The organism is Streptomyces flaveolus (genome assembly GCF_044765825.1).
In the GTDB taxonomy this organism is placed as follows: Bacteria; Actinomycetota; Actinomycetes; order Streptomycetales; family Streptomycetaceae; genus Streptomyces; species Streptomyces flaveolus.
The window spans coordinates 461119-516039 of record NZ_JBIWKU010000005.1 but is presented as its reverse complement, the minus strand read 5'-3'; the positions used below and the strand labels follow the sequence as shown (position 1 = coordinate 516039).

At 73.0% G+C, this 54921-nt stretch carries 50 protein-coding genes, 4 tRNA genes and 1 pseudogene; 25 read left to right on the top strand and 30 right to left on the bottom strand.

The annotated features are described in order from the left end of the window. Positions 1-80: 80 nt before the first annotated feature. The 7 genes from ACIRG6_RS18760 (at position 81) to ACIRG6_RS18730 (ending at position 4218) form a co-directional block, all read left to right on the top strand. Complete coding sequence (locus ACIRG6_RS18760) at positions 81-617, top strand: tRNA adenosine deaminase-associated protein (protein WP_318213487.1); 537 nt, start codon at positions 81-83, stop codon at positions 615-617. A 95-nt stretch (positions 618-712) separates the two neighbouring features. Continuing rightward, positions 713-1147, top strand: coding sequence for a tRNA adenosine(34) deaminase TadA (gene tadA / locus ACIRG6_RS18755; RefSeq protein WP_350723946.1), 435 nt, complete (start codon positions 713-715; stop codon positions 1145-1147). A gap of 65 nt (positions 1148-1212) precedes the next feature. Then, a tRNA-Ser gene (locus ACIRG6_RS18750) sits at positions 1213-1297 on the top strand. A gap of 179 nt (positions 1298-1476) precedes the next feature. Next, positions 1477-1653 (top strand): hypothetical protein, encoded by a 177-nt coding sequence (locus ACIRG6_RS18745; RefSeq protein WP_077801305.1) that lies wholly within the window; start codon positions 1477-1479, stop codon positions 1651-1653. Then, positions 1653-1946, top strand: coding sequence for a Dabb family protein (locus ACIRG6_RS18740; RefSeq protein ID WP_239770996.1), 294 nt, complete (start codon positions 1653-1655; stop codon positions 1944-1946). Before ACIRG6_RS18745 ends, ACIRG6_RS18740 begins: the two co-directional genes overlap by 1 nt. A 140-nt stretch (positions 1947-2086) precedes the next feature. Next, positions 2087-2998, top strand: a complete 912-nt coding sequence (locus ACIRG6_RS18735; protein ID WP_364675197.1) for an RNA polymerase sigma factor SigF — start codon at positions 2087-2089, stop codon at positions 2996-2998. Positions 2999-3291: 293 nt separating this feature from the next. Then, the gene (locus tag ACIRG6_RS18730; RefSeq protein ID WP_189230275.1) at positions 3292-4218 is read left to right on the top strand and encodes an RNA polymerase sigma factor SigF; all 927 of its coding nucleotides are present in this window, start codon (positions 3292-3294) and stop codon (positions 4216-4218) included. A gap of 98 nt (positions 4219-4316) precedes the next feature. Here the strand turns inward: ACIRG6_RS18730 and ACIRG6_RS18725 are convergent, their stop codons facing one another. After that, positions 4317-4517 (bottom strand): hypothetical protein, encoded by a 201-nt coding sequence (locus ACIRG6_RS18725; protein ID WP_364675199.1) that lies wholly within the window; start codon positions 4515-4517, stop codon positions 4317-4319. 206 nt (positions 4518-4723) lie between these two features. On the opposite strand from ACIRG6_RS18725, the gene ACIRG6_RS18720 reads away from it, so the two are divergent. From ACIRG6_RS18720 to ACIRG6_RS18710, 3 genes are all read left to right on the top strand, one after another. Continuing rightward, complete coding sequence (locus ACIRG6_RS18720) at positions 4724-5224, top strand: MarR family winged helix-turn-helix transcriptional regulator (protein ID WP_318213489.1); 501 nt, start codon at positions 4724-4726, stop codon at positions 5222-5224. Between the two features lie 13 nt (positions 5225-5237). After that, the gene (locus ACIRG6_RS18715; protein ID WP_364675203.1) at positions 5238-7772 is read left to right on the top strand and encodes an MFS transporter; all 2535 of its coding nucleotides are present in this window, start codon (positions 5238-5240) and stop codon (positions 7770-7772) included. Between the two features lie 146 nt (positions 7773-7918). Further along, positions 7919-8740, top strand: coding sequence for a YceI family protein (locus ACIRG6_RS18710; RefSeq protein WP_350723878.1), 822 nt, complete (start codon positions 7919-7921; stop codon positions 8738-8740). Here the strand turns inward: ACIRG6_RS18710 and ACIRG6_RS18705 are convergent. Both ACIRG6_RS18705 and ACIRG6_RS18700 read right to left on the bottom strand, forming a co-directional pair. Next, entirely contained in the window at positions 8723-9433 is a 711-nt protein-coding gene (locus tag ACIRG6_RS18705; RefSeq protein WP_403323598.1) for a GAF and ANTAR domain-containing protein, read from the bottom strand. The genes ACIRG6_RS18710 and ACIRG6_RS18705 overlap by 18 nt on opposite strands. Before the next feature lie 39 nt (positions 9434-9472). Further along, positions 9473-10198 (bottom strand): ANTAR domain-containing protein, encoded by a 726-nt coding sequence (locus ACIRG6_RS18700; RefSeq protein WP_364675209.1) that lies wholly within the window; start codon positions 10196-10198, stop codon positions 9473-9475. Positions 10199-10416: 218 nt separating this feature from the next. On the opposite strand from ACIRG6_RS18700, the gene ACIRG6_RS18695 reads away from it, so the two are divergent. Together ACIRG6_RS18695 and ACIRG6_RS18690 are read left to right on the top strand one after the other, a co-directional pair. After that, positions 10417-10788: an STAS domain-containing protein gene (locus ACIRG6_RS18695; protein ID WP_403323597.1), complete on the top strand. Its 372-nt coding sequence runs from the start codon at positions 10417-10419 to the stop codon at positions 10786-10788. Between the two features lie 9 nt (positions 10789-10797). Then, on the top strand, positions 10798-11268 hold the full coding sequence (locus ACIRG6_RS18690) for a PPOX class F420-dependent oxidoreductase (protein WP_364675214.1): 471 nt from the start codon (positions 10798-10800) through the stop codon (positions 11266-11268). Positions 11269-11470: 202 nt separating this feature from the next. Here the strand turns inward: ACIRG6_RS18690 and ACIRG6_RS18685 are convergent, their stop codons facing one another. The 8 genes from ACIRG6_RS18685 to ACIRG6_RS18650 all read right to left on the bottom strand — a co-directional run bounded on the left by ACIRG6_RS18685 (position 11471) and on the right by ACIRG6_RS18650 (position 21904). Next, positions 11471-12226 (bottom strand): TetR/AcrR family transcriptional regulator, encoded by a 756-nt coding sequence (locus tag ACIRG6_RS18685; RefSeq protein ID WP_364819652.1) that lies wholly within the window; start codon positions 12224-12226, stop codon positions 11471-11473. A gap of 122 nt (positions 12227-12348) precedes the next feature. Continuing rightward, positions 12349-13842: an MFS transporter gene (locus ACIRG6_RS18680; RefSeq protein ID WP_365021005.1), complete on the bottom strand. Its 1494-nt coding sequence runs from the start codon at positions 13840-13842 to the stop codon at positions 12349-12351. 77 nt (positions 13843-13919) lie between these two features. Beyond that, on the bottom strand, positions 13920-16124 hold the full coding sequence (locus ACIRG6_RS18675) for a glycosyltransferase family 39 protein (protein ID WP_403323594.1): 2205 nt from the start codon (positions 16122-16124) through the stop codon (positions 13920-13922). Next, positions 16121-17575 (bottom strand): glycosyltransferase, encoded by a 1455-nt coding sequence (locus ACIRG6_RS18670; RefSeq protein ID WP_403323591.1) that lies wholly within the window; start codon positions 17573-17575, stop codon positions 16121-16123. Before ACIRG6_RS18670 ends, ACIRG6_RS18675 begins: the two co-directional genes overlap by 4 nt. A gap of 14 nt (positions 17576-17589) precedes the next feature. Further along, positions 17590-19164 (bottom strand): sensor histidine kinase, encoded by a 1575-nt coding sequence (locus ACIRG6_RS18665; RefSeq protein WP_364675228.1) that lies wholly within the window; start codon positions 19162-19164, stop codon positions 17590-17592. Next, positions 19161-19901: a response regulator transcription factor gene (locus ACIRG6_RS18660; RefSeq protein ID WP_030188895.1), complete on the bottom strand. Its 741-nt coding sequence runs from the start codon at positions 19899-19901 to the stop codon at positions 19161-19163. Before ACIRG6_RS18660 ends, ACIRG6_RS18665 begins: the two co-directional genes overlap by 4 nt. A 141-nt stretch (positions 19902-20042) precedes the next feature. After that, positions 20043-20960 (bottom strand): amidohydrolase family protein, encoded by a 918-nt coding sequence (locus ACIRG6_RS18655; protein ID WP_364675230.1) that lies wholly within the window; start codon positions 20958-20960, stop codon positions 20043-20045. Between the two features lie 62 nt (positions 20961-21022). Continuing rightward, positions 21023-21904, bottom strand: coding sequence for a DUF2797 domain-containing protein (locus ACIRG6_RS18650; protein WP_403323587.1), 882 nt, complete (start codon positions 21902-21904; stop codon positions 21023-21025). A gap of 226 nt (positions 21905-22130) precedes the next feature. Between ACIRG6_RS18650 and ACIRG6_RS18645 the strand changes: the two genes are divergently transcribed. Beyond that, positions 22131-23027 carry a COX15/CtaA family protein gene (locus ACIRG6_RS18645; protein WP_403323586.1) on the top strand — a complete coding sequence of 299 codons (897 nt, stop codon included), beginning with the start codon at positions 22131-22133 and terminating at the stop codon, positions 23025-23027. Here ACIRG6_RS18645 and ACIRG6_RS18640 read toward each other — a convergent pair. The 8 genes from ACIRG6_RS18640 to ACIRG6_RS18605 form a co-directional block, all read right to left on the bottom strand. Continuing rightward, on the bottom strand, positions 22979-24139 hold the full coding sequence (locus ACIRG6_RS18640; protein ID WP_364675238.1) for a tryptophan dimethylallyltransferase family protein: 1161 nt from the start codon (positions 24137-24139) through the stop codon (positions 22979-22981). The genes ACIRG6_RS18645 and ACIRG6_RS18640 overlap by 49 nt on opposite strands. Beyond that, complete coding sequence (locus ACIRG6_RS18635) at positions 24136-25038, bottom strand: phytanoyl-CoA dioxygenase family protein (RefSeq protein WP_403323672.1); 903 nt, start codon at positions 25036-25038, stop codon at positions 24136-24138. The genes ACIRG6_RS18640 and ACIRG6_RS18635 overlap by 4 nt, the downstream gene beginning before the upstream one ends. A 2-nt stretch (positions 25039-25040) precedes the next feature. Next, on the bottom strand, positions 25041-25490 hold the full coding sequence (locus ACIRG6_RS18630) for a lasso peptide biosynthesis B2 protein (protein ID WP_403323584.1): 450 nt from the start codon (positions 25488-25490) through the stop codon (positions 25041-25043). Continuing rightward, positions 25487-25744 carry a lasso peptide biosynthesis PqqD family chaperone gene (locus ACIRG6_RS18625; protein WP_239770974.1) on the bottom strand — a complete coding sequence of 86 codons (258 nt, stop codon included), beginning with the start codon at positions 25742-25744 and terminating at the stop codon, positions 25487-25489. The genes ACIRG6_RS18630 and ACIRG6_RS18625 overlap by 4 nt, the downstream gene beginning before the upstream one ends. Before the next feature lie 7 nt (positions 25745-25751). After that, positions 25752-27551 carry an asparagine synthase-related protein gene (locus ACIRG6_RS18620; RefSeq protein WP_403323581.1) on the bottom strand — a complete coding sequence of 600 codons (1800 nt, stop codon included), beginning with the start codon at positions 27549-27551 and terminating at the stop codon, positions 25752-25754. Between the two features lie 122 nt (positions 27552-27673). Beyond that, complete coding sequence (locus tag ACIRG6_RS18615) at positions 27674-27796, bottom strand: lasso RiPP family leader peptide-containing protein (RefSeq protein ID WP_239770972.1); 123 nt, start codon at positions 27794-27796, stop codon at positions 27674-27676. A gap of 418 nt (positions 27797-28214) precedes the next feature. Then, positions 28215-28287 (bottom strand) — tRNA-Arg (locus ACIRG6_RS18610). Between the two features lie 212 nt (positions 28288-28499). Then, positions 28500-28590, bottom strand: a tRNA-Ser gene (locus tag ACIRG6_RS18605). Positions 28591-28759: 169 nt separating this feature from the next. On the opposite strand from ACIRG6_RS18605, the gene ACIRG6_RS18600 reads away from it, so the two are divergent. After that, complete coding sequence (locus tag ACIRG6_RS18600) at positions 28760-29275, top strand: SSI family serine proteinase inhibitor (RefSeq protein WP_350723843.1); 516 nt, start codon at positions 28760-28762, stop codon at positions 29273-29275. Between the two features lie 239 nt (positions 29276-29514). Continuing rightward, positions 29515-34005 carry a hybrid sensor histidine kinase/response regulator gene (locus ACIRG6_RS18595; protein ID WP_403323578.1) on the top strand — a complete coding sequence of 1497 codons (4491 nt, stop codon included), beginning with the start codon at positions 29515-29517 and terminating at the stop codon, positions 34003-34005. 7 nt (positions 34006-34012) lie between these two features. Here ACIRG6_RS18595 and ACIRG6_RS18590 read toward each other — a convergent pair whose 3' ends face one another. Next, on the bottom strand, positions 34013-34591 hold the full coding sequence (locus tag ACIRG6_RS18590; protein WP_403323576.1) for a TetR/AcrR family transcriptional regulator: 579 nt from the start codon (positions 34589-34591) through the stop codon (positions 34013-34015). A gap of 133 nt (positions 34592-34724) precedes the next feature. On the opposite strand from ACIRG6_RS18590, the gene ACIRG6_RS18585 reads away from it, so the two are divergent. Then, positions 34725-35942 (top strand): MFS transporter, encoded by a 1218-nt coding sequence (locus ACIRG6_RS18585; RefSeq protein ID WP_364675252.1) that lies wholly within the window; start codon positions 34725-34727, stop codon positions 35940-35942. A gap of 97 nt (positions 35943-36039) precedes the next feature. Here the strand turns inward: ACIRG6_RS18585 and ACIRG6_RS18580 are convergent, their stop codons facing one another. The 3 genes from ACIRG6_RS18580 to ACIRG6_RS18570 all read right to left on the bottom strand — a co-directional run bounded on the left by ACIRG6_RS18580 (position 36040) and on the right by ACIRG6_RS18570 (position 38934). Further along, complete coding sequence (locus ACIRG6_RS18580; protein WP_403323573.1) at positions 36040-37716, bottom strand: long-chain fatty acid--CoA ligase; 1677 nt, start codon at positions 37714-37716, stop codon at positions 36040-36042. Positions 37717-37844: 128 nt separating this feature from the next. Then, entirely contained in the window at positions 37845-38402 is a 558-nt protein-coding gene (locus ACIRG6_RS18575; protein WP_318213511.1) for a SigE family RNA polymerase sigma factor, read from the bottom strand. Between the two features lie 292 nt (positions 38403-38694). Beyond that, complete coding sequence (locus ACIRG6_RS18570; protein ID WP_364675258.1) at positions 38695-38934, bottom strand: hypothetical protein; 240 nt, start codon at positions 38932-38934, stop codon at positions 38695-38697. Positions 38935-39304: 370 nt separating this feature from the next. On the opposite strand from ACIRG6_RS18570, the gene ACIRG6_RS18565 reads away from it, so the two are divergent. Further along, positions 39305-40171, top strand: a complete 867-nt coding sequence (locus ACIRG6_RS18565; RefSeq protein ID WP_403323571.1) for a bifunctional DNA primase/polymerase — start codon at positions 39305-39307, stop codon at positions 40169-40171. Positions 40172-40221: 50 nt separating this feature from the next. Here the strand turns inward: ACIRG6_RS18565 and ACIRG6_RS18560 are convergent. From ACIRG6_RS18560 to ACIRG6_RS18545, 4 genes and pseudogenes are all read right to left on the bottom strand, one after another. Further along, positions 40222-40404 (bottom strand): annotated as a pseudogene (locus tag ACIRG6_RS18560) (GNAT family N-acetyltransferase); the annotation flags it as partial. 25 nt (positions 40405-40429) lie between these two features. Continuing rightward, the gene (locus tag ACIRG6_RS18555; protein WP_403323568.1) at positions 40430-40837 is read right to left on the bottom strand and encodes a hypothetical protein; all 408 of its coding nucleotides are present in this window, start codon (positions 40835-40837) and stop codon (positions 40430-40432) included. Between the two features lie 150 nt (positions 40838-40987). Further along, positions 40988-41072 (bottom strand) — tRNA-Ser (locus ACIRG6_RS18550). 62 nt (positions 41073-41134) lie between these two features. Beyond that, positions 41135-42580: a S1C family serine protease gene (locus ACIRG6_RS18545; RefSeq protein ID WP_364675264.1), complete on the bottom strand. Its 1446-nt coding sequence runs from the start codon at positions 42578-42580 to the stop codon at positions 41135-41137. 271 nt (positions 42581-42851) lie between these two features. Here ACIRG6_RS18545 and ACIRG6_RS18540 point away from each other — a divergent pair, with 271 nt between their 5' ends. From ACIRG6_RS18540 to ACIRG6_RS18530, 3 genes are all read left to right on the top strand, one after another. Next, a complete protein-coding gene (locus ACIRG6_RS18540) occupies positions 42852-43679 on the top strand; it encodes a glycerophosphodiester phosphodiesterase (RefSeq protein WP_350716959.1) in 828 nt (275 codons plus the stop codon). A gap of 214 nt (positions 43680-43893) precedes the next feature. Next, a complete protein-coding gene (locus tag ACIRG6_RS18535; protein ID WP_350716961.1) occupies positions 43894-44445 on the top strand; it encodes an ATP-binding protein in 552 nt (183 codons plus the stop codon). A 198-nt stretch (positions 44446-44643) separates the two neighbouring features. Then, positions 44644-45609 carry a DUF5926 family protein gene (locus ACIRG6_RS18530; RefSeq protein WP_403323566.1) on the top strand — a complete coding sequence of 322 codons (966 nt, stop codon included), beginning with the start codon at positions 44644-44646 and terminating at the stop codon, positions 45607-45609. A 256-nt stretch (positions 45610-45865) separates the two neighbouring features. Here ACIRG6_RS18530 and ACIRG6_RS18525 read toward each other — a convergent pair whose 3' ends face one another. Both ACIRG6_RS18525 and ACIRG6_RS18520 read right to left on the bottom strand, forming a co-directional pair. Next, entirely contained in the window at positions 45866-46510 is a 645-nt protein-coding gene (locus tag ACIRG6_RS18525; RefSeq protein ID WP_403323563.1) for a hypothetical protein, read from the bottom strand. A gap of 55 nt (positions 46511-46565) precedes the next feature. Beyond that, positions 46566-47231, bottom strand: coding sequence for a bifunctional DNA primase/polymerase (locus ACIRG6_RS18520; protein WP_239770949.1), 666 nt, complete (start codon positions 47229-47231; stop codon positions 46566-46568). Between the two features lie 620 nt (positions 47232-47851). On the opposite strand from ACIRG6_RS18520, the gene ACIRG6_RS18515 reads away from it, so the two are divergent. The 3 genes from ACIRG6_RS18515 (at position 47852) to pdxR (ending at position 52321) form a co-directional block, all read left to right on the top strand. Further along, the gene (locus ACIRG6_RS18515) at positions 47852-49261 is read left to right on the top strand and encodes a PP2C family protein-serine/threonine phosphatase (protein ID WP_364819630.1); all 1410 of its coding nucleotides are present in this window, start codon (positions 47852-47854) and stop codon (positions 49259-49261) included. A gap of 98 nt (positions 49262-49359) precedes the next feature. Further along, entirely contained in the window at positions 49360-50817 is a 1458-nt protein-coding gene (locus tag ACIRG6_RS18510; protein WP_239770947.1) for an aminopeptidase P family protein, read from the top strand. Between the two features lie 124 nt (positions 50818-50941). Then, the gene (pdxR, locus tag ACIRG6_RS18505; protein ID WP_350716973.1) at positions 50942-52321 is read left to right on the top strand and encodes a MocR-like pyridoxine biosynthesis transcription factor PdxR; all 1380 of its coding nucleotides are present in this window, start codon (positions 50942-50944) and stop codon (positions 52319-52321) included. A gap of 47 nt (positions 52322-52368) precedes the next feature. On the opposite strand, the gene ACIRG6_RS18500 is transcribed toward pdxR, so the two are convergent. Continuing rightward, complete coding sequence (locus ACIRG6_RS18500) at positions 52369-52833, bottom strand: ATP-binding protein (protein ID WP_364675277.1); 465 nt, start codon at positions 52831-52833, stop codon at positions 52369-52371. Positions 52834-53054: 221 nt separating this feature from the next. Between ACIRG6_RS18500 and ACIRG6_RS18495 the strand changes: the two genes are divergently transcribed. Together ACIRG6_RS18495 and ACIRG6_RS18490 are read left to right on the top strand one after the other, a co-directional pair. Further along, positions 53055-53897, top strand: a complete 843-nt coding sequence (locus ACIRG6_RS18495; protein WP_364675279.1) for a hypothetical protein — start codon at positions 53055-53057, stop codon at positions 53895-53897. A 153-nt stretch (positions 53898-54050) separates the two neighbouring features. Beyond that, on the top strand, positions 54051-54797 hold the full coding sequence (locus ACIRG6_RS18490) for a YcnI family copper-binding membrane protein (RefSeq protein WP_403323559.1): 747 nt from the start codon (positions 54051-54053) through the stop codon (positions 54795-54797). Positions 54798-54921 lie beyond the last annotated feature (124 nt).

Sequence of the window (54921 nt, the reverse complement as noted above, 5' to 3'; positions counted from 1 at the left end):
CGGGGGACCGCTTGCCCCGCCCACAACCTCCGCCGGGGGGAACCCCAACCGGCACGCCTACGACCAGTGGGAGAGTCACGGTGTACTTCACCGCACTGCTCGCGCGCACCGAAGACGGGTGGGAAGCGAGCGACACGGAGCTCGACGATGTGGAGACCCTGTCGGATCTGACCGACCTGGCACGGGAAGCCTCTCCCGACGAGGACACGGTGCTCGTGCTGATCGAGCAGGAGGACGCGTGGTTCGGAGTCGTCCGCGTGGACGGCGAGGAGGATCCCCGCATCTACGTCTCGGACGCCGCCGCGGCCGCCCGCAGCAGCTACGGGGAGATCCTGCTCACCGACGAACTGCTCGGCCGGGATCCCGGTGACGACGTCGCCGACCTCGACGCCCTCGACCTCGACGGTACGGAGGACGGTGAGACCGACGACGCAGCCGACGGCGACGACGACGCGGACGCCGGCGAGTCCTCCGTGCCGCACGGCCCGGTCGGCGACGCCGAGGTCCTCGACGACTTCGGCGTGAGCGAGAAGGAGCTGCGGGCGATGTCCGGGGACGCGGTCGGCGAGATCGCCGAGGCGCTGGGCGCCTCCGAGGTGCTGGAGACGGTCCGCTGACCGCACCGATCGACGAGGGCCCGGGGCGGGTGCCGCCGGGCCCGGATCAGGACCCGGCCGTGCCGGACCCGGTACGCGACCGGTGGCGGCCCGCGATGCGGCTCGCCCTGGCCGAGGCCACGCACGCCGCGCGGGGCGGGGACGTTCCCGTCGGCGCCGTCGTGCTGGCCCCGGACGGCAGCACTGTGCTGGCGGCCGGGCACAACGAACGCGAGGCCACCGGCGATCCGACGGCCCACGCGGAGGTGCTGGCGATCCGGCGGGCCGCGGCGCGGCTCGGCGACCGGTGGCGGCTGACCGGCTGCACGCTCGTCGTCACCCTGGAGCCGTGCACGATGTGCGCGGGCGCGCTGGTGCAGTCCCGGGTGGACCGCGTCGTCTACGGCGCCCGCGACGACAAGGCGGGCGCGGCCGGCTCCCTGTGGGACGTCGTCCGCGACCGGCGGCTCAACCACCGGCCCGAGGTGATCGAGGGCGTGCTCGCGGAGGAGTGCGCCCTGCTGCTCACGGACTTCTTCCGCGACCGCTGACACCCGCCGGGGAACCGCCGATACCGATTTCGAACCATGCCGCACTGTGCTGTAAGGTCTCTCTCGGTAGCGTGTCCGAGCGGCCGAAGGAGCTCGCCTCGAAAGCGAGTGTGGCGCAAGTCACCGAGGGTTCAAATCCCTCCGCTACCGCAGCAGAAGGGCCCAGTCCGAGGACTGGGCCCTTCGCCTTTTCCGGGTCGGCGGCTCGCCCCCTCCGGAGCGGCGGCGAGGCCGGTCACCGGATCGAGGCATTGATCGCACACGGGAGCGGACAGTTACACTCACCGCCGGTAGCGCAGAGTCCGAGGAAGTCCCAGGGGGAGGCCGCGGTGGCGGTGAACGCGAAGAAGATCGCCGTCTACGTGCTCGTGGTCTTCGTGCTGTACGTGATCATCACGGACCCGGCCAAGGCCGCCGACTATGTCCAGATCGGGTTCCAGGGCATATCCGACGCCGCGGGAGCCGTCGGGGACTTCATGACCTGGGCCGCCAACGGAGGTAAGTGATGATCCGTCACCTGGTGCTGTTCAAGCTGAACGAGGGCGTCGAGCGTGACGACCCGCGCGTCGTGAAGGGCGTCGAGGCCTTCCGGGCCCTCGGCGACCAGATCGAGGAGCTGCGCTTCTGGGAGTGCGCCTGGAACATCAGCGACCGCCCCATCGCCTACGACTTCGCCATCAACTCCGCCGTGGAGGACACCGACGCCCTGCGGCGTTACGTGGACCACCCGGCGCACCAGGCGGGCGTCGCGCTGTGGCGGGAGTTCGCCACCTGGGTGATCGCCGACTACGAGTTCTGAGGCACCGCGCACCCCCAGCCCCCCGCCGGAAACGTCGGGGGGCTGGTCTGTGTGCGGGGACGGCCGCGTCTCGCATGCCCGAATGCCCTCAACACGGCGTTATGGGGTGCTTGCGCACCGTGCGCATGTCTTGTGATGCTATGACCGCTTTTGACGGAGAGTTGACCTATGAGTTGACGGATCACGAGGTGGAGTTGACCGTGCCGGCCAGTACTGCGCCTCAGGCACCGCCCGCACCCCCCGCACAGGCCCATGAGGCGCCCGAGCGGCCCCCCGCGCCGCAGCGCAGCCGCGGCGCCGACACCCGGGCCCTTACCCAGGTGCTCTTCGGGGAGCTCAAGGGACTCGAGCCGGGTACTCCGGAGCACGACCGCGTACGCGCGGCGCTCATCGAGGCCAACCTCCCGCTGGTCCGCTACGCCGCCGGGCGCTTCCGCTCGCGCAACGAGCCGATGGAGGACGTGGTCCAGGTCGGCACCATCGGGCTCATCAACGCCATCGACCGCTTCGACCCGGACCGCGGGGTGCAGTTCCCGACCTTCGCCATGCCCACGGTGGTCGGCGAGATCAAGCGCTACTTCCGCGACAACGTGCGCACCGTGCACGTACCGCGCCGGCTCCACGAGCTGTGGGTGCAGGTCAACAGCGCGACCGAGGACCTGACGACCGCCTTCGGACGCTCCCCGACCACCGCCGAGATCGCCGAGCGGCTGCGCATCGGCGAGGACGAGGTGCTGTCCTGCATCGAGGCGGGCCGGTCGTACCACGCCACCTCGCTGGAGGCCGCGCAGGAGGGCGACGGGCTGCCCGGGCTGCTCGACCGGCTCGGCTACGAGGACCCCGCGCTGGACGGCGTCGAGCACCGCGACCTCGTCCGTCATCTGCTCGTCCAGCTCCCGGAGCGGGAGCAGCGCATTCTGCTGCTGCGCTACTACAGCAACCTCACCCAGTCGCAGATCAGCGCGGAACTCGGCGTCTCGCAGATGCACGTCTCGCGGCTGCTCGCGCGCAGTTTCCAGCGATTGAGGTCCGCCAACCGGATCGACGCATAACCTGAAGGCGCAACCCGGCGCACATCCGAAAGCATGGCCGAGCAGTCACCGGTGCGAGCGAATCGCTCACCAGGGCCGTTGCGGGCGGATTCCGTCCGACACCCCGTCAGACCCCCTCTTTCCAGGGGGTTTTCGTGTCTCGCATGTCGACATGTCACTACAGCGCGTTGCCGACATGTGACATTCTGCCGGAGACGCGTTTGCCGGGGCTTCGGCGCCGGTATTCAGGTGAAGGCTGCGTTCCCACCGTGGGAGCGTCCGCCGCGACCGTCCCGCGACCCAAAGGGGGTGGCATGTCCGTAGACCAGGGCAGCTCGAAGGTGCTCGCGCTCGCGGAGAGCGAGACCGCGCCCGACGCGCTCCAGGCGCTCGGCTCCATCGATGACGTCCCGACCCTCGACGCCGTGCCGGCTCAGGCCCTCCCGGCAGCCGAAGCCCCCGCCCTGGCGGCCTCGACGAACATCGACACCCGCACCCTGTCCCGCTCCCTGTTCCTGCGGCTCGCCGCACTCGACCAGGACAGCCCGGAGCGCGCGTACGTCCGGGACACCCTGATCGAGCTCAACCTCCCGCTGGTGCGCTACGCCGCCGCGCGCTTCCGCTCCCGCAACGAGCCGATGGAGGACATCGTCCAGGTCGGCACCATCGGCCTGATCAAGGCGATCGACCGCTTCGACTGCGAGCGGGGCGTGGAGTTCCCGACCTTCGCGATGCCGACGGTCGTGGGCGAGATCAAGCGGTTCTTCCGGGACACCTCGTGGTCCGTGCGCGTCCCGCGCCGGCTCCAGGAGCTGCGCCTGGCGCTGACCAAGGCCAGTGACGAGCTCTCCCAGAAGCTGGACCGCTCCCCGACGGTCGGCGAGCTGGCCGCCGTACTGGGCGTGTCCGAGGAGGACGTCGTCGACGGCCTCGCGGTGGGCAACGCCTACACCGCCTCCTCGCTGGACTCCCCCGCCCCGGAGGACGACGGTGGCGAGGGCTCGCTGGCGGACCGGCTCGGTTACGAGGACACGGCGCTGGAGGGCGTGGAGTACCGCGAGTCCCTCAAGCCGCTGCTGGCCAAGCTGCCGCCGCGGGAGCGGCGGATCATCATGCTGCGCTTCTTCGCCAACATGACCCAGTCGCAGATCGGCGAGGAGGTCGGCATCTCGCAGATGCACGTCTCCCGGCTGCTCACCCGCACCCTGTCGCAGCTGCGCGAGGGACTCATCTCGGACTGAGCCCGCCCCGCCCCCGGCACTCCACGACAGCAAGGCGACCGCCGCGGCACCCCCTGGGGGCCGCGGCGGTCGCGTCGTACGGGGGTCCGTGCCCCGTGCTACTTCAGCGCCAGCCAGGCCACGGCCGCGACGACCACCACGGCGGCCACGATGCCGATGATCAGGCCGATGCGGGGGCCCGAGGAGGCGACGGGGTCCGCCTGCCGGGCCTGGGGGGCGCCCTCGTCGACGAACGCGCGGAACATCTGGGTGCTGCCTGCGGGGTCGTAATTGCCCTGGGGGCCCTGGTTGTTAGCCATGGGCCGAGACACTAGCGAATCCGCGGGTGGGGCCCAAGTGCGGGGCTCCGCAGACCCGTTGTCGCAGGTCACCGCCACCCACCTGGGTGTTTACTATCGCAATACTTGCCTTTGCCAACTTTTTATGGGCGGGACCCCGTTTTTATTTGCCTGTAGCAACCAACCGCTCCTATGGTTGCCCTAAGCAACGAATGCGGGAGGTGCGCATGGCCGAGAGGGCGCAGTACGAGGAGCTGATCCGCCAGTTCAGCGCCTTCGGCGCCGTGAAACGGGAGCTGGGCCGGATCCTGCCCGCCCACTGCCCCGGCGGCTCGGCCGCCGTACTGACGCTGCTGGGCCGCCATGGCGACATGCGCATGAGCAAGCTCGCGGAGCTGCTCGCCGTGGACATGTCGGTGACCAGCCGCCATGTGGCCCACATCGCCGAGCGGGGCTGGATCGAACGCTCCCCGGACCCGGCGGACAAGCGCTCGCGCATCCTGCGCCTGACGCCCGAGGGCCAGGCCCAGCTGGACGACCTGTCCGAACGGACGACCCAGCTGCTGGCCCACCGCCTGAGCGACTGGTCCGACGAGGAGGTCGGCCAGCTCACCCGGCTGATGGCCAGGCTCAGGGCGAGCTTCGACGACTGCCGGTCCCCCGTGGGCCGGCCCGCCGTACCACCCGCGGTCGAACAGACCACCCGTACACCCGCAGTCACCACGTAAGTAAAGGAAGTCCATGGCAACGACCACACCAGCCGGTGTGCGGGCTCATGCCAAGCACGGGGGAGGCTCCTCCGGAGACGCTCCGATGACGCACCGGCAGATCATGGAGGCGCTGTCCGGGCTGCTGCTCGGCATGTTCGCCGCCATCCTGTCCTCCACCATCGTCACCAACGCCCTGCCCGAGATCATCGGTGACCTCGGCGGCGGCCAGAGCGCCTACACCTGGGTCGTCACCGCCTCGCTGCTGGCGATGACCGCCTCCACCCCCTTGTGGGGCAAGCTCGCGGACCTGGTCAGCAAGAAGGCCCTGGTCCAGATAGCCCTCTGCGTCTACGTCCTCGGCTCCGTCGTGGCCGGTCTGGCGCAGAACCCGGCGATGCTGATCGGTGCGCGTGTCATCCAGGGTCTGGGCGCCGGCGGTCTGTCCGCCCTGGCCCAGATCATCATGGCCGCGATGATCTCGCCGCGTGAGCGCGGCCGGTACTCCGGCTACCTCGGCGCGACCTTCGCCGTCGCCACCGTCGGCGGCCCGCTGCTCGGCGGTGTCATCACCGACACCAGCTGGCTCGGCTGGCGCTGGTGCCTCTACGTCGGCGTGCCCTTCGCGATCATCGCGCTGATCGTGCTCCAGAAGACGCTGCACCTGCCGGTGCTCAAGCGCAAGGTCAAGGTCGACTGGGCCGGTGCCTTCTTCGTCACCGCGGCCGTCTGCCTGCTGCTGATCTGGGTCACCTTCGCCGACGACAAGTACTCCTGGATGTCGTGGCAGACGGGTGTCATGGTCGGCGGCGCGATCGTCCTGACGCTGATCTTCTGCTTCGTCGAGACCAAGGCCAGCGAGCCGATCATCCCGCTGCGCCTGTTCAGGAACCGCACCATCACTCTGGCGTCGATCGCCTCGCTGTTCGTCGGTATCGCGATGTTCGCGGGCACCGTCTACTTCAGCCAGTACTTCCAGCTGGCGCGGGACAAGTCCCCGACCATGTCGGGCGTCATGACGATCCCGATGATCGGCGGCCTGTTCGTGTCGTCGACCGTCTCCGGTCAGATCATCACCAAGACCGGCAAGTGGAAGGGCTGGCTGCTGGCCGGCGGCGTGCTGCTGACGGCGGGCCTCGGCCTGCTGGGCACCATGCGGTACGACACCCCGTACTGGCGCATCGCGATCTTCATGGCGCTGATGGGCCTCGGCGTCGGCATGATGATGCAGAACCTGGTGCTCTGCACGCAGAACCAGGTGGCCCCGGGCGACCTGGGTGCCGCCTCCTCCACGGTGACCTTCTTCCGCTCCCTCGGCGGTGCGGTCGGCGTCTCGGTGCTCGGCTCCGTGATGTCCTCCCGGATCAGCCACTACGCCTCGGACACCATCGGCTCGCTCAGCCCGCAGGAGCAGGCGGCGGCCGCGAAGTCCTCGGGCAGCGGCGCGATCCCCGACATGGACCTGCTGCCCCCGGGCATCCGCAACTGGCTCGAGAGCGCCTACGGGCACGGCATCGCCGACATCTTCCTGTACGTCGCGCCGATCGCCCTGCTCGCCTTCCTGGTGACCCTGTTCATCAAGGAGGTCCCGCTGCGCACCACCGGTGCCCTGGCCCAGGCCGCGGAGTCCGCCGCCGAGACCGCCTCCCCCGTCGCCCCGGTTCCGGCCGAGGCCACCCGGGTCGCCGAGCCGGTTCCGGCCGGTGCGGTGGCCGCCGCGCAGGACGCCGACACCGCCGTTCAGCCCGCGGCCACGCAGCGGCTCGCCGCCGTCGCCACGGCCGCGAGCCCGGAGGCTCCCGTCTCCGGCGGCATCCCGGTCCGCGGCTTCGTCCGCGGCGCGGAGTCCGCGCCGGTCCCGCAGGCCGCCGTCACGCTGATCTCGCTGGCGGGCCGGCAGCTGGGACGGTCGGTCGCCCAGGCCGACGGCTCCTACGCGGTCGACGCGCCGAGCGCGGGATCGTACGTCCTGATCGCCTCCGCCGACGGCTTCCAGCCGCAGGCGTCCACGATCGTCGTCAACGACGAACCGGTCGCCTACGACATCCTGCTCAGCGGCACCAGCGGGCTCACCGGCCTGGTCCGTGCCGCGGAGAGCGGGCAGCCGGTCAAGGACGCGATGGTGATCGTGACCGACGTGCGCGGTGACCTGCTGGCCACCGCCGCCACCGGCGAGGCGGGCGAGTTCGCCTTCGCCGAGCTGGTGCCGGGCACGGTGACCGTCGCGGTGAACGCCGCCGGGTACCGGCCGCGCGCCCTGCCCGTCGAGGTGGGCGGCACCGGTGTCACCCGCGTCGAGGTCGACCTGCAGGCCGGCGCCGAGGTCCAGGGTGTCGTGCGGGCGCCGCACGGTCCGCTGGCCGACGCCCGCGTGACCCTGGTCGACGCGGCCGGCAACGTGGTCGGCACGGCCACCACCGGCTCGGACGGGGCGTACGCCTTCACCGACCTGGACGCCGGTGAGTACACCGTCATCGCGACCGGCTACCCGCCGGTGGCGACGGCCCTCACGGTCGCCGGCCAGGGTGTCGACGACCACGACATCGAGCTCGCCCACCCCGGCGAGTAGCGATACCCCGGCCCGTGGCGGCCCGCGCGCTCCGAGCGGAGGCGCGCCGCCGCCACGGGCCGGTCTCTTTGTGACCGATTTATAAGGCTTCTCGGGCCTATGCAGACCTATGGGCCCGCTTTCTGGGGAGAACAGGGGACAACGGGATGGGACTGACCGCGAGGATCCGTACGCGGGACGGATGGGCCGTGTCGCACGCGGTCGTCACGGTGACCGACATGACCGGCACCCAGGTGCTGCGCGCCGAGGCGGACGCCGAGGGCGCCGTCCGGGACACGACCGAGCTGGCGCCGGGGGCGTACACCGTCATCGTCACGGCCGTCGGCTACGCGCCCGCCGCCTCCAGCGCCATCGTCACCGCGAGCGGCCGGGCCGAGGTCGGCACCGTGACGCTGGCCCGCCAGGGCGGCACCGAACTGCCGCCGCCCGGGCCGTGGACCATCGACCCGGCACACTCCAGCGTGGCCGCGGTCGCCCAGCACCTGGGCATCTCCAGCGTGCACGGCCGCTTCACCGACTTCGCCGGCACGGTCGAGATCGCGCCGGACGACGTCACGAAGTCCCGGGTGGAGGCGGTGATCAAGGCGGCTTCCATCGACACCGGCAACGGCATGCGCGACACCCACCTGCGCTCCGCGGACTTCCTGGACGTCGAGCGGTACCCGGAGATCACCTTCCGGTCCACCGGGGTGACCCAGGCCGGCTCCGACCGCTGGACCGTCCACGGGGAGCTGGGCCTGCACGGCGTCGTCCGCCCGGTCGACCTGGACCTGGCCTACCTCGGCACCGGCGCCGACCCGTGGGGCGGCACCCGGGCGGCGTTCCGCGCGACCACGGAACTGCGGCGCGAGGACTTCGCCATGAACTACAACCAGGTCCTCCAGGCGGGCATCGCCGCCATCGGTACGACGCTCAGGGTCGAGCTGGACATCCAGGCGGTCCAGGGGGAGTCACTGCCGGCCGCGTGAGGCGCCGCCGGACGCCCGGGCCACCAGCTCGTCGCACAGGTCCCGGAGCTTGACGTTCGTGTGCTGCGAGGCCCGGCGCAGCCGTTCCATGGCCCGGTGGGCGTCGATCCGCTCCCGGGCCATGAGGATGCCGACCGCCTGGTCGATGACGCTGCGGGAGATCAGGGCGGTGCGCACGTCGGCCGCCGAGGAACGCTGCCGCTCGATGCGCAGGGCCTCGTTGACCGCGTCGGCGGCCCGCACCGCGAAGGTGCGGGCCGCTTCGCGTCCCTCACCCAGCGAGTCGGGTTCGACGCCGTAGAAGTTGAGCGCGGCGCCCGTCTCGCCCTCGACGGCCAGCGGCAGCGCCAGCACGCAGCGCACCCCGGTGGCCAGCGCGTACTCCGTGTACGCGGGCCAGCGGGTCTCCTCGGCCAGGTCGGGGGAGTAGCGGGGGCTGTCGGTCTCGGCGGCGTCCACACAGGGGCCCGAGCCGTTCTCGTACTGGCGCAGGTCCAGGCCGTTGGGGAGGCCGGAGCTGCCCGCCAGGGTCATCAGCCGGTCGGCCCGGCGCACCGTGACCGAGCAGGCGACGGCGCCGGGCACCTCGCGCACCGCGCGGTCGGTCAGATCGCGCAGCAGGGTGTCGAGTCCCTGACTGCGCGCCAACGCCCGGTCCAGCGTCTCGGGGCTCTCGGGGGTCTGTGCGGTCATGGCCCTACGGATATCCCGTCAACGCCCGTCAACGCCTCGTCACCCGGAGGTGTTGTTCGCGTCGACGATGCGGCGGGCAAGGTCGCGCAGCTTGACGTTCTCCCGCTGCGAGGCCTTGACCAGGGAGTCGAAGGCACCGGCCGCGTCCATGGTCATGCGCTCCATGAGGATGCCGGTGGCCTGGCCGATCAGGTCCCGGGTGCGCATCGCCTCGGTGAGCTGCTCGCGCACGGTCGCCGAGTCAAGGGCGAGGCTGACGTGCGCGGTGAACAGGCGGCCGACGCGGGTGGCGTCCTCGTCGAAGGCGTGCGGCTCGCGTGCGTAGGCCGTCAGCACGGTCAGACGGCGCCGGTCGGCACGCAGCCGCAGGGACAGCGCCGAGCGGAGGCCGAGGTCGGACAGGGTGTTGCCGCCGCCGTCGGCCTCGGTGTCCGCTATCCGCACCACGGGCGTGGTCCACAGCCGCTCCCAGTCCGGGTGCGGTGCACGGCCCGCGTGCCGGACATCGGCCAAGTGCACGACCTCGTCGGTCCAGGCGAGCGTGCGGCACCCGCTGCCGCGCTCGATCTCCGAGATGCCGGCGTGTTCGGCGCCGGGCATCAGGTGCACGGCCAGCTCGACCGCGGTGCGCAGGGTGTTGTCCGCGGTGCCCGTCTCGTGCAGCTGCCGGGCCGCCGTGGTCAGAGCCTCGGCCAGCTCGAATCCCACCGGAAAACGCGGCAAATCGGTAAATTCGGACGCAGACACCACGAACCTCTTCGGCATGCACGGCCATCCGGCCGTGCGCAGGAGAGCTCCGCAGCACATTCCCGACTGCGAGCACAGGACGAACAGCACTTTAGCTGTTCGGTTGCGCGCCGGTGACGCCCGGCCGACGGAGCGGGCGGGCACCTTTCGTGACCCGTCCCCCGCGTGATGGAATGGGGCCCGGGTCAGGAAGCGGCCTTGCCGAAAGCCGGACGGACGTCTGTCAGGTGAGTGACGTGACCTTCCTTCCCCAACCGTGCGAGCCGTGCGATCCGCCCGGCTGCGCCGTGCTGCCGCTGCCGCCGGAGATCGACTACTGCAACGCCGCGGGACTGCTGCCGATGATCATGGCCGCGGTGGACCATCACTCCGCCGGGCTGCGCCTCCTCGTCCTGGACCTGACCGCGACCCACTTCATGGACTCCCAGGGCGTCCGCCTTCTCGAAGAGGTACGCAACCGGCTGGACGGCCGGACCGCGCTGCGGGTGGTGGCCACCCCGAGGAGTGCGCCGAGCCGGATCCTGGAGCTGACGGGCCTGCGCCGCGACGTGCCGGTCCACGACGACCTCGCGGAGGCGGTGCGGGCCGGTGGCGGGCCTTCGGCCTAGGCTGGCGGCATGGCACCGAACATCGCGACCAACACCCGCGTGTCCCTCGACGAGTTGCTGGACTTCGTGCGCCCCCGGCACCGCGCCGTCCTGCTGACCCGGCGGGCCGACGGCAGCCCGCAGGGGTCGCCGCTGACCTGCGGGGTCGACGACTCGGGCCGGATCGTGGTCTCCACCTACCCGGAACGGGCCAAGACGCGCAACGCCCGGCGGGACGAGCGGGTCAGCCTCATCGTGCTCAGCGACGAGTGGAACGGCCCCTGGGTCCAGATCGACGGCACGGCGGAGGTCATCGACACCCCCGACTCGGTGGAGCCACTCGTGGAGTACTACCGCAACATCGCCGGCGAGCACCCCGACTGGGACGAGTACCGGCGGGCCATGGTCGAGCAGGGCAAGTCGATCATCCGGGTGACGCCCGGGACATGGGGGCCGGTGGCGACGGGCGGCTTCCCGGCACGGCTGGCGAAGGACGACTGAGCGGCCGCTGGGCCCTGTCGTCGAACTCCCGTCGTCCGCCCGGAGGGCGGGCCTTGCGGCGTCAGGTGCGGGCTCTCGGCGTGCCGGCCCCTGCCCCTCGTACGGGACGTACCGGGTCAGGGGCCGGTGCGGCGAATGGGGGCACCCCCTCCGGGGGAGCGTGCAGGACGCCGCCAGGCGGACGGGAGTTCGACGACAGGGCCTAGGCGCGCCTCACCATCGCCTCGATGCCCGCGATGAGCAGCTCCAGGGCGAAGTCGAAGTCCCGCTCCAGCATCTCCGCCACGGTGTCGCCGCCGCGGGCCGCCATGATGTCCTGGGACTCCTCGATGACGCCCGCGGTGTCCGGCGACTCGTTCACCGCGCTCATGGAGTGCTGGAAGTACTCGTCCGGGCTCAGGCCGGTGTCCGCCGCGCGGCCGAAGAAGTGGCCCTCGATCGTGCCGTAGCCGTAGACGAACTGGAAGACGGCCGCGATGGCACCGGTCACCCGGTGCGCGGGCAGGCCGGTGCGGCGGATGACGCGCTGTACCGCCCGGGAGAAGGCCAGCGAGTTGGGGCCGATGTTGAGGTAGGTGCCGATGAGCTGGGACAGCCAGGGGTGGCGCACCAGCAGCGCGCGGTTCTCCCCGGCCAGCGTGCGCAGCTGGTCGCGCCAGTCCTCGGCTTCCGGGTCGGGCACCCGCAGCTCGCCGAAGACGGCATCCAGGGCGAGTTCCAGCAGTTCGTCCTTGGTGTCGACGTACCAGTAGACGGACATCGCCGTCACGTTCAGCTCCGCGGCCAGGCGGCGCATGGAGAACTTGGCCAGACCCTCGGCGTCCAGCAGCCGGACGGTGACCTCGGTGATCCGCTCCCGGTCGAGCCCGGACGGCTGCCCGCCGCCCCGCCCGCCGCGGCGAGCCCCGCCCCCGAGCCAGACACTGGCCTTCGGCCCCTGCCGCCCTGCCTTCGCCATGCGCACTCGCCTCGATCTCTCGGTTGCCGGTCATGCTAAGCGCCCCCGGAAGGGGCGCGGGGAACTGCGCGACCAGCCACGAAAGGCCCACACGCGCGCGACGGCGCACTCCACCCGAGCTCCTAGGCGCCGCTCCGCGCCGCCCGCCGCAACAGCACCGCCGCGACCACCCCACCGAGCAGAACGGCCCCCGCCCCCACCAGCTGGCTGCTCTCCACTCCGGAGGAGAACGCGTCGATGACCCGCGCCCGCTCCCCCTCCCCCCGTGCCGAGGCCAGCGCGGCCGGCAACGACGCCGCCGCCACCGGCGCCAGCGCCGCGAACCGCGAGGTCAGCACCGCGCCCAGCACGGCCACGCCCAGACCGTTGCCGAACTCCGCCAACGTGCCGTTGATGCCCGCGCCGATCCCCGCCTTGGCCGGCGGTATCGCGCTCATGATCGCGTGTGCCATGGCCGGGTTGGCCACCGCGCACCCCGCGCCGACCAGCAGCAGGCCCAGCAGCGTGCCGGCGTAGCCCTGGGCGGTCAGCGTGGCGATGACCATCAGGCCGGCGGACATCAGCACCATGCCCAGCAGCACCGACTTCGGCGCGCCCAGCCGGGCCAGCCACTTCGCGCTGACGCCGGAGAAGTTCAACAGCACCACCGTCAGGGCCAGCGGAGCGGTCCGCAGTCCCGCCTCCAGGGGGCCGTAGCCGAGCACGAACTGCAGGTGCTGGGTGAGCAGGAAGAGCGCGCCGCCCATGCCGAAGGTGACCAGCACGGCACCGGCGACCGCGCCGGTGAACCGCTGGTCGCGGAAGAAGTGCAGGTCGAGCATGGGGTACGGGACACGGCTCTCCCAGTACGCGAAGAGCGCGAGGACCACCACGGCGACGGCTGCCGTGGCGAGCACCCTGCCGGACGTCCAGCCGTGCCCGGGGCCGGAGATGATCGCGTAGACCAGGGCGGCCATGCCGATCGTGGAGAGGACGGCGCCGAGCAGGTCGGGGCGGTCGCCCCGCCGGTTCTTCGACTCGGGGACCAGGGCCACGACCGCGACGAGACCCAGCGCCACGACCGGCAGATTGATCAGGAAGATCGCGCCCCACCAGAAGTGGTCCAGCACGAAGCCGCCGATCAGCGGCCCGCTCGCGAAACCGAGCGCGCTGACCGCGCTCCAGATGCCGATCGCCTTCGGGTGCTCCTCGGGCGTGAAGATCTGCATGACCACGGCGAGCGTGGTGGTCAGCAGCAGCGCGCCGCCGACGCCCATGCCGGCCCGGGCGGCGATCAGCTGACCGGCGGTGTCCGCGAGGCCGGCCGCGAGCGAGCCCAGGCCGAACAGGGCCAGGCCCGCGGTGAGCATCTTCTTGCGGCCGTAGCGGTCGGCCGCGCTGCCCGCGGTGAGCAGCAGCCCGGACTGCACCAGTGAGTAGGCGTTGATCATCCACTGGATGTCGGACGTGGCGGCCCCGAGTTCGCCGGTGAGCGAGGGGATGGCCACGTTCAGCACGGTGTTGTCCAGCACCACGGTCAGCTGGGCGAGGCTGATGACACCGAGGATCAGCCAGCGCTGCGGGTGGGCCCGGACCACGGGCCCGGCCGGTGCCTGTTCCTGCGAGGACGTCGTCATGTCTTACAGCGTATAGGGACTCCTTTACGGCGTACAACGCCGTAAAGGAGTCCCTGTCTCTGTTCAGCGTCGGTCGCTCAGCTGCCGCCGGCCGGCTGCGTGAGGTCGTAGAACGTGGCCGAACCCACTGTGACCTTCTTGAAGTTGGCCTCGACCCACGAGGTGATCTGCGACGAGCTGCCGGAGCCGCCGCCCATGCCGCCGCCCATGCCGCCGCCGGAGATGAAGTAGTGGATCCTGCCGTCCTCCACGTACTTCTTGAACTGGGCCGGCGTGGGTGAGGGGTCGGTGCCGTTGAAGCCGCCGATCGCCATCACCGGGTCGCCGGTGCCGAGCTGGTAGCTCGCGGCGTTCTGCGAGCCGATCGCCGCCGCGACCCAGGTGTACCGGTCGGCGTCGGTCTCCAGCAGCTTCTTCGCCTCGGCGTCGACCTCGGCGCCGTTGAGCAGGCCACCCATGCCGCCACCCATGCCGCCCGCGCGGCCGCCCTCGCCGGTGGCGCCGTTCCAGCCGTTCGGGCCCGTCTGGCCGCCGGGGGGCGTCTGGCCGTTCTGGCCGACGCCGGGGAAGCCGTTGCCCGGCTGGTTCCCGCCCGGCGCACCGCCCGGGAAGCCGCCGGTGCCGTTGCCCGGACCGCCCTGCCCCTGGCCCTGGGCCCGACCCGGCGCGTTTCCGCCGTCCGGCAAGGCGCCGCCCCGGCCGCCACCGCCCGGGCCGCCCCTCATACTCGCGCCGGCCGGACCGGCCGTGACGATGGAGCCGCTGTGCCCCTCCTGCACGGTGCTGAGCGTGTACGCGGTCGGCCCGGCCAGCGCCGCCACGACGCCCAGCCCCGCCACCGCGAGGGCGATCCGCCGCCCCAGCCGCCCCACGAAGACGAGCCCGAGCGCGGCGACCAGGCCGCCGACGAGGACCAGCCACCGCAGCCACGGCAGGTAGTCCGGCGTGCGGTTCAGCAGGACGTACCCCCAGGCGGCGGTCGCCGTGACGGCGGCGGCGAGCGCCAGGGACACCCAGATCCGCTCGCGCCGCTCCCACAGGGCCGCCGCGCCCATGCCGACCACGGCCGCCAGGTAGGGGGCGAGGGCCACCGTGTAGTACTGGTGGAAGATGCCCGCCATGTAGCTGAAGACCGCCGTGGTCATCAGCAGCGAGCCGCCCCACACCAGGAAGGACGCCCTGGTGGCGTCGGTGCGGCCGCGCCCGCGCGTGGCGATCAGGCCCGCGACCAGCAGGATCAGCGCGGCCGGCAGCAGCCAGGAGATCTGGCCGCCGATCTCGGAGTTGAACATCCGGTCCCAGCCGGTCTCGCCCCACTGCCCGCCGGCCCCGCCGCCGGGGCCGCCCCCGCCGCCGACGCTGCCGGTCTCCTCGCCGTTGAGCCGGCCGAGGCCGTTGTAGCCGAAGGTCAGCTCCAGGAAGCTGTTGTTCTGCGAGCCGCCGATGTACGGCCGCGACGACGCGGGCCACAGTTCGACGACCGCGACCCACCAGCCGCCGGAGACGACGATCGCGGCGGTCGCCAGCGCCAGCTGGCCAAGCCGCTTCTTCAGCCCGACCGGGGCGCAGACGCCGTAGACCAGGGCGAGCGCGGGCAGGATCAGGAAGGCCTGGAGGGTCTTCGCCAGGAACGCGAAGCCGATCGCGGCACCGGCCCACATCAGCCACTTGGTCCGGCCGTCCTCCAGCGCGCGCACGACGAACCAGCAGGCCACGGACATCAGCAGCGCCAGCAGCGCGTCCGGGTTGTTGAACCGGAACATCAGCGCGGCGACGGGCGTGAGCGCGAGCACCACGCCGGCGATCAGTCCGGCGGCCGGGCTGAAGCGGCGGCGTACGGCCGCGTACACGACGGCGACCGTCGCGACGCCCATCAGCACCTCGGGGACGAGGATCGACCAGGAGCTCAGCCCGAAGATCCGCACCGCCAGCGCCATCGGCCACAGAGCGGCCGGGGGCTTGTCGACGGTGATGGCGTTGCCGGCGTCGAGCGAGCCGAAGAAGAACGCCTTCGAGGACTGGCTGCCCGCCTGCACGGCCGCCGAGTAGAAGGAGTTGGCGTAGCCGGAGGCGCTCAGGTTGTAGAGGTAGAGCAGCGCGGTGGCCAGCAGCAGGCCGAGGAAGGCCGGGCGCACCCAGCTCGGGTCCTCGGGGCGGCCCCGCCACAGTCTGCGGGGCAGGGCCTCGGCGGATGGCCGGGGAGGCCGTGCCGGGGGCGGGGCGCCGCTGTCGGCGGGACGCGCGTCCCCCTCGTACGTCGTCCGGTCGTAGTGCGTCGTCATCGTCCGTCCCTCGGGTCGGTGTCGGCGGGGCGTACCGGCGCCAGTCGCACGGTGGCGTCACCCCGGGGGTGTTCCGCGACGTCGCCGGCGCGGAACGAGGTCGTCGGGCAGGCGGGCGCGGCGTACGGCGTCGCCTCGTGCGGGGCCGCTCCGTACGGGGCCGCCGCGTACGGGCGCGGGTCCGGGGCGGCCGGCGCCTGCGGGGCGGCGGGCGGCGCGTCCGGGAACACCCAGGCGCGGAAGAGCAGGAAGCGCAGCACGGTGGCGGCGAGGTTGGCGGCGATCAGCACCGCCAGCTCGGTGGAATGGGCCGGGTCGGCCGTCGCCGCGCTCAGGGCGGCGAGCGAACCGCTGGTGAGGGCCAGACCGATGCCGAAGACGACCAGCCCCTGCGCCTGATGGCGCACCGCGCGGCCCCGGCCGCGCACCCCGAAGGTCAGCCGCCGGTTGGCGGCGGTGTTGGCGACCGCCGACACCAGCAGGGCCAGCGCGTTGGCGAGCTGGGACCCGGCGAAGACCCGGAAGCCGCTGTAGAGCACCAGGTAGAAGAGGGTGGACAGGACTCCGACGACGCAGAAGCCGACGAGCTGCCGGGCCAGGCCCTGCGGTACGTCCTTGATGTCCCGGTCGCGCGGGTCGTCACCGAACGGCCGGGCCAGCCGGTCCAGCGGAAGCGAACCCGTGGCCAGGGCCTTGCCGACCCGCCAGACGCCCCTGAGGTCGTCGGTCGCCGTCCGCACGATGTGCACGGTGGAGTCCGGGTCGTCGATCCAGTCGACCGGCACCTCGTGGATCCGCAGCCCGGCCCGCTCGGCGAGCACCAGCAGCTCGGTGTCGAAGAACCAGCCGGTGTCCTCCACCAGCGGCAGCAGCACCTGGGCCACGTCCCGGCGGATCGCCTTGAAGCCGCACTGGGCGTCGGAGAAGCGGGCCTGGAGGGAGCCGCGCAGGATGAGGTTGTAGGTGCGGGAGATGAACTCCCGCTTGGCGCCGCGCACGACCCGCGAGCTGCGGGCGAGCCGTGAGCCGATCGCCAGGTCCGAGTGGCCGGAGATCAGCGGGGCCACCAGCGGCAGCAGCGCGTTGAGGTCGGTGGACAGGTCGACGTCCATGTAGGCGAGGACCGGGGCGTCGGAGGCCGACCAGACGGTCCCGAGGGCCCGGCCCCGGCCCTTCTGCTCCAGCCGGGAGGACCTGACCTCCGCGAGCTCCGCCGCCAGCCGCGCCGCCACCTGCGGGGTGGCGTCCGTGGAGGCGTTGTCCGCGACCGTGATGCGGAACGCGTACGGGAAGGTGCGGGTGAGGTGCTCGTGCAGTCTCAGGACGCACGGCCGCAGGTCCTTCTCCTCGTTGTAGACGGGGATCACCACGTCCAGGACAGGCGTACCGGCTCCTGCGGCCGGGAGGTGCTCCCGCGCCGGCAGGGAGCCGGGAGAAGAGTCGGTTCGCATGGGACCGACTCTTCTCAACTGCCCTGTCGCACCCGTGTGGTGAGGCTGTGCTGTACCTGTGAGTACGGTCGTGCGCTGTCCTGCGCGAGCACTGCGGGCGCTGCGGGCAGCGCGGGCAGCGCGGGCAGGTGCACGGTGAAGACCGTCCGCCCCGGCACGCTGTCGACGCTCACCCCGCCGCCGTGCGCGGTCGTCACGGCCTGCACGATGGCGAGCCCGAGGCCCGTCGAGCCGGTCGCCCGGGACCGCGCCGAGTCCCCGCGCGCGAAGCGCTCGAAGACGTGCGGCAGCAGCGCGGGCGGGATGCCCTGCCCGTTGTCCTCGACGTCCACGCACAGCCAGGGCCCGCTGTGCCGCACCCGCGCGGTGACGGTCGTACCGGGCGGGGTGTGAGTGCGGGCGTTGGCCAGCAGATTGACCAGCACCTGCTGGAGCCGGGCGGCGTCCGCCGACACCAGCGCCGGTTCGTCGGGCAGGTCGAGCCGCCAGACGTGGTCGAGGCCGGCCGCGCGGGCGTCGCTGACGGTGTCCACGACGAGCGGGACGAGGTCGGTCTGCTCGAACTCCAGCGGGCGCCCGGCGTCCAGGCGGGCGAGCAGCAGCAGATCCTCGACCAGCAGGGTCATGCGCCCGGCCTCGGACTCGATGCGGCCCAGCGCGTGCCGGGTGTCGGGGCCGACCTGTTCGCGTCCCCGGCGGGTGAGTTCGGCGTACCCGCGGATGGAGGCGAGGGGCGTGCGCAGCTCGTGGCTGGCGTCCGCGACGAACCGCCGTACCCGCGTCTCGCTCTCCTGCCGTGCGTGCAGGGCTCCGTGCACGTGGTTCAGCATCCGGTTCAGCGCGGAGCCGACCCGGCCGACCTCGGTGTGCGGGTCGCACTCGGACTCCGGGACGCGTTCGTCCAGGTTCACCTCACCCGCGTGCAGGGGGAGTTCGGAGACGCGGGTGGCGGTGGCGGCGACCCTGCGCAGGGGGCGGGTGGCGACGCCGACGATGACGGTCCCGGCGAGGGAGGCGGCGATGAGGCCGGCGGCGGTGACACTCGCCTCCACGAGGATCAGCGTGCTGATGGTGCCGGTGACGTCCGCGGTGGGGAGGGCGGCGTAGTAGCCGTCGCGGTACTCCACGCGGTAGTCGCCGAGGCCGGGGACCTCCACGGTGTGCGCCGTGCCGTCCCGGGAGACGGTGGCGAGCACGGCGCGCTGGGCCTCGTCCAGGGCGACCGCCGCCGTGCGGCTGAGGTCGGTGCTCTCCTTGTCCTCCTTGCCGTACCTGGCGTCGGTGACGGCGCTGCCCCGCACCTCGGCGACGATCGTGCCGCGCGGCTGCGGTCCGTGCCGGACGAACTCGTCCAGGTCCATCCGCTGCGGCACACCGACGCCGGCCCGGGGATCACCCGGCGGCCCGAATCCGGACACCCGCATCGCGACCTCGTGCACCTGCCCGTCCAGCTGCTCGTACAGGTGCGACCGCAGCGCCAGCGTCGTCACCGTGCCGATCACCGCGCACACGACGGCGATCAGGGCCACCGACGCGACAACGAGCCGCGTCCGCAGGGTCCGCGGCCGCGGGCGTCGCCGTCGGCTCATGACACCGCGGGCTTGATCAGGTAACCGGCGCCGCGCCGGGTGTGGATCATCGGCTCGCGACCGGCGTCTATCTTCCGGCGCAGGTAGGAGATGTACAGCTCGACGACGTTGGCCTGGCCGCCGAAGTCGTAGGACCACACGCGGTCCAGGATCTGCGCCTTGCTGAGCACGCGCCGCGGATTGCGCATCAGGAAGCGCAGCAGCTCGAACTCGGTGGCGGTGAGGTGGATGCCGTCGCCGCCGCGGGTGACCTCGTGGCTGTCCTCGTCGAGGGTGAGGTCGCCGACGACGAGGACGGAGTCGGAGCGCCGGTCGGCGGCGCCCGAGCGGCGGATCAGGCCGCGCAGCCGGGCGACGACCTCCTCCAGGCTGAAGGGCTTGGTGACGTAGTCGTCCCCGCCCGCGGTCAGCCCGGCGATGCGGTCCTCCACCGCGTCCTTGGCGGTCAGGAACAGCACCGGCACGTCCGGCAGGTCGCGGCGCAGCCGCCCCAGCACGCTCAGCCCGTCCATGTCGGGCAGCATCATGTCCAGGACGACGGCGTCGGGCCGGAACTCGCGCGCGGCCTGGACGGCACCGTGCCCGTCACCCGCGCTGCGGATCTGCCAGCCCTCGTAGCGCAGGGCCATGGACAGCAGTTCGGTGATGGACAGCTCGTCGTCCACCACAAGCACCCGGACGGGGCTCCCGTCCGGCCTCAGCAGTTCGGTGCGCCCCTGGGGCGAGGTCGTGGTCATACCGGACACGATGTCGGGGTGCTCTGAGAACACCCTTTCTCCAAGCTGTGATTTCTCTGAGAAACGCACAGGGGCCTCTCAGGAATCTCTTGGGCGCGCCACCGGTCAGCCCCTTCAGCCCGGTCAGCCCGGTCAGCCCGGTCAGCCCTCGGGCAGCCCGAACAGCCGGGCCGCGTTGTCGTGGCACACGGCCCGCAGCCACGCGTCCCCCAGCTCCAGCCGCTCCAGCGCGTGCAGCTGATGCAGGTAGGGATACGGGATGTTGGGGAAGTCGGACCCGAGCAGGACGCGGTCGCCGAGGCCGGCCAGCCGGGGCAGGGCCCGCCGGGGGAAGGGTGCCAGGCGCTCGCTGAAGTCGGTGAACGCCATGGTCGTGTCCAGCCGTACCTCGCCGTAGCGCTCGGCGAGGTCCAGGAAGTCCTCGTACTCCGGCATCCCGAGGTGCGCGACGACCAGCCGCAGCCGGGGGTGCCTCGCCAGCACCCGCGCGATCGGCTCGGGCCCGGTGTGCTTGCCCGGCGCGGGCCCGGAACCGCAGTGGATCACCACCGGAACTCCCGCGTCGGCGAGCAGTCCCCAGGCCCCGTCGAGCAGCTCGTCGGCGGGGTCGTACGCGCCCACCTGCACATGTGCCTTGAAGACCCGCGCCCCCGCCTCGACGGCCCGGCCGACGTACGCCTCGACGCCGGGTTCCGGGAAGAGGGTGGAGGTGTGCAGGCAGTCGGGTGTCCGGCGGGCGAAGTCCACCGCCCAGTCGTTCAGCCACTGCGCCATGCCCGGCTTGTGCGGGTACAGCATGGCGGTGAAGGCCCGCACCCCGAACTCGCGGAGCAGCGCCGTCCGTTCCTCTTCCTCCCTCCGGTAGGTGATCGGCCACTCCACCCCGCCGGTCAGCGGACCGAGCGCGTCGAAGTACCCCCAGACCTTGCGCAGCACCCGCTCGGGCATGAAGTGCGTGTGCACGTCGACGAGACCGGGCAGCCCGAGTTCCTCCCAGAAGCCACGGACGTGCCGGACCTCCTCGGGACCGGCTCCCGGCGCGATGCGGTGATCACTCATGTGGCCCACGATCTCCCCGGAAGCGGGACGGGGTCCACCTCCCGGCCGAAGAAGACACCGGATCAGAAAAGCTCGTCCTGAATTCCGGCGGCCCCCTTGAACTCCCGCACGGGAACGGCGCACCGGTCCCCCTCGGCGGCCAGCAGCTCCCACCCCGTCATCAGCCGCGTGTCGAGCACGACGACCCCCCGCTCCGTGGCCAGATGGAGATCCGGCCCGGCGACCGACACCAGCTCACCCCCGACCGCACCCCCCGCCACCAGCTCGACCACCTCCCCCACGGCTCCCGGCCCCCGCTCCCGCTCCGCGAGCCCGAACACCCGTACGTGATCCACTCCCCGGAACGGCTCCGGCGTCAGCGACTCCGGCCAGCCCCCGAGCGCCACCGCCCGCCCGTGCAGTTCGGCGATCTCGGCCGCCCGCTCCTCCTCCGTCGCCGGCAGCGCGGCCCGCACCGCCCGCTTCTGGGCGTACGGAATGCGGTCGGGCACCCGCAGCGCGGCCCGCAGCAGTTCCTCCGTCCGCCGCGCGGCCATCAACGGCCCGGTCCCCAGCCAGCTGAAACACACCGCCCCCTGCTCCAGCAGCCGAGCCGATCCCCTGTCGACCCCGGTGATCCCCACCTTGACGAGCCCCGGCCCGAACCACGCCACGTACACCCGGTACGGCCGGGGATCATCGGCGATCGTGTCCGCGGCCACCGAGTGCGCCCGATCCAGCCGCGCGCACTCCTCGCACCGCGCCCCCGTACTCCGTCCCGGCACGGCCACCCCGGCCGGACACGCGTGCCCCCGCGCCCCGACACACGTCCGCACACCCCCTGCCGCGACCTCGAAGGCCACCCGCTTCCCCCTGGTCAGCGCACTGCGCCGCCCACCGACCCACGTCAGCACAGGGCCGCCCGCCACCCACCGCAGCCCCGCGCACTTCCATGCCTGTGCCATCACCCACGAGCGTACGAGCCACCACTGACAAGGCCCGGTCGCCCGACACCGCACCCTGTCCTGAACCGCACCGTAGAAGCAGGGCCCTTCGACGGCGCCACCTAGGATGAGCCCGGGGGAACACGCGCATCATCAGTGAGGGGTCATCGTGCGGACACCGCTCTCCTGGCTGGCCGGTCGGTACACATGGGGGCCTCGGAGCCTGCACAGCGCGGCGGTGGCGTCGGTGGTGGCAGCCGTCGGGATCATCGTCACCGGTGGCGTGGTGCGGGTCACCGGATCGGGGCTCGGCTGCCCCGAGTGGCCGTCGTGCACCGGCGAGAGGCTGGCGCCCACGGCCGAGATGGGCCTGCACGGCGCGATCGAGTTCGGCAACAGGCTGCTGACCGGCGTCCTGTGCGTGGTGGTCGGCTGGCTCATCGTCGCCGCACGGCTGCAGCGCGATCCGTCGCGCGAGGTGCTGCGGGGGGCCTGGGCCCAGTTCTGGGTCGTCGTCCTCAACGCCGTTGTCGGAGGCGTCACGGTGTGGATGCGGCTCAGCCCGTACATCGTCGCCGCGCACTTCCTCGCCGCGGCGCTGCTGCTGGCCACGGCAGTGGTCACCTGGGAACGCGTGCGCCGACCGGAGCCCGAGGTGCCCGCGCCGATGCCCCGGCCGGGGCGCGCCGTGGCCCTGGGCCGTCTTCTGCTGGCGGGGACCTTCGTCCTGCTCGTGGTGGGCACCGCGGTCACCGGCTCCGGACCGCACGCGGGCGACTCCTCCGACGTGAGCCGGATGCCGTTCCACTGGGCGGGCGTCACCGTCGTGCACGGGCTGATCGCCGCGGGCTGCCTCGTCGTGGGCGGTCTGCTGCTGGCCGCTCTGCCCGCCGGCTCCCCGGCTCGCCGGCGCACCGGGGTGTTCCTCGCCGTCTTCGTGGCACAGGGCGCCGTCGGGCTGTTCCAGTCGCTCACCTCCCTGCCCGCGGTGGCGGTCATCCTGCATCTGCTCGGTTCCGCCCTGGTGTGGGCCGGTGCGGTCAGCGTCGTACTCGTGGTGAAGCGGCAGGTGACGGACGGGCAGCCGGCCGTCGATCAGCTCTCCGCGCCGCTCGCCCGGTCCACGATCGCCGCCGACACGTAAAGGGTCAGCGGGTCCCGCGCCTCGCGGTTCAGCTTGGCCGCCGCCCAGTGGAACGCGTTCGGCCCGTGTTCCCCGGCCTGCGGCTGCCCCTCCTCCACCGCGCCGTGGGCCAGGAGACGGGCCAGCCGGGTCAGGTCCGCCGGGCGTACGTACGGCCGCAACCGGGCCAGGGCCTCCGAGCCGGACGGCGTGTAGCGCTGGAAGGGCACGTACAGCGTGGCGTCGTCGGGGCGTTCCACCCCCGGCTCCGACAGGTTCCAGCAAAGAGTCGGCCGGGTGCCGGGCCCGGCCAGCGCGTCGGGACCGTCGGCCGACAGGGCCCGCAGGAGGCCGTCGGCCTTCCGGCCGGCCACACCGGACAGCCTGGTCAGCCGCGTGCGGAGCGCATCGCCGGACCGCTCGTCCACCGTCGTGTAGAACTTGGTCCGGGCCCGGGGCGAGTCGTCGAGGTCGAGCGCGAGGAACGCCGGCATCAGACGCGTCATGCCCTCCGCATCGTGTCGCCGCAGCCACCGCCACGCCGCGCCGTGTCCGAGGCGGTCCATCGCCTCACCGATGACGCGCCGGTTGTCGGCGGTGCCGGCGGCCAGGGTGTCGAAGTACACCTTGGCGTCGGCGACTCCCGTGGGCCGGACCGTCGCCGCGACGCACATCCCGAACGCGGCCTGCTCGCTGCGGGGGACGAAGAGGTCCCGCACGGTGCGGGCCCGGGTCAGGGACGCGGCGCCGCACTCCTCGAGCGCGCGCAGCGTGCGCCAGCCGTTCTCCCAGCTGCCGGTCGCGGTGGTCGGTCCTTCGTCGGACAGGGGGCGGAGGAAGATCCTGATCTCCGGGCCGCGGTCCTTCATCACCAGGGAGAACTCGAAGGGTGCCCGGCCCCGTGCCGCCTCCGGCTCGTCGATGCCCCGCGCGGTGCGGTGCCCCCACGTGCCGAACAGCAGGTCCACCGCGTCCTGCGCCACCCCGGCGAAACCCGGTTCCTGGCCGAACAGCCGCCCCAGACAGGAAAGGCCGCGCGCCGCCTGCCCGGCGTATCCCTCCCGCCGGGCCGGGCCGTGGCCGGGCGCCGGGGGAACGGGTGTGGCCGTCGGAGGGACGGGGGCGGCCGTCATGCCCGCTCCCGCTCGGTCGGCTCGTACGGTGTCGTGTCGATGCCCGGGTACAGCTCGGCCAGGCGGCGGGCGGTGTCCGCCGTCCAGTAGGGATCGCCTGGTTCCGGGAATCCCAGCACCTGCCGCTGGTGCGGAGCGAGTCCGACGATCAGCTCCTGGAAGGTCCCCCAGTCCGGTGACGCGGGCATCATCGCCCACAGGTGTTTGCCGGTCCAGCGGGCCGCCGCGGAATGCAGGTTGAAGAACAGCGCGAGCCGTCGGCCGTACCGGTCCCGGTAGGCCGAGCCGCGGTGCACGAGGTCGCCGGTGAACAGAAGCAGGGAACCCTTCGGTGCCTCGACGGGACGCTCGCGGTCGTAGAGCGCGGGGTACTCGCTCTCGCTGTAGGTGGCCCTGTCCTGCGAGGTGATCAGGGGCACCCCGAGGTCGTCGGCACGGCCCGCGACATAGGTGGGCGCGGTCCCGGTCGTCACGTCGGTCAGGTACACGATGCCGAAGAGCCGCTGGTAGGCGCCGTCCGTGCGGGGCGGAAGGAGGCTGTTGACGGCCCAGGCGTCGTTGTGCAGTGACTGGTCCTTGGTCGCACCGTAGGCCGTGCCGTACTTCGCCTGCACGAACGCGCTGGTCAGGAGGATGTCCCGGGTGCCCATCAGGCGTCCGGCCACGTCGATGACCTGCGGGTCCAGGGGGATCCGGTTCAGGGCGTTGCTGGTGAAGGGGAAGGGGACGGCGTGCTTGAGCGCGCCGACGCCGGCGGCGTCCACCGCACCGTCCTCCGGGTCGGGAAAGTACTCCGCGATGTCCGCGACCGCCTGGCCGAGCCGCTCGCCGGCCAGGAAATCGGGGATCAGCGCGAATCCCCGCTCCCCTATCTCCTTGGTCACCGTCTCGACGTCCATGGTCACGCCTTCTCCTCCGCGGACCGGTCCACCGCACGGGGGCGGGCGACCACCATGTTCTTCTGAAAACCGTCGAGCTTCAGCGCCTCGCCGACGGGACGGCCGTCCACCTCGATCCACGCGTGTGCGGCGAACGGCACGAGGTTGACGCCCGACACCCAGTCCGGCCAGCTTCCCCGCAACCGGGCCAGGAGCACCGCGGCGACCGACCGGTCCAGGCAGTACTGCCCCGCGCAACGGCCGCTGACCGACACCACGTCGCTGCGAGCGCGCAGCGCCTCGGCGTACGAGGCCGGCCCGGCACCGCGGCTGAGAACCCGCAGGACCTTCTCGAGACGGCGCGGGCGGCAGGTGGCGATCAGCAGCCGGCTCAGCCCCACTGCGACCAGGGGGAGAGCCCTTCTGTGCACCGGGAGCGGCGAGCGCGGCTCCAGCGTCATGGGCAGAGTCACGACGCCACCAGGAGGCCGGCCGAGCGCAACGTGGTGAGCAGGCGTCTCACGTCGTCGGCGATACGGTCGTGGGCATCGGGGAACCGGTCCTGGAGTTCCGCGACGACGTCCGTCTCCTGGCGGCCGGCCGAGATGCTCTCGTAGACGGCCACTGCCATGGGGTTCAGGCGGTAGTAGCCGCCCGACTTCTTGTCGAGCAGTACGGCCGCGTCCTCGTTCTTCGTCAGTACGACGTCGGGTGATGGCTTCAGCACGAGTGGGTCAACTTCCGTTCGAAGGAGCGTGGGCCGGCTGAACGAGGAGCCGCCCCGCCCCGCCTCCGGGCGGGGTGGCCAGTGCCGCGACCGCGGTCCGAAGCCATACCTCGGCGCCCACGGTCAGCTCCAGGGCAGCGGTCTCGGCCTGCGGACGCATGCTGTTGCGGATGCTCGACCGCAGGCGTGCCGGATCGACGAATCCGTGCTCGGCGAGCAGGGATCGGTCGAACAGCCCGAGCAGGCTGCGGCGGTTGCGGGCGATCCCGTGGTGCACCGACATGCTGAACTCCCCCTTGGTCGCGCGGGAGAGCACCGCCTTGGGACCGTCGGTCTGCATGGCGGCCTTGAGGGCCGGTTTGTAGCTCAGTCCAGGGCGGCTCTCGGCACGGGACACCGCCAGGGCGGCCTCCAGCACGCCGTCGTCCATGTACGGCAGTGACAGGAGGACCCCCTGGCGTTGCATCAGTTCACGCAGCGGGGCGAGCCGGTGGCCGCCGATGCGCTGTCCGGCCAGGGAGAGGTGCACGGATCTCCCGGGCGCCTGCGGAGTCCGGCCGGGCCCGGCGAGCGCCAGTGCGCGAACCGCCTCCGCCGTCTTCGGCGTCGCCCAGGCGGGAACACGCCACAGCGGCCCCCACTGCACCGTGGGACCCTGCCTTTCCGGCCGGGGCAGATGCAGTCCTCGCAACTGTTCCTCCACCCATTCCTCATAGGACTCCCCGCCGGCCAGCGCGCGCATGACCGCACGCATCGGCCAGCGCCGCAGACGGGCCAGCGGGCGTATTTCACGCAGGGCTCTGAGGGGAGACGTACGGTACAGGTCACTGAAATAGGAGGGGGCGACGGTGAAAAGTTCGTCGCCGCCGAAGCCGGCCATGTGCACCGTGGCGCCGGCACCGGCGAAAACCTTCGCCATGGCGGCCTTGCGGGAACGGTTGCGAATCAGCGTGTACGGCGTGGACACACTGTGCGGCACGGAGAAATCGAGAACACCCGCGTCGTCGCATATCCCGTCATACGGGCCGGGTATGTCGTCGGGCTGGAACACGGTCAGGTCGCAGCCTATTTCCCGTGCCGCGAGAGCGGCCCATTGTGCGTCGTCGTGATTGGGGTCCACGGTCTGCTCGACGAACGCCTGGAAATGGGCACCCTGTTCGGCCAGCAAATAACACAACGACGAGGAGTCCATGCCGCCGGAGAGGTCCGCGGACAGTCCCGACGCCGTGGCGGTGCGTGCCCCGACGGCGGCGTCGAGGGCCGCTCTCAGCCGCGGCGCCCCCTCGGCGAGAGGGAGCTCCGCAGCAGGCGGACGCCACCAGGTGACGGTGTCCGCCCGGTCGCCGTTCATCCGGAGCCGTTGGTCCGCCGGCAGGCGGTGCACACCGGTCCAGCAGGTCGCGTCGGTCAGGCCGTAGTCGAGGGTCGGCTGCATCAGTTCCCAGGCGACGGTCTCCAGCCGGGGAGCGGCCCCGCACAGGCGGGCCAGCAGTTCCGGTGAGTCGGACGCGGCACGGCCGCCGTCCGGGGTACGGGCGTGGAACACCTGCCGCAGGCCCGAGGCGGTGCCCTGGACGTAGGTGGTGTGTCCGTCGGTGTGGACGACGTGGAAGCTGCCGGGGTGGCGGTGGGCGGCGTCCATGACGCCGGGTACGTCGTCGTGCCGGTCGAGGACGCGTGCCAGCTGCCCCGCGTCGGCGCCCGTCTCGCCGAACAGTGCGAGACGTCTGGCGCCCGCCTCGGCGACGACCAGACGCGCATGGGTGGTGTCCGCGACCAGCCAGATATTTCCCGCACGGTCGCGCACAGTGGAAATCCGGTCGGCCTCTCCGGGTGAACCAGGAAACACCTCCGCACGCTCTCCGGAGAAAGCCACGAACCACGATGCATCCACGTTCTTCCCTTTCGGCCGACCGGATTTCTCCGACGTCAGATGATGGCGTCACCCTCGCCGTCGGCGCTCGCCCAGCCGTACCACATGGTCAGCTCGGCGAAGTCACCCATCGGCTCGATCCGGGGAGCCTCGTACTCCGTCATCTCGTACTCGGTCATCGAAATTCACCTTCTTTCGTGGAGGTCGAATTTGCACAGCGAGTACATCATGATCGGGCGCCGCGTCCCATGGGGTTTCTGGCCAAGGAGGACAGGCGGCCGGCCTCGAATAAAGGCGCACTATAAATCGGGTCACCGCGCACCGCGGGGGCCGGAAGCGCGCCTGGCCGGAACACTGCCCGACACGACGTGAAAGGTGATCTTGACAGCGCGGTGGGGCCTGCCGCATGACTCCGACATGCCGAGTGCGGTTGTGGCCGGCAATTGCCTGATGTTGTCGCAACCCGACCGTCTGGTGACACGTTCCCGGAGACGCCGGGCCGCGGCGGGTCGAGGACCTGCCTTCGGTCACCGACGTCCGCCCGCTCGTCGGGGAAACGCAAAAGGCCCGGACTCTCGTCCGGGCCTTTCGCTCATGTGCACTCGGCAGGATTCGAACCTGCAACCTTCTGATCCGTAGTCAGATGCTCTATCCGTTAAGCTACGAGTGCTTGTCTTGTTCTGTTTTCCCGCCGGTCCCGGTCCTTTCGGCCCGCTCGCGGCGACAGGAAGAACATTACATGACTGCCGCCGTCATGTGAAATCCGATGGCCACACCCCTTGTGACCTGCGAAAACGTCGCCAGGAGTCCGACGGGGCACCAACGGGACCCGGACAACGACGAAGCCCCGGCCGCAGGGGCCGGGGCTTCGTCGATCATGTGCGGAGGCGGAGGGATTTGAACCCTCGATGGGCTTTAAGACCCAAACCGCATTAGCAGTGCGGCGCCATAGACCGGACTAGGCGACGCCTCCAGACAACATCACCTCTCGCGTGCGAGCGCGAGTGGCGCGTGCCGATGATGACACAGTTGAGCGTGCTGTCACCAATCGACCCCCACGGTACTAGGCAGGCGGGTCGCAGGGCAAAGCCCTTAACGGCGTGGTCGCGCAACATCCGGCCGGACGGGGCGTTAGTCAGGTCATGCTGCTGATCTCCCGCCTCGACGCCGCCCGCCTTCTCGGCGCGGCCGCCGCGTCCGTCGCCACCCTCGTCTCCCTGGCCGCCGTGCCCGCGGGCGCGCACGCCGACACCGGCTCCCGCGCCGGTACGGACACCGGCGCGCTGATGCCGCCGCCGGTCCGCGACGAGGACCGGGCCGGTGATCACCTGACGGTCACCGTCCGGGACGCCGGCCCGGGCGCGGACGGTACGTACGAGCTGTACTGCCACCCGGACGGCGGCAGCCACCCCGACCCGGCCGGCGCCTGCGCCGTGCTCGACCGGGACACGCGCTGGGGCCAGGACACCTTCGCGCCGGTCCCGGAGGGCAGCGTCTGCACCATGCAGTACGGCGGACCGGCCACCGCGCACGTCACCGGCACCTGGGCCGGCCGCCCCGTCGACGCGCGCTACGACCGGAGCGACGGCTGCCAGGTCTCCCGCTGGAACCGCATGGTGCCGTTGCTGCCCGATCTGCGGGCGCCGCAAGGGGCGTAGGGCGGGGGCGCAGGCGGACCGGTCCGGCACACGGCCGGAGCCGCCGGTTCCGGACGCCGGTTCCCGACCGGGGTGGTACCCGGTCACACGTTCTACGTCACTTCCTCGTGCGACCTCCCTCCCATCCCGCGCCGCCGACCGGGCCCCAGCGCTTAGACTCCCTCGCGTGACACGCTGCGGGCCGGTTGGCAAGATGGCCCAGGCGGTCGGCAAGTGCGGTAACAGGAGGGAAGCGTCTCGTGAGCAGCAGGCCATCCCGAGGCGCTGCTCGCCTCGCAGCCATACTGGACGCCCTGCCCGACGCGTTGGTCCTGGTCAACGCGAACGGCACCGTCGTCAACGCGAACTCCATCGCGCTGGAGGCCTTCGAGGCGCCGGGCACCGCGCTGGTCGGACGCGGGCTGCTGGATCTGCTGCCGCAGTTCGACTCGCGGCTCATCCCCGGGTCCATGCGGCGGCCGGACCACATCGATCCGCGGGTGCGCACCAAGCCGACGCGGATGGTCGCCCGGCGCACGGACGGCACCGAGTTCCCGGTCGAGGTCGCCAGCGCCAACCTGGAGAACGGGCAGCAGGCCTACGACGGCTACGGCTACACCGGCGACGAGCTGCTGATGCTCGTGGTCCGCGATCTGTCCGGCACCGTCGACACCGAGGCCGAGCTGGCGCGTTCGCAGCGGCAGACCGAGATGATCCTGCGGGCCGCCTCCGAGGGCGTCGTGGGCACGGACACCGATGGGCGCATCGTCCTCGTCAACCCGGCCGCCGCCCAGATCCTCGGCTACCGGGCCAGCGACCTCGGCGGCCGTGAGCTGCACACCCTCGTCCTGCACTCGCGCGCCGACGGCTCCCCCTTCCCTTACGACGAGTCCCCGCTCGCCGACACCCTGCGCTCCGGGCGCAAGCACCGGGTGCGCGGGCAGGTGCTGTACTCCAAGAGCGGCGACAAGCTGCCGGTCGACCTGACGACCGCGCCCGTGCGCGACGGCGACCAGCTCGTCGGCGCGGTGATGACCTTCACCGACCGGCGGCCGTACGACGCCCTCGTCACGGAGCACGAGGAGGCGGAGAAGCGGCACGCCGAGGAGCTGGAGCGGCTGTCCGAGGAGCACGGCTCCGAGCTGACCGCGCTGCGCCAGCAGCACGTGACCGAGCTGGAGGAACTGCGCGAGAAGCACGCGGAGGAGCTCGCCGCGAACGAGGACCGCTACGCCGCGCTCGGTGAGCGGGAGAAGGACCGGTACGAGGCGCTCGCCGCCCGGCACGAGCAACTGCTCACCCTCCTCGGGACCTCCCTGCGGGGGCCGCTGGAGGAGCTGCGCCACGAGCTGGCCGCGCTGGCCGCCGACGACGCCGGGCAGCTGTGGCCCGAGGCCAACCAGGTGCTCCACCACCTGTCGGCCGGGTACACCCGGATCACCACCCTCATCGACAACGTCCTCGGCTACCAGCGCCTCGACGTCGGAAGCGAGAACGTCTCCCGCACCAAGGTGATGCTGGACGCCGTCGTCGCCTCCGGGGTCGACGGGGCCGTCGAGCTGATCGGGCCGGGGCGGGTGCAGTTCGCCGTGCACGCGCCGCCCATCGAGGCCGAGGTCGACCCCCGGCTGCTGGCCACCGCGCTGGCGCACCTCGTCGCGGACGTCGCGGGCGTCGACGCGACCGGCAACACGCCGGTGTCGGCGGGCGGTTACCTGGACAACACCGTGGTCGTGGCGGCGGCGCAGCGCGGCGAGGTCGTGCGGATCGAGGTGCGCGGGCCGTACGCCGGGGGAGACCCGGTGCACGAGCCGATCGTGCGCGGGATCGTCCGGGCGCACGGCGGCGTGCTGCAGACGCACGAGGTGCCGGGCATGAGCGGCAGCGCGTACGTCCTGGAGGTTCCCATCGGCGGAGGCGCGGGGGCCGTCGCGGCCGTGGCCCCGGCCTCCGGCGCGGAGGGCACTCAGGAGGTTGCGGCTCAGGATCCCGCCGCCGGCGGGCGGCGCCGGGCCCGGCGGGCGTCGGTCGACGCCTTCCTGGAGAGCGATGCCGAGGGCCCGTCCGCCGAGGGCGCCGACGGTCCCGATGCCGAGCCCGGCACGCCGACCGGGCGGCGCAGGCGCCGTGCGGCCCAGGAGCCGGCCGCCCTTCCGGTGCCGGCGCAGGCGTCGTCGGCCGAGGGGTCCGGCGGTACCGGGCGCCGGCGGGGTCGGCCCGCGGAGGGCGCGGGCGACGGCCAGCCCGCATCGGGGGCCGCGGGTGTCTCCGAGGGTGCCGTCGTCATGGCCGCCGAGCACGCCAAGGGCGCCGCGGCCTCCAACACCGGCCTGGGCGGGACCGTACCGCCGCAGGGCGTGCCCGCCTCCCCGCAGGGCGCCCCTTCCTCTCCGCAGGCCCTGCCCGCGCCCACCGGGCGGCGTGCCCGGCGGGCCGGGGACGAGCAGCACGCGCTGCCCGCGGCGCTGCCCGCGCAGGCCGGCGAGTCGGATCCGGACGACGCGTCGCGGCCGACCGGGCGCCGGCGGCGTGCCCTGGCCTCCGCGAACGAGCGTGCCGCCGCGCAGGAGGCGGCGCCGCGTCAGGTCTTCGCCCTGCCACCCGCGGAGGCCGACCGGCCGTCCGACGGTGCGGTGGAGGCGGGCGCCGTGGGCGCCGCGGGCCAGGTCCAGGTGCCCGGCCCGGCTGCTTCCGGCGACGCCCTGGTCGACGACGGCCGGCACGACGCCGTGCCGCACGACCAGGCCGACGACCACACTCCGCCGCAGCCGCACCCCGCCGAGGCGCCGACGGGACGCCGTCGCCGGGCCGTCGCCGCCCCGCAGGCACAGGCGGCACAGGCGGCACAGACGGCACAGACGGCGCAGGCCCACGGCATCCCCGCCCAGGGGGGTCCGGTGCAGGGGGCGCCCGTGCCTCAGCGGAGTGCCGTAGTGCCCCCGCAGGGCGGCGCCGCCGGGCAGGGCGTACCCGCGCAGGAAGCCACCGCGCCCGCCGGACCGGCGCAGCCCACTGGACCGGCCCAGCCCGCGGGACCCGTTCAGCCCGCGGGACCCGTTCAGCCAGCGGGACTCGCCCAGCCCGTCGGACCCGCTCAGCCTGCCGGTCCTGTTCAGCCTGCCGGTCCTGTTCAGCCTGCCGGACTGTCGCAGCCCACCGGGTCGGCTCAGCCCGCCGGACCGGCGCAACCCGCCGGCCCCGCCCAGCCCGCCGGACCGGCGCGCCCCGCCCAGCCCGTCGGCCCCACAGAGGGCACCGAGACCCCCGTGCCCGCCGCGGCCGAGGCCGTCGGGCCCGCTGTCGGCGGGCAGGCCCCGGCCGCCCCGGCGCCGGCCCCGCAGCCATGGCCCGCCGCCGCTGACGCCCCGGGCGCCGGCACCCCCGTGCCGCCCGGCGGCGCGGGTGGCACGGCGTCCCCGGCCGCCCCGGGCCCCGCCGCCGCGCCCGGCGCAGCAGCCGCCCCGGCGGCCCCGCAGAACGTTCCCGCCTCCACCCCGAGCCGGGGCACCCCGCTGCCGCCGGAGAACACGCCGCGCGTGGCCCAGCCCCTGCCTGCGGAAACCTCCGCTCCGGTCGACCCGAACTCCACCCAGGGCCGGGCGATCAGCGTGCGGACGCTCGGCCAGGGCGTGCCGTTCAACCGGCAGGCGCTCCAGGTGCAGCAGCCGTCGGCCACACCACCCCCGCATCAGCCGGGCGGCTCCGGCCGGCGCCGCAAGCTGGGCACCCCGCCCGACCCGGCGGCCACCGCGCGCCCGGAACAGGCGGCCCGCCCGCATCCGGCGGCGGAGCAGCCGACCGCGCCCGCACAGCCGAAGCCCCCGTCCTCCCAGGGACAGGAGCAGCCGTCCCTGGCGGGCGGTCAGCCGCGGCTCGCGCCGATGACCGAGGGCGCGGGACGGTCGTACGCCATAGGGGCCCCGGACCGGAACGCCGCCGAGGGACCCGAGCCGCTGGACGGTCCCGGCGGGGCCGTGGAGGTGGCGGACCCGCCGCGTCCGCAGCCGATGGACGACGAGCTGCCCCCGGAGCCGCTGGACAACCCGCGCCGGCTGCTGGTGTGGCCCGCGCCGGACGTCTCGACGCAGCAGGCGCTCAGCGACCGCGGCTACCGGCCGGTGATCGTGCACTCGCGCGAGGAGGTCGACGCGCAGATGGCGGCGTTCCCCGCCGCGCTGTTCGTCGACCCGCTGACCGGGCCGATCACGCGTACGGCGCTGCAGTCGCTGCGGCAGGCGGCCGTCGCGGCCGAGGTGCCGGTGCTGGTGACGGCCGGGCTCGGGCAGGCCTCGCGCGACGCCGCCTACGGCGCCGACCCCGCCGTCCTGCTGAAGGCGCTCGCCCCCCGGGACAGCGAGCAGCACCCGCCGCGCGTCCTGCTGATCGAGGAGCACGCGGAGATCGCGCTGGCGCTGACCTCGACGCTGGAGCGGCGGGGGATGCAGGTGGCGCGGGCGGCGAGCGACGCCGACGCGGTGACGCTGGCGGGACAGTTCCGGCCGAACCTGGTCGTGATGGACCTGATGCAGATCGAGCGGCGTCAGGAGGGACACGCCGGGATCGTCGACTGGCTGCGCGCGAACGGGCAGCTCAACCGCACCCCGCTCGTCGTCTACACCGCCGCCGTCGACCAGGCCGACCTGCCGCGGCTGGCGTCCGGCGAGACCGTGCTGTTCCTGGCGGAGCGGTCCACCAGCGGCGAGGTGCAGTCCCGGATCGTCGAGCTGCTCGCGCGGATCGGGACCAACTGACGGCGCGCTAGCCGGAGACGATCCTGCGCGCCGCCTGCTTGATCGAGGCGCGCAGCCGGTCGGCGCCCGTGTCGTCGCCGCCGACCAGTATGCGTTTCATCTGGGGCATGACGGACGCCCAGTTGGCCATGGCGACCAGCAGGAACAGCAGGTCGGGGGCCGGGATGGCGTCGGTGACCACGCCGCGCTCCTGACCGTCCCGTACGGCGGCGACCTTGCGGGCGTAGTGCTCCTGGCGTTCGGCCTCGTGGGGCAGTTCGGCGGTGCCGTACTCCATGCCCTCCCAGAAGAGGAGGCGCAGCAGCTCGGGGTGGGCGGCGTGGTAGTCCAGCAGGCGGTCGATCCAGCCCTCGATGCCGTCCGGGTCGACGGGGACGGAGATCGCGAGGTCGAGCATCTTCTTCTCGAGGACCGACGCGAACAGCTCGCCCTTGTTGCCGTAGTAGGCGTAGATGAGCTGCTTGTTGGCCTTGGCCTCGGCCGCGATGCGGTCGATGCGGGCGCCGGCGATGCCGTGGCGGGCGAACTCGGCGACCGCCGCCTCGAAGATCCGGGCCTTGGTGGCCTCGGGGTCCCTTGCTGCCATGGGGACAGGGTAGCGGGGCGGGCGCGGTAACCAACTATTTGGTTGACAGAGTTCGGGAATGCCGAGCAGACTCCGGGAGTTCCTTACAACCAACCAGTTAGTTGCCAGCGCGCTCGAAGGAGTCGCTCCGCTCATGTCGTCACCGTCAGCACCCGCCCGGACCGCACCGGAGCAGGCCCGCAACGCACCACAGGAGAGGTCCGCACCCTCCCGCCTCTTCCTCCCCCTGATCGCCGTCTGCACCGCCGTGACGGCCGCCAACATCTACCTCGCGGCGCCGCTGCTCCCCCTCATCGCCCACGACTTCGGCTCCACCCCGTCGGCGGTGGCCTGGCTCGCCTCGGTCGCGCAGTTCGGGTACGCGGCGGGCCTGCTCTTCTTCGCCCCGCTCGGGGACAGCGTGAACCGGCGCCGCCTGGTCGCCGTCCTCGCACTGGTCGCGGCGGCCTCGCTGGTCGTCGGCGCGGTGTCGTCCGGGACCGGCGCGCTCGCGGCCGCCGTCCTGGTCGCCTCGGCCGCGACCGTCGTCCCGCAACTCCTGGTCCCGCTGGTCGCCGCGCGCGCCCCCGCCGACCGCAGGGCACGTCATGTCGCCGCCGTCATCGCGGGTCTGTTCACCGGCATCGTGGCGGCCCGGGTGCTCGGCGGGCTGGCCGGGCAGGCCTTCGGCTGGCGCGCGGTGTTCGTGGGGGCGGCCGTCCTGACCGCCGTCCTCGGCCTGGCCACCGCGTACGTACTGCCCGCCGAGCGGCGCCGTCGGCAGGGCTCGCTGTTCTCCGGGCTCGCCGCGCTGCCCGCGGTGGTGCGCAGCTCGCCGGACCTGTGGCGGGCGTGCGTGCGCCAGGCGGGGATGTACGGCGCCTGGAGCGCCCTGTGGACCTCGCTGGCCCTGCTCCTCACGGAGGACGACGGCTACGGTCTCACCACGGCCGCCGCCGGGCTGTTCGGCCTGTTCGGGCTGGCGGCGAGCGTCGTCGCGCCGCTCGCCGGGGGCCTGGTCGACCGGTTCGGCGCCGCCAAGGTCGTACGGTCCGCGTACCTGCTCGCCGCCCTGTCGGTGCCGCTGTTCTGGCTGGGCGGGCAGGAGATGGCGGCCCTGTGCGCGGCGGCGGTGCTGGTGCACGCCGCCCTGGTCGCGTCCCACGTCGCCAACCAGACCCTCGCCCTGACCACCACGTCCGCCCCGGCCACCGCCAACACGGCGTACGTCGTGGCCGGCTTCGCGGGCGGCGCGCTGGCCTCGGCCCTCGCTGGTCCCGCGTTCGGCCACTGGGGCTGGGGCGGGGTCTGCGCGGTGGCGGGGGCGTGGCTGGCCCTGGGGTGGGCGGCGACGTCCGTACGGAAGCGGTGAGCGGGGCGAGCCGGGCAGGCGCGGAGGCCGGGCGGTGGGTGCCGCCCGGCCTCCGTGCCTGTGCGTCTCCGTGCCTGTGCGCCTCCGTGCCCGGACGTCAGAGCCGGGTGATGTCCAGCCCGCCCTCGGCGTACTGCCTGCGCAGCACCTTCTTGTCGAACTTGCCGACGCTCGTCTTCGGCACCGCCTCGATGACCGTCCAGCGCTCCGGGAGCTGCCACTTGGCGATCTTGCCCTCCACGGCGAGGAAGGCGCGCAGCTCCTCGAAGCCGACGCTCGCGCCCTCCTTGAGGACGACGGTGGCCAGCGGGCGCTCGCCCCACTTGTCGTCCGGGACCGCGACGACCGCGGCCTCGGCGACGTGCGGGTGGGACATCAGGGCGTTCTCCAGCTCGACCGAGGAGATCCACTCGCCGCCGGACTTGATGACGTCCTTGGCGCGGTCGGTGAGGGTGAGGAAGCCGTCGGGGGAGATGGTGCCGACGTCGCCCGTCTTCAGCCAGCCGTCCTCGCTGAACTTGTCGGCGGGGCGCAGCGGCTCGGCGCCGGGGCCGTTGTAGTAGGCGCCGGCGATCCAGTTGCCGCGGACCTCCAGCTCACCGGCGGACTCGCCGTCCCAGGGCAGGCGCTCGCCGCCCGGACCGGTGAGGCGGGCCTCGACGCCGGCCGGGAATCGACCCTGGGTGAGGCGGTACGCGAACTCCTCCGGCGTGCCGACCGCGTGGGCCGGCGGCCGGGCGACCGTGCCGAGCGGCGAGGTCTCCGTCATGCCCCAGGCGTGGCAGACCCGCATGCCGAGCTTGTCGAACGCCTCCATCAGGGACCGCGGACACGCGGAGCCGCCGATGGTGACCTGGGTGAGCGAGGAGACGTCCCGGGGCCGCGCGGTCAGCTCGGCGAGCAGGCCCTGCCAGATGGTGGGGACGGCGGCGGCGTGCGTCGGCCGCTCGCCCTCGATCATCGCGGCGAGCGGCGCGGGCTGCAGGAAGCGGTCCGGCATCAGCATGTTGACGCCGGTCATGAAGGTGGCATGCGGCAGTCCCCAGGCGTTGACGTGGAACTGGGGGACCACGACCAGCGAGGTGTCCTCGTCGGTCAGGCCCATCGACTGGGCCATGTTGACCTGCATGGAGTGCAGGTAGACGGAGCGGTGGCTGTAGACCACGCCCTTGGGGTCGCCGGTGGTGCCGGAGGTGTAGCACATGGCGGCGGCGGCCCGCTCGTCCAGCTCGGGCCACTCGTACGTGGCCGGCTTCCCGGCGATCAGGTCCTCGTACTCGTGCACCTGGACGGACGCCTCCGCCAGTGCGGAGCGGTCGCCGGGGCCGGTGACGACGACGTGCTCGACCGTCTTCAGGTGCGGCAGCAGCGGCGCGAGCAGCGGCAGCAGCGAACCGTTGGCGATCACGACCCGGTCGGCGGCGTGGTTCACGATCCAGGCCAGTTGCTCGGCCGGGAGGCGGAGATTGAGGGTGTGGAGGATCGCGCCCATGGAGGGGATCGCGAAGTAGGCCTCGACGTGCTCGGCGTTGTTCCACATGAGGGTTGCCACGCGTTCGTCGTCGCCGACGGCGAGGTCCTCGCGCAGGGCGTGCGCCAACTGGGCGGCGCGGGCGCCGATGTCGGCGAAGGAGCGGCGGTGCGGCTCGTCCTCACCGGTCCAGGTGGTCACCTGCGAGCTGCCGTGGATCGTCGACCCGTGGGTCAGGATCCTCGATATCAGCAGCGGTACGTCCTGCATCGTGCTCAGCACGGTGTCCTCCCGGGGCGACATTGCCTACGCGGCGGTAAGGGCTGCGCTGATTCTGCGCACATACCGCGCGGTATGTCACTACTCCCCGGTGATCGATCAGTGCGCGGCCCCCGACAGATCCACCCGCCGGCCGGCCACAAAGCCACCCATCACCGAACAAACCCCAGCTCAGGGTCCTCGCGGAGCTTGCCGAGCGCGCGGGACACCGCCGACTTCACCGTGCCCACGGAGACCCCGAGGACTTCGGCCGTCCGGGCTTCGCTGAGGTCCTCGTAGTACCTGAGGACGACCATCGCCCGCTGCCGGGCCGGCAGCTTCATGACGGCCCGCCACATCGCGTCGCGCAGCGCCTGCCGGTCCGCCGGGTCGTCCCCGCCGGGCACCGGCTCCGGCTCGGGCATCTCGTCGCACGCGAACTCGTCGACCTTGCGCTTGCGCCACTGCGACGTCCGCGTGTTCACCAGCGCCCGGCGCACATAGCCGTCCAGGGCGCGATGGTCCTCGATGCGCTCCCAGGCCACGTACGTCTTGGTGAGCGCGGTCTGCAGCAGGTCCTCCGCGTCGCTCGGGTTCGCGGTCAGCGACCGGGCGGTACGCAGCAGCACCGGCTGGCGGGCCCTCACGTACGACGAGAACGACGGGTACGGGAAGGTCTGCGTCATTGCTGTGGCGGCGTTCGAAGCGCTGGTGCAGACAGGTGCGGTCATGACTCAACGCTATGAGCGAAGGGGTGCGCGGCGGATCGGCCGCAGGTCCCGAAGCGGAGTCCGCCTCAGGTTGTAGGGGTGGGGCCGGCTGCACCTCCTCTGGGTGGAGGAGAGGACGAGGGGTACTGGGGGTTCACCCCTGAGGGCCGCCCGGCCCCGGCGGAAGGCGGCGGGGACGAACGCCTGGGCGGCGGTACCGGAGTACCACCGCCCAGACGCCCTGCGACCCCATGAAGCACACCCGCACGGAGACCGGGGGCCGGCGCCGGAGCGCCCCCACCGGCCCCTCAGCTCACCACCACAGCGGGGAGAAACTGACGGCCACGTTCTCGTTGCCCTGGTTGACGGCCGTGAACGCGGAGTCCTCCAGCTGTGCGGTGTTGCTCTGGTTCGAGGCACCCGCGCCGACCGCCTGCTGCTGCGTGGTGGACGAGTTGCCGTCGTCCGCGGTCGCGACACCGCCGAAGAGGGCGACGGCCAGCGGGAGCGCGGCGACGGCGGCGATGACGCGAGCGGTACGGATGCTTGCCATGTAGTTCCTCCAGAAGGTGCGCACCGGCTTCCTGCCGACCACGCGAGAAGTACCTGCACTTGTGAACCAGCCTGGCTGCCAAGGCAGTTGGCCGACCGCCTCGACGCTGTGCACGACGTCGCGTGATCAGAGTTGCCCACCGACCCCCGGCGAACCACCCCGGAAGCCCTGATTCGCCCTCAAGCGTGAGGACAAGTCGATAAACCTCTTCGTCTTCCCTTATGCCGCACCACGGGCAGTACGGACAGCTCCACCTCAAGCGCCACAAGAGGTGAAGCGTTCCGTCACTTTCCCCGCCCGCCTCCCCGCCTCCGGCGCGTCGCGTGCGGGCACCCTTCCCTTTTTCGAACATGAGTACGAACATGGAGCCATGGCCACCACCGACCGGCAGGCCACGACGCTGGCCCTCGCGCACGCCCTGTCCGCCGCCGAACGCGGACTGGCGGTCATCCCCCTGTCCCGGACGAAGCTCCCGGCCCTGCGCTCCCCCCACCGCGACGACCCCGCTCCCTCCCGCTGCCACGGCGAGTGCGGCCGCTTCGGCCACGGTGTCCACGACGCCTCCACCGACCCGGCCCGCATCCGCGCACTCTTCGCCGCGGCACCCTGGGCCGCGGGCTACGGCATCGCCTGCGGGCTGCCGCCGCACCACCTCATCGGCGTGGACCTGGACACGAAAGGGGACACGGACTCCTCGGCCGCCCTGCGCGAACTGGCCCTGCGCCACCTGTTCACGATCCCGCCCACGGTGGTCGTCCTGACCCCCAGCGGAGGCCGCCACCTCTGGCTGACCGGCCCGCCCGACGCCGTCGTCCCCAACTCGGCCGGCCGCCTCGCCCCCGGCATCGACATCCGCGGCGCCGGCGGCTACCTCGTCGGCCCCGGCTCCCGCACCCGGTACGGCGCCTACGCCGCCGCACCCGGCACCGCCCACCTCGCGCCCGCCGCCTGCCCGCCCGCGCTGCTGCGCCTCCTGCTCCCGCCGCCCCGCGCGCACCGGCACGCCTCCGCCACGACCGACGCGCGCGGCCGGGGGCTCGTCCAGTTCGTCCTCGCCGCGCACGAGGGCCAGCGCAACACCCGCCTGTTCTGGGCGGCCTGCCGTGCCTACGAGGACGGCATCGGCGGAGCCCTCGTGGACCCCCTGGTCGAGGCGGCCCGGGAGACCGGCCTGACCGAGCGCGAGGCCCGCGCGACCATCGCGTCGGCGGCCCGCATGACGGGCCACCACCCGTGACCGGAGCGGAGCGGGAGGGTACGCATCGCCCGACCCCACCAGCCCCGCACCGGCTGGACGCCCTCGACGACGAAGCCCTCCGACTCGTAGAGCCTCCGGGCCGCGGTGTTGTGGCCGAGGACGCGCAGGGTGATGCGGCGGGCGCCCAGACTGCGGGCCTCCTCGACGGCGCCGCGGACGAGGGCCCGGCCGACGCCGTGACCGCGGGCCGCGTCGGCGACGGCGACCGCACCGACCTGTCGGAAGCCACAGTTCCGGTCACGGCCGTGCCACGGGCCCGCCCCTCCGTCTCACCGCGGTGATCACGGCCACGAGCGCGGCGGTCACGACGAAGGTCCCCACCATGACCATCCCCGCGCCCACCACGAAGAGCCCGCTGGCGTCGTCCGACCAGTCGTAGCCGGCGGAGACGGTCAGACCGGCGGTGACCCCGGGCACGACGCTCGCGCCATGGTCCCGGAACGCCGCCCAGCACACCGGCACCAGCAGCGTCAGCACGAGCCCGATCACCTGCCAGGGCTCGTACGGCCCGGTCGTCGAACCGTCGGGGTGCACATCACGCTCCTGGTCCCACCCCAGCCAGGCGGCCCACAGCGCCGCCGCCACCCCGGCGAGCACGAGCCCCGGCACCAGCCGCGCGACAGTCTTCGGTCGTCGATCTTCCATACCCCGAGCGTCCCCGCACGCCCCCCGGCCGACCAGAGCGAAAGTACTCAGCTCTCCCCGAGTACCAGCAGCGTCCGGCCCGCCCGGGAAGAGGGCGCGCACGACGACGGCCCCCGACCGTCAAACCTGGTCGGGGGCCGTCGATCACCGCGGTGGGTGTGGGATTTGAACCCACGGTGACTTGCGCCACGACGGTTTTCAAGACCGTTCCCTTAGGCCGCTCGGGCAACCCACCCCGCGCCGGCCGTGATCGGCCGCGCGGGACCAGGGTAGCGGGTCCGTGCGGGGGCGGGTGGCTCAGTCGTCGCCGGTCTTGGAGCCGAGGGTGAGTTCGGTCGTGTGCTGCTTGCCGCCGCGTTCGTAGGTGACCGTGACCTTGTCGCCGGGCTTGTGGGTCCAGATCTCGCCGATCAGGGTCGGACCGCTGTCGATCACCGTGTCGTCGAGCTTGGTGATGACGTCGCCCGGCTTGAGGCCCGCGGCGGCGGCGGGCCCGCCCGGCTCGACGGGCTCGGAGCCGCTGACACCCTGCTCGGTGATCTTCGCGCCGTTCGTCGTCTCCTCCAGCGAGACGGAGGCGCCGATCTTCGCGTACACCGGCTTACCGGTCTTGATCAGCTGCTTGGCGACGAACTCCGCCTGGTTGACGGGGATGGCGAAGCCCAGGCCGATCGAGCCCGCCTGGCCGGCGCCACCGAAGCCGCCGCCGCTCGTGGACTGGATCGCGGAGTTGATCCCGATGACGTTGCCCTGCGCGTCCAGCAGCGGGCCGCCGGAGTTGCCCGGGTTGATGGAGGCGTCGGTCTGCAGGGCGCTCATGTAGGACGCCTTGCTGCTCGCGCTGCCGTCGCTGGAGGCCACGGGGCGGTTCTTGGCGCTGATGATGCCCGTGGTCACCGTGTTGGACAGGCCGAAGGGGGCGCCGATGGCGATCGTCGAGTCGCCCACGGCCACCTTGTCCGAGTCGCCGAGGGGCAGCGGGTTCAGGTCCGACGGGGCGTTCTCGAGCTTGATGACCGCCACGTCGTAGCCCTGGGCGTGGCCGACCACCTGGGCGTCGTACTTCTTGCCGTCGGGGAAGGTCGCGCTGAGCTTGCCGCCGTCGACCGCCTCCGCCACCACGTGGTTGTTGGTGACGATGTGGCCCTGCTTGTCGAAGACGAAGCCCGTGCCGGTGCCGCCCTCGCCGTTGCTGCCCTCGGCCTGGATGGTGACCGTGCTGGGCAGCGCCTTGGCGGCCACGCCCGCGACCGTGCCCGCGTCGCGCTTGACCGAGCCGCCGGTGTCCGAGGCGGAGACCGTCGTGGAACCCGTCTCGTCGTTGTTCTTGGCCAGGGTGTAGCCGAGGCCGCCGCCCAGACCGCCCGCGACCAGCGCGGCGATCAGGAGCGCGGCGACCATGCCGCCGCGGCCGGACTTCGGGGCTGGCTGCTGGTACGAGGCGCCCCAGCCGTCGCCGGAACCGTCCCCGCCACCGCCACCGTAGGACGGACCGGCCGGCGGCGGGGGCGGCGGCCAGGACGCGTCAGGAGCCGAGGAACCCGGGGCGGCCTGGTGGGAGGTGTGTGCGGACGCCGGGGGCGTCGGGAAACCGCCGTGCGGTTCGGCCCCCGCGGGCGGCTGGGACGGCGGCTGGCCCGGGTGGGGCGGCGGGGCCGGTTCGGAGGCTGCGGGAGATGCCACCGGCACGGGAGGTGCGGACGGGGCCGGGGGTACCGCGGTGCCCTCGTTCTCGGTGCTCACAGCTTCTCTCCTCGATCCATGACTGCCGCTCGGGCGCACCGGTCGCGCTCAGCCACGCTCACGCGCGCTGCTCCACGGACCGGCGCGACGCGGCTGCGCATGTGGTGGTGCATGTTTGTGTAGGCCATCAGCTTTTCCCACGAGCCGTCAGAGCACCATAAGCGGATGCTGTGGGTCGCGGTTGTCGCTTATACAGGTCATCCAAGACTAAACGGGCACCAGCGACGACTCCGACGGCACGTCTACCCGTGCACGGTGGCACCATGACGCGGTGACCCACGTACGACAGCACCCGATTCAGGTCGTCGCCCACCGCGGGGCCTCCGAGGAGGCCCCCGAACACACCCTGGCCGCGTACCGGAAAGCGATCGAGGACGGGGCGGACGCCCTGGAGTGCGATGTACGCCTGACCGCCGACGGTCACCTCGTCTGCGTCCACGACTGGCGCGTCAACCGTACGTCCAACGGCCGGGGCGCGGTCTCGGCGCTGGAGCTCGCCGACCTGGCGGCCCTGGACTTCGGCGCCCGCAGGACCCGGGAGTTCTGGCGCACCCGCGACGAGCAGCCCGAATGGGAGCACCGGCCCGAGGACCGGGAGGAGACCTCCGTCCTCACCCTGGAGCGGCTGCTGGAGCTGGTGTCGGACGCGGGGCGGCGGGTGGAGCTGGCCATCGAGACCAAGCACCCCACGCGCTGGGCGGGGCAGGTGGAGGAGCGGCTGCTGCTGCTCCTGAAGCGGTTCGGTCTCGACGCGCCCGCCTCGGCCGCCGAGTCGCCGGTGCGGGTGATGAGCTTCTCGGCCCGCTCGCTGCACCGGGTGCGGGCCGCGTCGCCGACGCTGCCGACGGTCTATCTGATGCAGTTCGTCTCGCCCCGGCTGCGCGACGGAAGGCTGCCGGCCGGTGTCCGGATCGCGGGCCCCTCGATCCGGATCGTGCGGAACCACCCCGCCTACATCGAGCGGCTGAAGGCGGCCGGGCACCAGGTGCACGTGTGGACCGTGAACGAGACCGCCGACGTGGATCTCTGCGCCGGCCTGGGCGTCGACGCCATCATCACGAACCGGCCACGCGCGGTCCTGGAGCATCTCGGCCGCTGATTCGTCCGGAGGCCTTGACCCGGCGGGCCTTCTGCCCCATTCTCCGGTCTCGGCCACACCGACGAAATCCAGCCACACGATTACGGGGAGTGCTCCGGCGCGTTCGGTGCGTGTTCGACCGTGTCGAATGCGTCACTGGGCGGGGACCGGCCGGTTTCCGGTTCAGGCCAGAAGGGCATCCACACCGTGGCGTGGGGCGAAGGAGGTCTCGGGGGTGGCGTTGGTGGTGGCACAGGAGGTGCCCACGTCGTCGAGCATGGCCGTTCCTCATGGCCCTGCGGGCGTGGGGAAAGCACGGCACCGGATGCGGGAGCAGCTGCGCAGAGGTGGTGTGGCGGAAGCGGTCATCGACGACGCCGTACTGGTCCTGTCCGAACTTCTCAGCAACGCGTGCAAGCACGGCCGTCCGCTGGGCGACGCTCTGGCCGGGGACGGTGACGTCCGCGCCGCATGGCAGGTGGACGCGGGAGGCCGGCTCCTCGTGGAGGTCACGGACGGCGGCGGCCCGACCCGCCCGGCTCCGGCGACCCCGTCGGTCACGGCGCACGGCGGCCGCGGGCTGAACATCATCACCGCGCTCGCCGACGACTGGGGCGTACGGGACGAGGCGTGCGGAGACGTCACGGTCTGGGTCGTCGTCCACGACGACGTGCACGACCCGGACGCGGGACACCGGCGCGACGACTTCGCCACGCGGGTCGCGGCCCCGGCGGTGTCGCAGATGACCGGACTGGGCTTCGCGGACGCGTTCGACGATCTGGGCTGACCCGGGCCGGGCGGCGCAGGGCCGCGCGGGGCAGGACCACACGCGGGGCGTGCGGCTCGTTCCCGTGAGGAAACTCCCCGCACGGACGCCGGGGAGTTGTCCACACGCGGCCCGTCGTCCACAGGGTCCCGTCGGCCGGAGCGCGAGCGGCTAGGCTCGCGCCCGTACGAGTAGAGCCGTAACCGGGAGACACCCACGATGGCCAAGAAGCGACCCCAGACGAAGGCCAAGCGGCCCCAGCTCACCGACGGAGAGGTCCCGGTCGTCGGTGCCCGCGAGCCCTGCCCCTGCGGCAGTGGCCGCCGCTACAAGGCCTGCCACGGCCGGGCCGCCGCGCAGGCCACGACCGCGCTCGTGCAGCGCCCGTTCGAAGGGCTGCCCGGCGAGTGCGACTGGGTGGCACTGCGCGAGCTGGTGCCGGCGGCCACGGTCGGGCTGACGCTGAAGGACGGCCTGCCCGAGGACGTTCCGTCGGTCACGCTGGCCACGGTGCTGCCGATGGCCTGGCCGGCCCTGCGCCGCGACGACGGCTCGGTGCTGCTCGGCCTGCAGAACGACACGGCGTCGGGCGACATCAGCCGCGACCTCGCGGACACCCTCCAGCGGGCCCTGACCGCCCCCGCGGGCACGCCCGTGCAGGGACGTCGCGCGCCGGCCGACGGTCCGCGGCTGCAGGACCTGCTCGCGCCCGAGAGGGATTTCGAGCCGGTCGTGCACGAGGGCTTCGAGTTCTGGGTCCCGGACGCGGAGAACGCCACGCCGGAGGTGACCGCCTCCCTGGAGCGGGCCAACGCCGCGGCCATCCCGACCGTCCGGCTCCAGGGCGTGGACGCCGCCTACTGGTGCGAGACGCCGGAGAAGAACCACCTGCGGTGGGTCATGCCGCACGAGGAGGAGCGGCTTCTGGACGCTCTGGCCCGACTGCACGCGGCGGGCCGGTCGAGTCTCGGCGAGGGCACCCGGCTCGTGGGTTCCTTCCGTGCTCACGGGCTCACCGTCCCGGTCTGGGACCTGCCGAGCGGAGTCACCGCCGAGGACGTGGAGAAGCCGGCGGCCGAGTTCGCCGAGCGCCTCACCGAGGCACTGGCCACGGACGCGCCGCTCACGCCCGACGAGCGCCGGGCGCGCGGCGGTCTGACCAACCGGCAGGTCACCCTCAGCTGAGCCGCGGCCGGCGCACGGCGGCGGTGTCCGGCCCGGCTGACCGACCGGTCAGCCGGAACACCGGGCCCGGAAGGGGTGACTCCCGTCACAACTCCCGGCAAGGACACGCCAGTCGGTGACCGGAAAACAGGAGATCGAATTTGCTAACCGCCGATCTCTTGTTACCGTTCGAGTAGCCCGGTTGCTGGTGCATCCCCCGTCGCCAGCAACCGGGTCTTTCCATGCGCCCGGCGCGCACGCGGCCCTAGCCGCTGCGTCAACGGTCCTCTTCCGTGGGCGAGTTGCTGCCGGTGCGCAGCAGCAGCGGTCCATGACCGGCCCGGCCCGCGAACTCCGCGACCGCGGTGTACTCGGCCGGCTCGCCCCGCATCCGCTCACGGGGCGTCTCACACATACCCGGCGCGTCCTCGGCGCCCGTCGCGCAGCGCATCCGCACGCTGCGGCCCCCGGGCCCCATGAGGCTCAGCACGGTCTCCAGCGCTCCACCGGTCGCGTTGCGGTAGTAGGTCCGCGCCCAGGTCCCGGCCCCCTGCGTCAGCACACAGGTCTGCGCCTCGACACCCTCGGGCGAGGTGAGTTCGGGGCCGCAGCGCACGGCGGTGGCCAGGCCGAGCGGCAGCGTGGTGGGGGCGGGCCCGGCGTCGGACGGCGTGGCGTCGTCGCCCCTCCGCCCGGGTGCCTTGCCGTCACCGTCGCGCGGAAGCAGGCGCACACCCAGCGCCTGCTCGCCCTTCTCCCCGTTGTGCACGGGCCCCGCGGACGCCACGGCGAACGGCAGCACGACCGCGCACACCACGACACCGGCGAGGCCGTACAGACGAAACCGGCCGGCCGGTCGACGGCGGTGCAGTCCCGCGCGGCGCGGCCTCGCGGCGCGGTGCTCCCCAGCATGAAGCGGCATGGAGCGGACGATAACGACCCGGGCGGGCGCCGACTTCCGCGCGCGCCCGACACCCCTACAACTCGGGTGCGCTCACACCCGTACGGGTGAGGGCGTCGACCACCGCGTCCACCACGGCCTCCACGTCGGGCAGCCAGGGCGAGGCGGAGCCGGGCAGCGGTGCCCGCTCCCAGCGGACGGCGTCCCGGCCGGTCTCGGACGGGGGCAGGGCGAGGTAGCCGCCCTCGCCGTGGAAGCGCAGGGAGCCGGGGACGAAGTCCTTGGCGTAGAGCAGTTCGCCCAACTGCTCCATGGAGTAGGGCCGGACCAGCAGCGACCAGCGGGTGGCCGAGGCGACGACCGGGCCGAGCCGCAGACCGGCGCGGTCGAGCGCGGTCAGGGCGCGGGCGGCCGGCAGGGCGGGCAGGGAGACCGCGCACGGGGCGCTGCCCCCGGTGGCCAGGACGATCGGCGCCGTCGGCCGGTTGGTCCACCACCAGCGCACCATCCGCTCGTCGGTGGTGGCGGCCAGCAGGCCGGGGTCGAAGGGGTGCGCGCCGGGCACCGTGCACTCGGGGTCGGGGCAGCCGCAGCGCGAGCGCGCCTGCGGATCCGGCGCCACGCCCGGGAGTACGGGCCACTGCCACTGCGTCGCGTAGGTCAGGGCCGCGCCGATCAGCTCAGGCCGCCCGTCGCCTCGCCGGGACAGGAGCCTGCGTCGCCTTCCGAGGATCTCGCGCATGAGCGCTCGTTCCTTTCCGTTGCACGCCTGGCAACACCGTGGTCGTCTCACACCATGTGTCGATCACTTCGCTGTGCGTAGCTGGTGGCGCATCACACCCCTGCCGCGGGCAAGGGGAACCCCTGTGGTCCGAGCTCAGACTGCGTCCGCGGCGGTTCCGTCCATACTGCGTCCATCAAAAGCATGGGCGTGGCGCGGGGGTGGCGAAGTCTGGCGTTTGCCGTCCCGCGTATGTCTCTCCGCCTCCGCCACGGGAGGATGGGGCACGGTCGTCGGTGGATAGGACGCCCGGGTCCGCCGCCAGGTTCCGGGTGGCCCCCAGCCACCCCTGGCCTTCACCGAGTACGTACCCATCACGACCGCTGTGACGCTCCGTCGAGCACCCCCAGAAGACCGCAACAAGACATCCTCCAGGGCAGTTTCGAGCCAACTTTGCTTTTCCGCAAGGGGTTCGGAAAGGAGGCCCCTTCCGCCCCACAGACACCAGGAATCCCCGCAGGACAATGCTGGACATCTCCTTACGAGTGCGTGTACATGTGGAGACACTGCTAGCGGCGCAGAATGACATGGGGGTTTGCGATGCTTTTGAGCAGTAAGCACCGGTCGGAAAGCCGGACGCCATGAACGCCCCGCACGCTGCGAAAGTGGCTGGAATCGATTCAACTGTGCCGTCCCCCGCACACACTGTCGCGTCCGCCGCCGCGGGCACCTCGCCGGCCGCCCCGCTGGCCGACCCGGGCGCACCGGTTGCCCCGGGCGCCCTGCTCCAGGACCGGCTCGCCGGCTGGGTGTCGGACCTGACGACCCTGCACGAGCTGACCGAGCGCCTCGCCCGCACGGACTCCCTCGCCGAGGCGCTCCAGGAACTGCTGCGCGCCGGCGCCGCCCTGGTGGGTGCCCGGCGTGGTCTCGTCGTCCTGGAACCGGGCGACGGGCTCGGCCCGGACAGCACCATCGGCCTCGGACTGGCCCGCGCCGACCTCGGCCACATCGAGACGGTGCCGCGCAGCTCGCTGTCGTACGGACGGATCCTGGAGGGTCTGCCCGTCGCCGAGGGCGGCATCGCCGAACCCGACCTGTTCGCCGAGGAGGGCCTCGACCCGCGCCACCGCGAGGTCGCCGCCCGCCTCGGCTACGCCGCCAGCTACGCCCTCCCCCTGTCCACCGAGCGCGCCGGACGCCTCGGGGCCGCCGTATGGCTCTACGACGAGCCCGCCGAACCGCGCGAGCGGCAGCGGCACCTCGTCGGGCTGTACGCCCGGTACGCCACCGAACACCTGGCCCGGCTCCTGGAGACCGAGCGCACCCGCACCCGCATGGCGACCATGGCCGAGGAACTGCTGCCCTCGCGCCTGCCCCGGGTGCCCGGCGTGCGGCTCGCGGCCCGCCGCCGCACCGGTCCGCGCGGCGGCGGCGACTGGTACGACGCCCTGCCGCTGCCCGATGCCGCGCTCGGCCTGGCCGTCGGCTCCGTCACCGGCTGCGGCCCCAGCGCGGTGGCCGCCACCGGGCGGCTGCGCGCGTCCCTGCGGGCGTACGCCGTGATGGAGGGCGAGGACCCGGTCGCGGTCCTGTCCGACCTGGAGCTGCTGCTGCGGCTCACCGAACCCGCCCGCTCGGCCACCGCCCTGTTCGGCTACTGCGAGCCCGCGCTGCGCCGGATCACCCTGGCCGGCGCCGGACACAGCCCCCCGCTGCTGATCGGCGAGCGGCGCACCGAGTTCGTGGAGACCTCCGTCTCCGCGCCGCTGGGCATGCTCGCCTGCTGGGAGGCCCCGAGCGTGGAGTTCCAGGCCGCACCCGGAGAGACGGTCCTGCTGTACACCGACGGCCTGCTGCACCGCACCGGCGACCCGACCGACCGCGCCTTCGCCCGCCTGCACGCCGCGGCGGCCGGCGTTCCGCGGGCCAAGCGCCACGACCCGGACGCCGTCGCCGACCACGTGCTGCGCACGGTGCTGCCGGACGGCGCGGACGAGGCGGACTCCGAGGAGGACGTGGTCCTGCTGGCGGTCCGCTTCGACCAGTGACGCGCCGCCGCACGGTGTAACAGGTCCTTCGGCCCTGGGCCCCCTTCCGCACGACCGTACGATGGGGGTGGTCCAGTGCCGTATCAAGGAGGATGACCGTGGCGGAGGAGCTCACCCCGGAGACCCCGGACGAAGCCGAAGAGCCGATCAAGCAGCGCAAGAACGGCCTGTACCCGGGCGTGTCCGACGAGCTCGCCGAGAACATGAAGTCCGGCTGGGCCGACACCGAGCTGCACGACCTGCGGCCGATCGCCCAGGTCGCCGAGACCGCCGCCCGCCGCGCCGCGCTCTCCGCCCGCTTCCCGGGCGAGCGCCTGGTGATCCCCGCGGGCAACCTGAAGACCCGCTCGAACGACACCGAGTACTCCTTCCGCGCGTCCGTCGAGTACGCCTACCTGACCGGGAACCAGACCGAGGACGGCGTCCTGGTCCTGGAGCCCGAGGGCGACGGCCACGCCGCGACGATCTACCTCCTGCCGCGCTCCGACCGCGAGAACGGCGAGTTCTGGCTCGACGGCCAGGGCGAGCTGTGGGTCGGCCGCCGCCACTCCCTCACCGAGGCGGAGAAGCTGTACGGCATCCCCGCCTCCGACGTGCGCGAGCTCGCCGGCACGCTGCGCGAGGCCACCGGCCCGGTGCGCGTCGTGCGCGGCCACGACGCCGGCATCGAGGCGGCGCTGACCGACAAGGTCACCGCCGAGCGCGACGAGGAGCTGCGCGTCTTCCTCTCCGAGGCCCGCCTCGTCAAGGACGAGTTCGAGATCGGCGAGCTGCAGAAGGCCGTCGACTCCACCGTCCGCGGCTTCGAGGACGTCGTGAAGGTCCTCGACAAGGCCGAGGCGACCAGCGAGCGCTACATCGAGGGCACCTTCTTCCTCCGCGCCCGCGTCGAGGGCAACGACGTCGGCTACGGCACCATCGCCGCCGCCGGCCCGCACGCCTGCACCCTGCACTGGGTCCGCAATGACGGCCCGGTCCGCTCCGGCGACCTGCTGCTGCTCGACGCGGGTGTGGAGACGCACACGTACTACACGGCGGACGTCACGCGCACGCTGCCGGTCAACGGCACGTACAGCGAGCTGCAGAAGAAGATCTACGACGCCGTGTACGACGCCCAGGAGGCCGGCATCGCGGCCGTGAAGCCGGGCGCCAAGTACCGCGACTTCCACGACGCCGCCCAGCGGGTGCTGGCCGAGCGGCTCGTCGAGTGGGGCCTGGTCGAGGGGCCGGTCGAGCGGGTGCTGGAGCTGGGCCTGCAGCGCCGCTGGACGCTGCACGGCACCGGCCACATGCTCGGCCTGGACGTCCACGACTGCGCCGCCGCGCGCGTGGAGTCCTACGTCGACGGCACCCTGGAGCCCGGCATGGTCCTCACCGTCGAGCCCGGTCTGTACTTCCAGGCCGACGACCTGACCGTGCCCGAGGAGTACCGGGGCATCGGCGTCCGCATCGAGGACGACATCCTCGTCACCGAGGACGGCAACCGGAACCTGTCCGCCGGCCTGCCGCGCCGGTCGGACGAGGTCGAGGCCTGGATGGCTTCGCTGAAGGGCTGACCTTCGCGGCAGATGGCCGGGTACCGCACCGGGTACCCGGCCATCGACGTGCCCAGGGGTTCCCGCCTACGGGCCGCCCCCTGGGTCGGTGAGGCGCCTCGACGCGCCCAGGGGGAGGATTTCCGTGGACGACTTCCGGTCCGCCATCGGTGTGGACCTGCATCTCGAGCCGGACGCCGGGGAAGGGCGCCGGAACGGGCTCGAGCGGGCGCTGCGCGACGCCGTAAGGGACGGCCGGCTCGCCCCGGGGGCCCGGCTGCCGGCGACGCGGCGGCTGGCGGCCGAGCTCGGCATCTCGCGTGGCACGGCGAAGGCTGCGTACGACCAGCTCGTCGCCGAGGGCTATCTGACGGCGCGGCAGGGATCGGGCACCCGCGTGGCGCAGCTGCCCTCGGTCGCCGCCGAGCCGGTCGGCGGAGCGGCACACGCGCGTGCGCCGCGTCTCGACCTGCGGCCCGGCAGCCCGGACGTCGGCGCCTTCCCGGCGGCGGCCTGGCTGCGGGCGCTGCGCCGCGCGGTCGCCACCGCGCCGCTGCCCGCGTACGACTACGGCGACCCGCGCGGGCGGATCGAGCTGCGCACGGCCCTGTCGGGCTACCTGGGGCGGGCGCGCGGGGTGATCGCACCGCCGGAGCGGATCGTGATCACCTCCGGCTATGTGCAGGGCCTGGCGCTCCTCACGCGCGTGCTGGACGGCGCCGAGGTGGCCATGGAGGACCCCGGACTGCCCTTCCACCGGGAGGTGGTGCGGCGCGCCGGCGGGAGCGTGCGGCCGGTCCCGGTCGACGAGCGGGGAGCCCGCGTCGACGGCCTGGGCGACGCCACGGCCGTGGTCGTCACACCCGCCCACCAGTACCCGACGGGCGTGACGCTGCACCCGGAGCGGCGACGTGCCCTCACCGACTGGGCCCGCGCACGCGACGGCCTGATCGTCGAGGACGACTACGACGGGGAGTTCCGCTACGACCGGCAGCCCGTCGGCGCGCTCCAGGGCATGGCACCCGGCCAGGTCGTCTACCTGGGCACCGTGTCCAAGACGCTCGGGCCGGCGCTGCGGCTGGGCTGGATGGTGCTGCCGCCGCACCTGGTCGACGCGGTCGCCGATGCCAAGCTGCACAGCGACCACCACACCGAGTCCCTCGGCCAGCTGGCGCTCGCCGAACTGATCGGCACGCACGCCTACGACCGGCACGTGCGCGCGTCCCGGCTCCGCTACCGGCGCCGCCGCGACCAGCTCCTGGACCGGCTGGGCCGGCGCCGGCGGGTGCGCGGGATCGCGGCCGGGCTGCACGCGCTGGTGGACGTCGACGACGAGGCGGAGGCCGTGCGGCGGGCGGAGGCGGAGGGTCTCGCCGTCGGACGGCTCGGGGACCACTGGCAGTCGCCGCCGGCCGCCGGCTCCGGCCGGCCGCAGGGGCTGGTGGTGGGATACGGAACGCCCCGGGAACGCACGTACCCCGAGGCGCTGGAGGCGCTGGGGCGGGTCCTGGACGGGGTGCGCTGAGGGAAAGGCGGTCCGCCGCGGCCTCGGGCCCCGGGCCTCGGTGCCCGTCACACCGCCGTCAGGGGGGCGTCCTCCCGCCACTTGAGGAGCTTGTCGAAGCTCACCACGGCCCCCGCCCGGCCCGGTGTGCCGCCGATGTGGACGTGGTCGGCGAGCTCCCGGATGAGACACAGGCCGCGCCCGTGCTCGGCGTCGGCGGGCGCCGGCCGGGCCGGTACGCCCGGCCGGCCCGAGGCACCCGCGTCGAAGCCGGGGCCCGTGTCGGCGACCTCGATGCGGCACCGCTCGCCGTCGAGGTAGGCCGTGACGCGGTACGCGTCCGAGGGGCTGCCGGGCTCGTCGTCCCCGCCGTGCTCGACGGCGTTGGCGCAGGCCTCACTGAGGGCGACGGAGAGGTCGAAGGAGATGTCGGGGTCGACGCCCGCGGTCTCCATCGTGCCGAGCAGCAGGCGGCGGGCCAGGGGCACGCTCGCAGCCTCGCGCCGCAAATGGAGTGACCACCAGATGCTCATGCTCCAGCCTCCCGGCCGCGGCTCGACATACCGTTACGTATTGCCCCTTGTGCCCGGGCGTAAGCGCAGTGTGTGCATCGGACCGCCCGGACGGCGGATGCGACCGCCCCGGCGATCGGTGTATGTGGGGCGGCTGCTGCCAAGAGCGACCATCCGGTCGTACGGCATCTTGCGGACCTGCCGTACGGCGCGGGGGCCGCCAGTGCGATGATGGGCCCGCCATGACTGCCCCCCACCCGCCCTCGGCGCGCTCCGGGAACGACCTCCGGATTCTGCGGGCCGCGGTGTTCGCCGCGGTCTGCGTCGTGCTGGCCGCGGCGGGGCACACCTTCGCCTCCTGCGCCACCGTCCCCTGGTGGTCGCTGGGCGCGGGATTCCTCGGGGCGGTCCTGGTCGCCGTGCCCCTCGCCGGGCGCGAACGTTCGCTGCCCGGGATCGCGGTACTGCTCGCGGCCGGTCAGACCGCCCTGCACACGGTGTTCGGGCTCGGCCAGCACGGGGCCACGGCGGTCACCACGGCGGCGTCCCCCGGCGGGGCGGGCCCGCTGTCCGACGCCTCCCTGGTCCAGCAGGCCGCACGCCTGATCTGCGGGACCACCGCCGCGGCGATCAGCCCGGCCCAGGCCGAGCGGATTCTCACCGACGCGCGGCTCGCACCGGGTTCCGGCGCCCACACCGGCGCGGCACACCACCCGGCGGACGCCCTGTCCACCGCCGCCGGCTCCTCCGGCTCGCTGCTGCCGTCCCTGCCGATGCTGCTCGGCCACGTCCTCGCGGCACTCGCCGCCGGCTGGCTGCTGCGACGCGGGGACCTGGCCGTGGCACGGCTCGTCGCACTGTCGGCGCACTCGGCCCAGTCGATGGCCGAGGGAGCGCTCGTGCGTGCCCTGCGCGCCGCGCTCGCGTTGGTGCGCGCCCTGCACCGCGGGCTCGCGGGCGCTCCCCGTACGGGCCCGCGCCCGCCGCGCACCGCCCTGCTCGCGCCGGCGTCGCCGCACACCGCAGCTCTCCAGCACACGGTGATCAGGCGCGGTCCGCCGAGTGCCCTCGCCCTCGCCGCCTGACACGACGCGACCACCGACCCGCTTCCGCCTCCCGGCCGGAGTGACGGACGAGGTGCCGCCGTCGTGCGGCACGCGCGCGCGTGCGCGCATCCCTCACCGTCACTCCTGACCCGGCTCCTCGCCGGTCAGCACACGAAGCGGAGTACTCCGTTCATGAAGGTTTCCCGTATCGCCGCCGCCGGCTCCGCGGCCGGCATCGCCGTCCTCGCCCTGTCCGCCCCCGCCTTCGCGCACGTCAGCGTGCAGCCGGAGGGCCCGGCCGCCAAGGGCGGCTACGCGGTCGTCGACTTCAAGGTCCCCAACGAGCGTGACGACGCCTCCACCACCAAGCTGGAGGTCACCATCCCCGCCGACCACCCGCTGGCGTCCGTCATGCCGCAGCCGGTCGCCGGCTGGAAGGCCGAGGTCACCAAGTCAAAGCCGGCCAAGCCGCTGGAGGCGCACGGCAAGCAGATCACCGAGGTCGTCACCAAGGTGACCTGGACCGCCGAGGGCAAGGGCATCGAGCCCGGCTACTTCCAGAAGTTCCCGCTGTCCGTCGGCGCGCTGCCCGAGGACGCCGACCAGCTGGTCTTCAAGGCGATCCAGACGTACTCCAACAAGGAGGTCGTGCGCTGGATCGAGGTGCCGCAGGAGGGCCAGGAGGAGCCCGACAACCCGGCGCCCGTGCTCGAACTGACCGCCGCCGAGGGCGACGCCCACGGCGCCGCCGGCGCGAAGGACGGCACCGACGCCGAGTCCACCGCCCAGCACACCGCGGCCGGCAGCTCCACAGACTCCGGCGACAGCAGCGACACCACCGCCCGCGTCCTCGGCATCGTCGGCATCGTCGTCGGCGCGGCGGGCGTCGCGTACGGCGTCCTCGCCGGCCGCCGCCGGGACACCGGCGCCTCGGCGTAACCGCACCCCCCGCCGGGGGGGGGGGGGGGGGGGGGGGGGGGGGGGCGCGGCCCCCCCCCCCCCCCCCCCCCGCCGAGCGCCTCGGCCTCCGGACCGGCGCCCGCCTCACGCTCACCGACCGGTT

Excerpts from the sequence above, each read along its gene's own strand:
- tadA (WP_350723946.1), top strand. The coding sequence starts at position 713 with ATGCGGCTCGCCCTGGCCGAGGCCACGCACGCCGCGCGGGGCGGGGAC.
- ACIRG6_RS18740 (WP_239770996.1), top strand. The coding sequence starts at position 1,653 with ATGATCCGTCACCTGGTGCTGTTCAAGCTGAACGAGGGCGTCGAGCGT.
- ACIRG6_RS18735 (WP_364675197.1), top strand. The coding sequence starts at position 2,087 with ATGACCGCTTTTGACGGAGAGTTGACCTATGAGTTGACGGATCACGAG.
- ACIRG6_RS18730 (WP_189230275.1), top strand. The coding sequence starts at position 3,292 with ATGTCCGTAGACCAGGGCAGCTCGAAGGTGCTCGCGCTCGCGGAGAGC.
- ACIRG6_RS18725 (WP_364675199.1), bottom strand. The coding sequence starts at position 4,517 with ATGGCTAACAACCAGGGCCCCCAGGGCAATTACGACCCCGCAGGCAGC.
- ACIRG6_RS18720 (WP_318213489.1), top strand. The coding sequence starts at position 4,724 with ATGGCCGAGAGGGCGCAGTACGAGGAGCTGATCCGCCAGTTCAGCGCC.
- ACIRG6_RS18715 (WP_364675203.1), top strand. The coding sequence starts at position 5,238 with ATGGCAACGACCACACCAGCCGGTGTGCGGGCTCATGCCAAGCACGGG.
- ACIRG6_RS18710 (WP_350723878.1), top strand. The coding sequence starts at position 7,919 with ATGGGACTGACCGCGAGGATCCGTACGCGGGACGGATGGGCCGTGTCG.
- ACIRG6_RS18705 (WP_403323598.1), bottom strand. The coding sequence starts at position 9,433 with ATGACCGCACAGACCCCCGAGAGCCCCGAGACGCTGGACCGGGCGTTG.
- ACIRG6_RS18700 (WP_364675209.1), bottom strand. The coding sequence starts at position 10,198 with ATGCCGAAGAGGTTCGTGGTGTCTGCGTCCGAATTTACCGATTTGCCG.
- ACIRG6_RS18690 (WP_364675214.1), top strand. The coding sequence starts at position 10,798 with ATGGCACCGAACATCGCGACCAACACCCGCGTGTCCCTCGACGAGTTG.
- ACIRG6_RS18685 (WP_364819652.1), bottom strand. The coding sequence starts at position 12,226 with ATGGCGAAGGCAGGGCGGCAGGGGCCGAAGGCCAGTGTCTGGCTCGGG.
- ACIRG6_RS18680 (WP_365021005.1), bottom strand. The coding sequence starts at position 13,842 with ATGACGACGTCCTCGCAGGAACAGGCACCGGCCGGGCCCGTGGTCCGG.
- ACIRG6_RS18675 (WP_403323594.1), bottom strand. The coding sequence starts at position 16,124 with ATGACGACGCACTACGACCGGACGACGTACGAGGGGGACGCGCGTCCC.
- ACIRG6_RS18670 (WP_403323591.1), bottom strand. The coding sequence starts at position 17,575 with ATGCGAACCGACTCTTCTCCCGGCTCCCTGCCGGCGCGGGAGCACCTC.
- ACIRG6_RS18665 (WP_364675228.1), bottom strand. The coding sequence starts at position 19,164 with ATGAGCCGACGGCGACGCCCGCGGCCGCGGACCCTGCGGACGCGGCTC.
- ACIRG6_RS18660 (WP_030188895.1), bottom strand. The coding sequence starts at position 19,901 with ATGACCACGACCTCGCCCCAGGGGCGCACCGAACTGCTGAGGCCGGAC.
- ACIRG6_RS18655 (WP_364675230.1), bottom strand. The coding sequence starts at position 20,960 with ATGAGTGATCACCGCATCGCGCCGGGAGCCGGTCCCGAGGAGGTCCGG.
- ACIRG6_RS18650 (WP_403323587.1), bottom strand. The coding sequence starts at position 21,904 with ATGGCACAGGCATGGAAGTGCGCGGGGCTGCGGTGGGTGGCGGGCGGC.
- ACIRG6_RS18640 (WP_364675238.1), bottom strand. The coding sequence starts at position 24,139 with ATGACGGCCGCCCCCGTCCCTCCGACGGCCACACCCGTTCCCCCGGCG.
- ACIRG6_RS18635 (WP_403323672.1), bottom strand. The coding sequence starts at position 25,038 with ATGGACGTCGAGACGGTGACCAAGGAGATAGGGGAGCGGGGATTCGCG.
- ACIRG6_RS18615 (WP_239770972.1), bottom strand. The coding sequence starts at position 27,796 with ATGACCGAGTACGAGATGACGGAGTACGAGGCTCCCCGGATCGAGCCG.
- ACIRG6_RS18600 (WP_350723843.1), top strand. The coding sequence starts at position 28,760 with ATGCTGCTGATCTCCCGCCTCGACGCCGCCCGCCTTCTCGGCGCGGCC.
- ACIRG6_RS18590 (WP_403323576.1), bottom strand. The coding sequence starts at position 34,591 with ATGGCAGCAAGGGACCCCGAGGCCACCAAGGCCCGGATCTTCGAGGCG.
- ACIRG6_RS18585 (WP_364675252.1), top strand. The coding sequence starts at position 34,725 with ATGTCGTCACCGTCAGCACCCGCCCGGACCGCACCGGAGCAGGCCCGC.
- ACIRG6_RS18580 (WP_403323573.1), bottom strand. The coding sequence starts at position 37,716 with ATGTCGCCCCGGGAGGACACCGTGCTGAGCACGATGCAGGACGTACCG.
- ACIRG6_RS18575 (WP_318213511.1), bottom strand. The coding sequence starts at position 38,402 with ATGACCGCACCTGTCTGCACCAGCGCTTCGAACGCCGCCACAGCAATG.
- ACIRG6_RS18570 (WP_364675258.1), bottom strand. The coding sequence starts at position 38,934 with ATGGCAAGCATCCGTACCGCTCGCGTCATCGCCGCCGTCGCCGCGCTC.
- ACIRG6_RS18565 (WP_403323571.1), top strand. The coding sequence starts at position 39,305 with ATGGCCACCACCGACCGGCAGGCCACGACGCTGGCCCTCGCGCACGCC.
- ACIRG6_RS18555 (WP_403323568.1), bottom strand. The coding sequence starts at position 40,837 with ATGGAAGATCGACGACCGAAGACTGTCGCGCGGCTGGTGCCGGGGCTC.
- ACIRG6_RS18530 (WP_403323566.1), top strand. The coding sequence starts at position 44,644 with ATGGCCAAGAAGCGACCCCAGACGAAGGCCAAGCGGCCCCAGCTCACC.
- ACIRG6_RS18525 (WP_403323563.1), bottom strand. The coding sequence starts at position 46,510 with ATGCCGCTTCATGCTGGGGAGCACCGCGCCGCGAGGCCGCGCCGCGCG.
- ACIRG6_RS18520 (WP_239770949.1), bottom strand. The coding sequence starts at position 47,231 with ATGCGCGAGATCCTCGGAAGGCGACGCAGGCTCCTGTCCCGGCGAGGC.
- ACIRG6_RS18515 (WP_364819630.1), top strand. The coding sequence starts at position 47,852 with ATGAACGCCCCGCACGCTGCGAAAGTGGCTGGAATCGATTCAACTGTG.
- ACIRG6_RS18500 (WP_364675277.1), bottom strand. The coding sequence starts at position 52,833 with ATGAGCATCTGGTGGTCACTCCATTTGCGGCGCGAGGCTGCGAGCGTG.
- ACIRG6_RS18495 (WP_364675279.1), top strand. The coding sequence starts at position 53,055 with ATGACTGCCCCCCACCCGCCCTCGGCGCGCTCCGGGAACGACCTCCGG.
- ACIRG6_RS18490 (WP_403323559.1), top strand. The coding sequence starts at position 54,051 with ATGAAGGTTTCCCGTATCGCCGCCGCCGGCTCCGCGGCCGGCATCGCC.